Source organism: Paenibacillus mendelii, assembly GCF_024498075.1.
GTDB classification, from domain to species: domain Bacteria; phylum Bacillota; class Bacilli; order Paenibacillales; family Paenibacillaceae; genus Paenibacillus_Z; species Paenibacillus_Z mendelii.
Genome location: NZ_JANHOF010000004.1, coordinates 461,372 through 519,042, shown reverse-complemented (window position 1 = coordinate 519,042; position 57,671 = coordinate 461,372). Strand labels below are relative to the sequence as shown.

Annotated in this window: 52 protein-coding genes (2 of these 52 running past the window's edge); 35 read left to right on the top strand and 17 right to left on the bottom strand. The window is 52.6% G+C overall.

Annotated features, from left to right (window positions below):
- The 10 genes from def to spoVM all read left to right on the top strand — a co-directional run.
- Window positions 1-340: the 3' portion of a peptide deformylase gene (def, locus tag NNL21_RS16650; RefSeq protein ID WP_204818378.1), read on the top strand. Its footprint begins 146 nt before the window's first position; the window shows 340 of its 486 coding nt (coding positions 147-486); its start codon lies off the left edge, out of view; the stop codon is at window positions 338-340.
- Window positions 341-344: 4 nt separating this feature from the next.
- Window positions 345-1,292 carry a methionyl-tRNA formyltransferase gene (gene fmt / locus NNL21_RS16645; protein ID WP_204818377.1) on the top strand — a complete coding sequence of 316 codons (948 nt, stop codon included), beginning with the start codon at window positions 345-347 and terminating at the stop codon, window positions 1,290-1,292.
- On the top strand, window positions 1,289-2,800 hold the full coding sequence (gene rsmB, locus NNL21_RS16640; RefSeq protein ID WP_204818376.1) for a 16S rRNA (cytosine(967)-C(5))-methyltransferase RsmB: 1,512 nt from the start codon (window positions 1,289-1,291) through the stop codon (window positions 2,798-2,800). The genes fmt and rsmB overlap by 4 nt, the downstream gene beginning before the upstream one ends.
- A 115-nt stretch (window positions 2,801-2,915) precedes the next feature.
- The gene (rlmN, locus tag NNL21_RS16635) at window positions 2,916-3,962 is read left to right on the top strand and encodes a dual-specificity RNA methyltransferase RlmN (protein WP_204818375.1); all 1,047 of its coding nucleotides are present in this window, start codon (window positions 2,916-2,918) and stop codon (window positions 3,960-3,962) included.
- Window positions 3,963-3,970: 8 nt separating this feature from the next.
- A complete protein-coding gene (locus tag NNL21_RS16630; protein ID WP_204818374.1) occupies window positions 3,971-4,726 on the top strand; it encodes a Stp1/IreP family PP2C-type Ser/Thr phosphatase in 756 nt (251 codons plus the stop codon).
- Between the two features lie 5 nt (window positions 4,727-4,731).
- Complete coding sequence (gene pknB, locus NNL21_RS16625) at window positions 4,732-6,840, top strand: Stk1 family PASTA domain-containing Ser/Thr kinase (protein WP_204818546.1); 2,109 nt, start codon at window positions 4,732-4,734, stop codon at window positions 6,838-6,840.
- Entirely contained in the window at window positions 6,824-7,753 is a 930-nt protein-coding gene (gene rsgA, locus NNL21_RS16620) for a ribosome small subunit-dependent GTPase A (RefSeq protein ID WP_204818373.1), read from the top strand. The genes pknB and rsgA overlap by 17 nt, the downstream gene beginning before the upstream one ends.
- 2 nt (window positions 7,754-7,755) lie before the next feature.
- Window positions 7,756-8,400 (top strand): ribulose-phosphate 3-epimerase, encoded by a 645-nt coding sequence (rpe, locus tag NNL21_RS16615; protein ID WP_204818372.1) that lies wholly within the window; start codon window positions 7,756-7,758, stop codon window positions 8,398-8,400.
- Window positions 8,401-8,408: 8 nt separating this feature from the next.
- On the top strand, window positions 8,409-8,675 hold the full coding sequence (locus tag NNL21_RS16610; protein WP_204818371.1) for a hypothetical protein: 267 nt from the start codon (window positions 8,409-8,411) through the stop codon (window positions 8,673-8,675).
- A gap of 239 nt (window positions 8,676-8,914) precedes the next feature.
- Complete coding sequence (gene spoVM / locus NNL21_RS16605; RefSeq protein WP_010345573.1) at window positions 8,915-8,995, top strand: stage V sporulation protein SpoVM; 81 nt, start codon at window positions 8,915-8,917, stop codon at window positions 8,993-8,995.
- Between the two features lie 159 nt (window positions 8,996-9,154).
- Here spoVM and rpmB read toward each other — a convergent pair whose 3' ends face one another.
- Window positions 9,155-9,343 (bottom strand): 50S ribosomal protein L28, encoded by a 189-nt coding sequence (gene rpmB / locus NNL21_RS16600; protein ID WP_204818370.1) that lies wholly within the window; start codon window positions 9,341-9,343, stop codon window positions 9,155-9,157.
- A gap of 201 nt (window positions 9,344-9,544) precedes the next feature.
- On the opposite strand from rpmB, the gene NNL21_RS16595 reads away from it, so the two are divergent.
- The 5 genes from NNL21_RS16595 to NNL21_RS16575 all read left to right on the top strand — a co-directional run bounded on the left by NNL21_RS16595 (window position 9,545) and on the right by NNL21_RS16575 (window position 15,016).
- Window positions 9,545-9,904: an Asp23/Gls24 family envelope stress response protein gene (locus NNL21_RS16595; RefSeq protein ID WP_204818369.1), complete on the top strand. Its 360-nt coding sequence runs from the start codon at window positions 9,545-9,547 to the stop codon at window positions 9,902-9,904.
- Window positions 9,905-9,919: 15 nt separating this feature from the next.
- Window positions 9,920-11,731, top strand: a complete 1,812-nt coding sequence (gene fakA / locus NNL21_RS16590; protein WP_507176560.1) for a fatty acid kinase ATP-binding subunit FakA — start codon at window positions 9,920-9,922, stop codon at window positions 11,729-11,731.
- Between the two features lie 11 nt (window positions 11,732-11,742).
- On the top strand, window positions 11,743-12,600 hold the full coding sequence (gene fakB, locus NNL21_RS16585; RefSeq protein ID WP_204818368.1) for a DegV family protein: 858 nt from the start codon (window positions 11,743-11,745) through the stop codon (window positions 12,598-12,600).
- A gap of 5 nt (window positions 12,601-12,605) precedes the next feature.
- Complete coding sequence (gene recG / locus NNL21_RS16580) at window positions 12,606-14,654, top strand: ATP-dependent DNA helicase RecG (RefSeq protein WP_204818367.1); 2,049 nt, start codon at window positions 12,606-12,608, stop codon at window positions 14,652-14,654.
- Between the two features lie 74 nt (window positions 14,655-14,728).
- A complete protein-coding gene (locus NNL21_RS16575; protein WP_204818366.1) occupies window positions 14,729-15,016 on the top strand; it encodes a stage VI sporulation protein F in 288 nt (95 codons plus the stop codon).
- Between the two features lie 76 nt (window positions 15,017-15,092).
- Here NNL21_RS16575 and NNL21_RS16570 read toward each other — a convergent pair whose 3' ends face one another.
- Complete coding sequence (locus NNL21_RS16570) at window positions 15,093-15,767, bottom strand: SOS response-associated peptidase (protein ID WP_204818365.1); 675 nt, start codon at window positions 15,765-15,767, stop codon at window positions 15,093-15,095.
- Between the two features lie 179 nt (window positions 15,768-15,946).
- Here NNL21_RS16570 and NNL21_RS16565 point away from each other — a divergent pair, with 179 nt between their 5' ends.
- Window positions 15,947-17,302, top strand: a complete 1,356-nt coding sequence (locus NNL21_RS16565; RefSeq protein ID WP_204818364.1) for a DUF2515 family protein — start codon at window positions 15,947-15,949, stop codon at window positions 17,300-17,302.
- 48 nt (window positions 17,303-17,350) lie between these two features.
- Here the strand turns inward: NNL21_RS16565 and NNL21_RS16560 are convergent, their stop codons facing one another.
- From NNL21_RS16560 to NNL21_RS16515, 10 genes are all read right to left on the bottom strand, one after another.
- Window positions 17,351-18,394: a MerR family transcriptional regulator gene (locus NNL21_RS16560; RefSeq protein ID WP_204818363.1), complete on the bottom strand. Its 1,044-nt coding sequence runs from the start codon at window positions 18,392-18,394 to the stop codon at window positions 17,351-17,353.
- 57 nt (window positions 18,395-18,451) lie between these two features.
- Window positions 18,452-19,099: a methylthioribulose 1-phosphate dehydratase gene (mtnB, locus tag NNL21_RS16555; protein ID WP_204818362.1), complete on the bottom strand. Its 648-nt coding sequence runs from the start codon at window positions 19,097-19,099 to the stop codon at window positions 18,452-18,454.
- Entirely contained in the window at window positions 19,096-19,788 is a 693-nt protein-coding gene (locus tag NNL21_RS16550) for a 2-hydroxy-3-keto-5-methylthiopentenyl-1-phosphate phosphatase (protein ID WP_204818361.1), read from the bottom strand. Before NNL21_RS16550 ends, mtnB begins: the two co-directional genes overlap by 4 nt.
- A complete protein-coding gene (locus tag NNL21_RS16545; protein ID WP_204818544.1) occupies window positions 19,785-21,005 on the bottom strand; it encodes a 2,3-diketo-5-methylthiopentyl-1-phosphate enolase in 1,221 nt (406 codons plus the stop codon). Before NNL21_RS16545 ends, NNL21_RS16550 begins: the two co-directional genes overlap by 4 nt.
- A gap of 8 nt (window positions 21,006-21,013) precedes the next feature.
- Window positions 21,014-21,904: a pyrroline-5-carboxylate reductase gene (gene proC / locus NNL21_RS16540; protein ID WP_204818360.1), complete on the bottom strand. Its 891-nt coding sequence runs from the start codon at window positions 21,902-21,904 to the stop codon at window positions 21,014-21,016.
- 102 nt (window positions 21,905-22,006) lie between these two features.
- Window positions 22,007-23,254 (bottom strand): glutamate-5-semialdehyde dehydrogenase, encoded by a 1,248-nt coding sequence (locus tag NNL21_RS16535; protein ID WP_204818359.1) that lies wholly within the window; start codon window positions 23,252-23,254, stop codon window positions 22,007-22,009.
- Window positions 23,255-23,265: 11 nt separating this feature from the next.
- Window positions 23,266-23,550, bottom strand: a complete 285-nt coding sequence (locus NNL21_RS16530; protein WP_256555285.1) for a hypothetical protein — start codon at window positions 23,548-23,550, stop codon at window positions 23,266-23,268.
- A gap of 63 nt (window positions 23,551-23,613) precedes the next feature.
- Window positions 23,614-24,729 (bottom strand): glutamate 5-kinase, encoded by a 1,116-nt coding sequence (gene proB, locus NNL21_RS16525; protein ID WP_256555284.1) that lies wholly within the window; start codon window positions 24,727-24,729, stop codon window positions 23,614-23,616.
- A gap of 378 nt (window positions 24,730-25,107) precedes the next feature.
- Window positions 25,108-26,304: a pyridoxal phosphate-dependent aminotransferase gene (locus NNL21_RS16520; protein WP_204818357.1), complete on the bottom strand. Its 1,197-nt coding sequence runs from the start codon at window positions 26,302-26,304 to the stop codon at window positions 25,108-25,110.
- A gap of 130 nt (window positions 26,305-26,434) precedes the next feature.
- The gene (locus NNL21_RS16515) at window positions 26,435-26,884 is read right to left on the bottom strand and encodes a hypothetical protein (protein WP_256555283.1); all 450 of its coding nucleotides are present in this window, start codon (window positions 26,882-26,884) and stop codon (window positions 26,435-26,437) included.
- Window positions 26,885-27,008: 124 nt separating this feature from the next.
- Between NNL21_RS16515 and NNL21_RS16510 the strand changes: the two genes are divergently transcribed.
- Window positions 27,009-27,812, top strand: a complete 804-nt coding sequence (locus NNL21_RS16510) for a carbon-nitrogen family hydrolase (protein ID WP_204818356.1) — start codon at window positions 27,009-27,011, stop codon at window positions 27,810-27,812.
- Here the strand turns inward: NNL21_RS16510 and NNL21_RS16505 are convergent.
- Window positions 27,800-28,702, bottom strand: a complete 903-nt coding sequence (locus tag NNL21_RS16505) for a LysR family transcriptional regulator (protein WP_204818355.1) — start codon at window positions 28,700-28,702, stop codon at window positions 27,800-27,802. The genes NNL21_RS16510 and NNL21_RS16505 overlap by 13 nt on opposite strands.
- A 165-nt stretch (window positions 28,703-28,867) precedes the next feature.
- Between NNL21_RS16505 and leuC the strand changes: the two genes are divergently transcribed.
- The 16 genes from leuC to gyrA all read left to right on the top strand — a co-directional run bounded on the left by leuC (window position 28,868) and on the right by gyrA (window position 53,692).
- Complete coding sequence (gene leuC / locus NNL21_RS16500) at window positions 28,868-30,289, top strand: 3-isopropylmalate dehydratase large subunit (protein ID WP_204818354.1); 1,422 nt, start codon at window positions 28,868-28,870, stop codon at window positions 30,287-30,289.
- Window positions 30,290-30,316: 27 nt separating this feature from the next.
- Window positions 30,317-30,910: a 3-isopropylmalate dehydratase small subunit gene (gene leuD, locus NNL21_RS16495; protein WP_204818353.1), complete on the top strand. Its 594-nt coding sequence runs from the start codon at window positions 30,317-30,319 to the stop codon at window positions 30,908-30,910.
- 220 nt (window positions 30,911-31,130) lie between these two features.
- Window positions 31,131-32,621 carry an N-acetylmuramoyl-L-alanine amidase gene (locus tag NNL21_RS16490; RefSeq protein ID WP_204818352.1) on the top strand — a complete coding sequence of 497 codons (1,491 nt, stop codon included), beginning with the start codon at window positions 31,131-31,133 and terminating at the stop codon, window positions 32,619-32,621.
- A 10-nt stretch (window positions 32,622-32,631) separates the two neighbouring features.
- Window positions 32,632-33,183, top strand: coding sequence for a GerMN domain-containing protein (locus NNL21_RS16485; RefSeq protein ID WP_204818351.1), 552 nt, complete (start codon window positions 32,632-32,634; stop codon window positions 33,181-33,183).
- Between the two features lie 16 nt (window positions 33,184-33,199).
- Window positions 33,200-35,914, top strand: coding sequence for an S-layer homology domain-containing protein (locus tag NNL21_RS16480; protein WP_204818350.1), 2,715 nt, complete (start codon window positions 33,200-33,202; stop codon window positions 35,912-35,914).
- Window positions 35,915-36,077: 163 nt separating this feature from the next.
- The gene (gene nth / locus NNL21_RS16475) at window positions 36,078-36,755 is read left to right on the top strand and encodes an endonuclease III (protein WP_204818542.1); all 678 of its coding nucleotides are present in this window, start codon (window positions 36,078-36,080) and stop codon (window positions 36,753-36,755) included.
- A gap of 7 nt (window positions 36,756-36,762) precedes the next feature.
- Window positions 36,763-37,029 carry an NAD/NADP transhydrogenase alpha subunit gene (locus tag NNL21_RS16470; protein ID WP_204818349.1) on the top strand — a complete coding sequence of 89 codons (267 nt, stop codon included), beginning with the start codon at window positions 36,763-36,765 and terminating at the stop codon, window positions 37,027-37,029.
- A gap of 51 nt (window positions 37,030-37,080) precedes the next feature.
- Window positions 37,081-40,794: a dynamin family protein gene (locus tag NNL21_RS16465; protein WP_256555282.1), complete on the top strand. Its 3,714-nt coding sequence runs from the start codon at window positions 37,081-37,083 to the stop codon at window positions 40,792-40,794.
- A 317-nt stretch (window positions 40,795-41,111) separates the two neighbouring features.
- Window positions 41,112-42,890, top strand: a complete 1,779-nt coding sequence (locus NNL21_RS16460; protein ID WP_204818348.1) for an ABC transporter ATP-binding protein — start codon at window positions 41,112-41,114, stop codon at window positions 42,888-42,890.
- Entirely contained in the window at window positions 42,887-44,716 is a 1,830-nt protein-coding gene (locus NNL21_RS16455) for an ABC transporter ATP-binding protein (RefSeq protein ID WP_204818347.1), read from the top strand. The genes NNL21_RS16460 and NNL21_RS16455 overlap by 4 nt, the downstream gene beginning before the upstream one ends.
- A gap of 130 nt (window positions 44,717-44,846) precedes the next feature.
- Window positions 44,847-46,025 (top strand): formate-dependent phosphoribosylglycinamide formyltransferase, encoded by a 1,179-nt coding sequence (gene purT, locus NNL21_RS16450; RefSeq protein WP_204818346.1) that lies wholly within the window; start codon window positions 44,847-44,849, stop codon window positions 46,023-46,025.
- A gap of 225 nt (window positions 46,026-46,250) precedes the next feature.
- Window positions 46,251-47,075, top strand: a complete 825-nt coding sequence (locus NNL21_RS16445) for a GDSL-type esterase/lipase family protein (protein ID WP_204818345.1) — start codon at window positions 46,251-46,253, stop codon at window positions 47,073-47,075.
- 50 nt (window positions 47,076-47,125) lie between these two features.
- Window positions 47,126-48,142: an ABC transporter ATP-binding protein gene (locus NNL21_RS16440; RefSeq protein WP_204818344.1), complete on the top strand. Its 1,017-nt coding sequence runs from the start codon at window positions 47,126-47,128 to the stop codon at window positions 48,140-48,142.
- Window positions 48,135-49,121, top strand: coding sequence for an ABC transporter permease (locus tag NNL21_RS16435; protein WP_204818343.1), 987 nt, complete (start codon window positions 48,135-48,137; stop codon window positions 49,119-49,121). The genes NNL21_RS16440 and NNL21_RS16435 overlap by 8 nt, the downstream gene beginning before the upstream one ends.
- A 140-nt stretch (window positions 49,122-49,261) precedes the next feature.
- Window positions 49,262-51,238 (top strand): DNA topoisomerase IV subunit B, encoded by a 1,977-nt coding sequence (parE, locus tag NNL21_RS16430; protein WP_204818342.1) that lies wholly within the window; start codon window positions 49,262-49,264, stop codon window positions 51,236-51,238.
- 12 nt (window positions 51,239-51,250) lie between these two features.
- Window positions 51,251-53,692 carry a DNA gyrase subunit A gene (gyrA, locus tag NNL21_RS16425; protein ID WP_204818341.1) on the top strand — a complete coding sequence of 814 codons (2,442 nt, stop codon included), beginning with the start codon at window positions 51,251-51,253 and terminating at the stop codon, window positions 53,690-53,692.
- 7 nt (window positions 53,693-53,699) lie between these two features.
- Here the strand turns inward: gyrA and NNL21_RS16420 are convergent, their stop codons facing one another.
- Window positions 53,700-53,867, bottom strand: coding sequence for a hypothetical protein (locus NNL21_RS16420; protein ID WP_204818340.1), 168 nt, complete (start codon window positions 53,865-53,867; stop codon window positions 53,700-53,702).
- A 198-nt stretch (window positions 53,868-54,065) separates the two neighbouring features.
- Here NNL21_RS16420 and NNL21_RS16415 point away from each other — a divergent pair, with 198 nt between their 5' ends.
- A complete protein-coding gene (locus NNL21_RS16415) occupies window positions 54,066-54,470 on the top strand; it encodes a MarR family winged helix-turn-helix transcriptional regulator (protein WP_204818339.1) in 405 nt (134 codons plus the stop codon).
- A 99-nt stretch (window positions 54,471-54,569) separates the two neighbouring features.
- On the top strand, window positions 54,570-54,932 hold the full coding sequence (locus NNL21_RS16410) for an MmcQ/YjbR family DNA-binding protein (protein ID WP_204818338.1): 363 nt from the start codon (window positions 54,570-54,572) through the stop codon (window positions 54,930-54,932).
- Between the two features lie 102 nt (window positions 54,933-55,034).
- On the opposite strand, the gene NNL21_RS16405 is transcribed toward NNL21_RS16410, so the two are convergent.
- The 3 genes in view from NNL21_RS16405 to NNL21_RS16395 are tightly spaced (at most 8 nt apart) and all read right to left on the bottom strand, a layout consistent with a single transcriptional unit that may run on beyond the window.
- The gene (locus NNL21_RS16405; protein ID WP_204818337.1) at window positions 55,035-56,390 is read right to left on the bottom strand and encodes a CapA family protein; all 1,356 of its coding nucleotides are present in this window, start codon (window positions 56,388-56,390) and stop codon (window positions 55,035-55,037) included.
- A gap of 8 nt (window positions 56,391-56,398) precedes the next feature.
- Complete coding sequence (locus NNL21_RS16400; protein WP_204818336.1) at window positions 56,399-57,154, bottom strand: RluA family pseudouridine synthase; 756 nt, start codon at window positions 57,152-57,154, stop codon at window positions 56,399-56,401.
- Between the two features lies 1 nt (window position 57,155).
- A protein-coding gene (locus tag NNL21_RS16395) for a class I SAM-dependent methyltransferase (RefSeq protein WP_204818335.1) crosses the window boundary here: on the bottom strand, window positions 57,156-57,671 show its 3' portion. Its footprint extends 351 nt past the window's final position; the window shows 516 of its 867 coding nt (coding positions 352-867); its start codon lies off the right edge, out of view; it ends in the stop codon at window positions 57,156-57,158.

Genomic DNA, 57,671 nt, shown 5'->3' with positions numbered 1-57,671 from the left:
ACCTCAGGTCGGCATCTCGAAGCGGGTCATCGTGGTCGACGTTGGGGACGATAATGGGCTGATCGAGATGGTCAACCCGGAAATTGTCGAGCAGGAAGGCGAGCAGATCGGTCCTGAAGGATGCTTGAGCATTCCGAACTTGAACGGTGACGTCCGCAGGTTCCAACAGATTAAGGTCAATGGTTTTGACCGCAACGGCAAACCCATTACGCTGGAGGCATCCGATTATTTGGCACGCGCTTTCCAGCATGAGATTGATCACTTAAACGGCGTATTGTTTACCGATATCGCCGATTCTATATATGACGTGTCTGCAAAGCCGCGCGGACGCGGAGAGTGAGCCTATGCGTATCGTATTCATGGGAACGCCGGATTTCGCCGTACCTTCATTGGAAGCCTTAATTGAGGCAGGTCACGAAATCGCAGCTGTCATCACACAGCCCGATCGGCCCAAAGGCCGCAAAAAAACACTGACACCGCCTCCGGTAAAGGATGCGGCGCTTCATCATGGCTTAACCGTCTATCAACCGGAACGGCTGAGAGGCTCCGACACCGTGGAGAAGATTTCGCTGCTGCAGCCTGATCTCATCGTAACGGCTGCCTATGGACAGATTTTACCCAAAGCGGTTCTGGACATTCCTCCGCTTGGCTGTATTAATGTACATGGGTCTCTTCTGCCGCGCTACCGCGGGGGAGCGCCGATCCAGAGAGCGATCATGAACGGGGAGACTTCTACCGGCGTAACGATCATGTATATGGCGGAGGGGCTCGATACGGGAGATATGATCAGTAGAGTCGAGATCCCGATCCTGCATGAGGACACATCCGGAACGATATTCACGAAGCTTAGCGAAGCCGGGGCCAAGCTGCTTCTGGAGACGCTGCCGGCGATCATTTCCGGTGAAGTCCAAGCTGAGAAGCAAAGCGATACGGATGCCACCTACGCGCCGAACTTGTCCCGCGAGGACGAACGGATGGATTGGAGCCGTCCCGCACTTGCTTTATATAATCAAGTACGCGGACTGCTTCCGATGGCAGGGGCCTTCACACTGCTTCATGGAGAAACGTTCAAGGTGTGGGGATGCGAACCTCTTGAAGAAGGTGAAGAATCCCGGCAGCCTGCAGGAACCGTGCTTCAAACAAACGATAGCGGGATTCTGGTACAGACCGGTGATGGCAGCCTGTTACTAACGGTCATTCAACCGGCCGGCAAGAAAGCAATGCCAGCGGCTGAATGGCTGAAAGGCGCCCGACTGCCGGCAGGCAGCCGTTTCGGCGGGACTGAAGCATGAGCGGGCCGGATACTCGTAAGGATCTTCCGGCCAGCAAGAGACGGAAGAATGGAGGGGGCGGCAGGAAGGCTCCCGGTTCTGCCGCAGCCGTGCGGAATGGAGGGCCCGCCAGTCAAGGCGGGGGCAGCTCACGTAAGCCCAAACCTCAAACGGCTCGCGAAGTTGCGCTCAATACGCTAGTTAAAGTAGCGGCATCCGGTGCATACAGCAATTTGCAATTGAACAGCGCTCTGCAGGAGGCCGGACTAACCCGGCAGGACGCAGGGCTTGCTACAGAGCTCGTTTATGGGACGATTCAGCAGCAGCGTCTGCTCGATTACCGGCTTTCAGGTTTAGTCGCCAAAGGACTGGACAAGCTGAATCCATGGGTACTTCAGCTGCTTCGTCTGAGTGCCTACCAATTGCTCTGTTTGGATCGCATCCCAGCGCATGCTGCGGTCAATGAGGCGGTACAGATTGCGAAGAAGCGGGGACATGCGGGGATTTCCGGGATGGTGAACGGGGTCCTCCGCAATATGGAGCGCCGCTTACAGGAGCTTAGGGGACCGGTGGAAGAGAACAATCCGGTCATCCGTATCGGAGTCACGTACTCCTACCCGGATTGGCTTGTCAAGCGCTGGATTACCGCGTATGGAGAGGCAGAGGCTGAAGCCATTTGCGCGTCAGGGAATGAATCTCCGCATCCAAGCATGCGGGTTAACCGGCTGCGTTTATCGCGAGATGAAGCGCTAAGCCGCTTGGCGGAAGCTGGCTATCAAGCTGCTCCTTCATCTCTTGCTCCAGCCGGCATCATCGTTGATGGAGGCGGTAACCTTGCCTTGATGGACAACTATGCGGAAGGCTTGTGGACGATGCAGGATGAGAGTTCCATGCTCGTCGCAGAGGTTTGCGCCCCTGAGCCTGGTTGGAAGGTGCTCGACTGCTGTGCTGCTCCTGGCGGCAAGTCGACCCATCTCGCTGAGCTCATGGGCGATCAAGGCCGCGTCGTCGCTAACGACGTTCATCCTCATAAACGCCAGTTGATCGACGAGCAGGCTCGCCGTCTCGGATTAGATGCGATCATAACGGAGACAGGGGATGCGGCTGAGCTGTCTGGCCGATTCACGGCTGCTTCGTTCGATCTTGTTCTACTCGACGCTCCTTGTTCGGGATTTGGCGTCATTCGGCGTAAACCCGAGATCAAATGGACCAAAACGCCGGAGGATGTCCAATCGATCGCGGCGCTGCAGCGGCGGTTGTTAGCTGAAGCGGCGAAGCTCGTGCGTCCAGGGGGAACGCTGGTATACAGCACGTGCACGATCGAACGTGAAGAGAATGAGGCACAGGTTGCTGCTTTTCTCAGGGAGAATCCCGATTTTGAATCAGATACGCAGTGGCCGGAGAATGTTCTCCAGCCGCTGCAGAAAGCCGGTGCCGTGAACGGGCAGTTCCAAGGTTACGTGCAGCTGCTGCCCCATCAATTCGGCAGCGACGGATTCTTTATTGCGAAGTTCAAGCACCGCGAATAAGCTGCGAAATAACGCCTATGCCGGCTCTTGTAGCCTGTCATGGGCGTTTGTGGTAAAATAAGCGATGGCGGCGAGTAGCCGTCTAATTCAATGACAAAGAAACAGGTGTGAAACGATGAAACCATTCATCTACGACTATACGCTAGAACAACTGCAAGATTGGATGAAAGAAAATAACGAGCCTGCCTTCCGTGGCGCCCAATTATTCGATTGGCTCTATGTGAAGCGGGTAAAGAGCTTTGAAGATATGAGCAATTTGCCGAAGGCGCTGCGTGAGAAGCTTGACGATCAGTTTCTATTCGTCACGCTCAATGAAATCACGCGTTTCGAATCGAAGGATGGCACCGTTAAGTTCTTATTCGGTTTGCATGATGATCATGCGATCGAGACCGTCATTATGCGCCATAGCTACGGCAACAGCATCTGTGTCACGACACAGGTCGGCTGCCGAATCGGCTGCACATTCTGTGCGTCGACGCTAGGCGGGCTAAAAAGGAACCTGACGGCAGGCGAAATCGTCGCTCAAGTGGTCACCGCGCAGCAAATTCTCGACGAGACGAATGAGCGTGTGTCCAGCATCGTCATCATGGGCTCGGGCGAGCCGTTTGAGAATTACGAGGCAACGATGACATTCCTGCGTAATATGATCCACGAGAAGGGCCTTAATATCGGCCAGCGCCATATTACGGTCTCAACGAGCGGGATCGTCCCGAGCATGTACAAGTTCGCGGAAGAGAACACCCAGATCAACCTCGCCCTCTCGATTCATGCACCGAACGATGCGCTCCGCTCGAAGCTGATGCCGGTAAACCGGCGCTTTCCGTTCGAAGAAGTGATGGAGGCTTGTCATTACTATATTGCGAAGACAGGCCGCAGAATTACATTTGAGTACGCCTTGATCGGAGGCGTCAACGACCAGAGCGAGCATGCTGAAGAGCTGGCGCGGGTGCTCCAAGGGATGCTGTGCCATGTGAACCTGATTCCGGTTAACCATGTACCGGAGCGCAAATATGTACGGACACCCAGAGAACAAATTTTCGAATTTCAACGCATTCTTGAACGCAACAAAATCAATGCCACTATCCGCAGAGAGCAGGGTCATGATATTGCGGCAGCATGCGGACAGCTACGGGCGAAACATATGGAGTCCACGACGGGGTGATCGGTTTTATGAAAATGGCTTATCGCAGCGATATCGGCCGTATTCGGCTTGTTAACGAAGATCGGGCCTGGGGCCAGCAGCAGGGAAGCGGTCTCGTCATCGCCGTTGTGGCGGATGGCATGGGAGGTCATCAGGCTGGCGATGTTGCCAGCCAATTGGCAGTGGATACATTCCGCGATTCCCTGCAAGACATGGATTCCGAATTATCGCTGGATGAGCGCAAGATGCTCATCCGACAAACGATTTTGCAGGCAAACGAAGTGATCTACGATATGGCTTCCCGCAATGATCAGTACCACAATATGGGGACTACGGTCGTTGCAGCGCTTGTTCAAGCGGATGACGGTGTCATTGGCCATATAGGTGACAGCCGCGCTTACAAGCTGCGTGATGGTGAGCTGACCCAGCTGACTGAGGATCATACGCTTGTTAATGAGCTTGCCAAATCCGGACAAATCAGTCCGGAGGAGGCAGCGAATCATCCGCGCCGCAATGTGCTGACAAGAGCGCTTGGGACGGATGCGCAGGTGGAAGTCGACGTACGCGGTATTTCATGGGTAGAGGGCGACATACTGCTTCTATGCAGCGATGGCCTAAGCAATATGGTCACGGATGAACAAATGCGCGAAACGCTGCAGTCGGATGAACTTGATTTGGACGGCAAGGCGGATCGGCTCGTTCAATTGGCACTTCAAGCTGGCGGAGACGATAATATTACGGTCGTCCTGCTGCATCATGCCGACGACACGGAGCAAGAGGGGTGAGCGACATGATTGGACATGAATTAGGTGGAAGGTACGAAATCATCACCCGCATCGGCGGGGGCGGCATGGCGCTCGTTTATAAAGCTCACGATATATTGTTAAACCGGAAAGTAGCGGTTAAGGTGCTGCGCCAGCAGTTTACTCATGATGAGGATTTCATCCGGCGCTTCCGGCGCGAAGCGCAGTCGGCGGCAGCCTTATCCCATCCGAACGTCGTTAGTATTTACGACGTCGGGCAGGAAGAAGATACGCACTACATTGTCATGGAATATGTGGAAGGCCATAATTTGAATGAAATTATTCAGGAGCGTGCGCCACTGCAAACCGAGGAAGCGGTGCACGTTGCTGTACAGATCTGCGATGCGCTAGAACATGCCCATCATAATCAAATTATACATCGCGATATTAAGCCGCATAACATCTTAATCGGTAACAACGGACGTGTCAAAGTGACCGACTTCGGTATTGCGCGTGCTGTGACGTCCTCGACGATTACACAGACGGGATCCGTAGTCGGTTCTGTACATTATTTCTCGCCTGAGCATGCTAAGGGCGTCAGCACCGGGGAGAAATCCGATTTATACTCGCTTGGCATTGTTCTCTACCAGATGCTGACCGGACGACTGCCGTTTCTGGGCGAGAGTCCGATTAGCGTTGCGCTGAAGCATCTGCAGGAGACATTCGAAGAACCTCGCGTTGTTAATCCGTATATCCCGCAGAGCGTGGAGAACATCATATTGCGCGCGATGCGTAAGAATCCGGAAGAACGATATGCATCTGCAGAAGAGATGCTGCATGATCTGGATACATGTCTGCTGCCCGAGCGGCTTGGGGAGCCGAAGATTACGTTCAATTCCCATGCCGGCGATATGGATGAGACGCGCGTGATGCCGGCAATCCGCGGCGGATCGATGGAGACGCTGGCAGCCCCTGCTGTCCCGCGTCCGGAGAAGGCCGAAAAGGATGAGAAGCAGGATGACCGCTGGGATTCGGACGGGTTATCCGAGTCGCCCAAGAGACGTCGATGGGTGAAGCCCGTTATTACGGTCTTTACGACTTTGCTAGTGATTGCTCTTGTCTATTGGGGCGCTATGACCGTGCGGGGTTGGTTCGACATTGATGAGGTGGATGTCCCGTACGTCGTGAACAAGACGGAAACGGCAGCGAGACAGGAACTGGAAAAAGCCGGTCTGAAGATCGAAGAACCGACCGTATATATGGACAAAGAGGGCGTTCCAAAAGACGTTGTGTATGATCAGTCCAAGCAGAATCAACGCGTTAAGGTAGGCTCTTTCATCAAGTTATATGTCAGTACCGGTCCGAAGATGGAGAAAATGGTTGATTATAAGGGCCGATCCTTCAATGAAGTGAGGGAAGAGCTGATCAGCTTAGGTGTATCAGATGAGCGTATCAAGCCGGAAGAGGAATTCAGCGAAGAGAAGCCTGGAACCGTGCTGGGACAGACGCCGGATGCTGACACGGAATTCGACCCGAAGACGGCTTCGTTCACGTTCACGGTCAGCAAAGGACCCGAGACGTTTCCAATGCCGAATTTGATCGGTAAGTCGGAGGCGGATGCAATCAAGGAACTGAAATCATTGGGGCTTAAGGTGAACGAGGCCAATACGGTGCGCGAGCCGAGCTATGGTGAAGCGGGCAAAGTCGTTTCCCAAGATCCGTATAAACCGAATGATTCGGTATCTAAAGGTGCTGAAGTCACATTGACCGTCAGCGGCGGTTTGCCGGACGAGGCGGTCGAATATACTTTTAATATTGTTATCTCGCCTGCTCAAGCCGGCAAAACGAGTGAAATTCGAATCCGATATTCGGATGCCACCGGAGAGAACATCGAGCTCGGCAAAAGCAAAATTAACGATACGCGAACGTTCCCTGTTAAAGTCGTGTTAGGCCCTAATACGGAAGCCAGGGTCGAAATCTACCGGGATGGTGAGTTAGTCGATATCTTCACCAGAACCTATGACGAGATAAAGTCCGGGGCGGAATCGCCTCCTGAGACGGTACCTGGTATGGAACCTCCAGTAGATGAACCGGTACAGACGGAGCCTGACAATAGCAGCAACAATCACGGGGGTAACAATGCCGAACAGCAATGAGGCAACTATCGGTCGGATCGTAAAGGCGCTTAGCGGCTTCTATTATGTACTTCCTGAGGGAGCGGATAAGCAGAGCGTTCCGGTTACATGTCGTGCAAGAGGCATCTTCAAGAAACGCGGGGAATCTCCGCTTGTCGGCGATTTGGTGGAATACGGAATAACGGAGAACGGGGAAGGTACGGTCGATGCCATCCTTCCCCGTGTATCCGAGCTCATCCGGCCGCCGGTTGCGAATATTGATCTGGCGGTGCTCGTATTTTCAGTAACAGAGCCGGCGCTTAATTTGCAGCTGCTGGACAAATTCCTTCTCCATATTGAGCATGCCGGAATTCCGGCGATGTTGTGTTTAAGCAAACAAGATTTGGCTGAGGACGGTCCGGATGCCGCGCAAGCCCGTCACATCATGGATGAGGTTCGCCGTATCTATGAACCGATCGGATACGAGGTATTCTTAACGAGCTCTCATCATGGAGATGGTACCCACGCGCTCTACGATCGCCTCCAGGGACATCTGGCCGTATTTGCCGGTCAATCAGGCGTGGGCAAATCATCGCTGCTGAATGCACTCGTTCCGGGCTTAACAATCGAAACGAATGAAATCAGCAGCCGGCTTGGAAGAGGCAAGCACACGACAAGGCATGTAGAGCTGATTCCGGTCGGACAAGGGTATGTAGCGGATACGCCTGGATTCAGCCAACTGGATTTCGTGGAGCTCGGTATTGAGGAATTAGGCAGCTGCTTCCGCGAGATGAGAGAGCTGTCCGGATCCTGCAAATTCCGCGGCTGCACGCATATACATGAGCCTGGCTGCGCAGTTCTCAAGGCATTGGAGGAAGGGCAAATAGAAGCAAGCCGCCACGAGCATTATGTGCTATTCATGGCGGAGCTGAAAGAGAAAAAGCGGAGGTACTAAATATGTCGATCATCGCACCATCCATTCTGTCGGCGAACTTTGCCGCACTTGCAGACGATATCAAAGACGTAGAACGCGCGGGAGCCGATTGGATACACATTGATGTGATGGACGGCCATTTCGTGCCAAACCTGACGTTTGGCGCACCCGTTATCAGCGCTATAAGGCCCCTTTCAAGGCTGCCATTCGATGTACATCTCATGATTGAACGTCCGGAGAAGCTTATTCCGGATATGATCGAAGCAGGTGCTGACCGCATTACTGTACATGCAGAGGCTTGCACACATCTGCACCGGGTCGTTCATATGATCAAGGAAGCAGGCTTGCCCGCAGGTGTTGCGCTTAATCCGGCGACACCTCTGTCGGCAGTTGAGAATCTTCTGGATGATCTTGATCTTATTCTGATCATGACGGTCAATCCGGGATTTGGCGGCCAGCAATTTATCCCGCAATCGCTGCCTAAGCTTAGGCAGCTTCGGGCCATGCTGGCAGATCGCGGGTTGTCAGGTATTCATATTCAAGTCGATGGGGGCATTAATGCGCATACCTCTGCGCTCGTTCGCGAAGCGGGAGCGGATGTGCTCGTAGCCGGTAATGCGGTATTTACGGAGAAGGACCGAGCGGCTGCAATAGCCTCGCTTCGTTAGGTGAATTCATGGGTGAACGAATAAAGAACAGCTTTCTTGTTGCTCTGTTTAGTTTTGGTTGCGGGCTGATGCTGGCCATATTCCCTTTCATCAATAGCCCGACTAACCTTGTTTTCTCCATATTGGCGCTGATTATCGGCATATTCTTCTTCAAGAGGTTTCCCGGTATCGGAATTCGCATCGTCTTTATCGTGCTTTCGCTTCTATTCTTTCTGCTCGTTACCGTGATCATCACGATGGTGATCTACGCCAAACAAAACCCGGCAGGAGCCTAGAAACAGCGCCTGTTGGAATAGGACAATCCGGCCCTGCATACTATGGTTACATGAACGAAGGTTCGTGTAGCCTTTTTTTTACCGCATATCACTCATCATCGGAAACTTCGTTTGAAGGTTAACACAGCTCATTCCGATGGGTGATGGGAGCCGTTTCGCATGCCTTAATTCAGGTGCAAAGCGACAACGTGTGATACATGGACGGTGCGAAGCCGAGCACGTTTAGGAGGGGATGGAGGATGAAATTTTACACAATCAAGCTGCCGAAGTTTTTGGGCGGGTTTGTGAAAGCGATTTTGAATACATTCCAGAAAAACTGATTCGGCCGCCCAGAAGCATATAACGTGTCGAAGCGAACGGACACACGTCTACAGGATGCCGCCGCAGGATGCGAGGGCGGCTGTTTTCTGTGGGGAGGAAGGACAAAAAGGCACCTGATCGGGATCAGGTGCCTTTCGTTCGTCGCTTCATGATTCGTACTAGACGCGAGTCAATTTGCCCGATTTCAGAGCGCGAGTGCTGACATAAACGCGTTTCGGTTTACCGTCAACGAGAATCCGTACTTTTTGAACGTTAACGCCCCAAGAACGGCGGTTTTTATTGTTCGCGTGCGAAACGTGGTTACCAGTTCCGGGACCTTTGCCCGTGATAAAACATTTGCGAGACATGGAATACACCTCCCTTGAAGAATCCGTGCAAATAAACACACTTAAATATAATAACATAAGAAACTCAAGCGATCAAGACAGAGAGAAGGTTCGAAAACGGAAGAATTCAGGCGTTCTGCGTCGGTTTGACTTCTATATCTTCGAATTTTATAGTACAATGTTGATTAGTCCATAATATATACGGTAAAGGAGTGAACGACCATGCCACTGCAGCTTCAAACAGATTTAGGGAAAGTTATCATTGCAGATCATGTTATCGCTATGCTTGCCGGCTCAGCTGCGCTTGAGTGTTATGGACTTGTCGGTATGGCTTCACGCAAGCAGTTAAAGGACGGTATTACGGAACTGCTCGGTCGGGACAATCTGTCGCGGGGTGTTGAAGTACGCCGAGAGAACGAACGCTTGCACATCGACTTATACATCATCGTTAGCTATGGCACAAAAATATCCGAAGTGGCGCACAATATTCAGTCAAAAGTGAAGTATGTGCTGAATGAGGTAGTTGGTCTGAAGGTCGACTTCATTCATATTTTTGTCCAAGGCGTGCGTGTATCTGGGTAGGAAGGGGAATTAATGTTGAGCAAGCGTTTTATTAACGGATCGGACTTTACCGGGATGGTGCATAGAGGAGCGGAATGTCTGCAGCGTAATGTTGAACGCGTCAATGCACTGAACGTGTTTCCAGTGCCTGATGGCGATACGGGTACGAATATGAATTTAACCATGACCTCCGGGGTACAGGAGCTAGTAAGCAAACCGTCCCCAGCGATAGGAAAAGTTTCGGAAGCGTTTTCGAAGGGACTGCTCATGGGTGCACGGGGAAACTCGGGCGTCATTCTGTCCCAACTGTTTCGCGGCTTTTCCAGGAGCTTAGCAGGACAAGAAGAGGTAAATACGCTGCAGCTTGCAGCTGCTCTTCAGCATGGTGTCGATATGGCATACAAGGCGGTTGTTAAGCCCGTCGAAGGTACGATCCTTACGGTGGCCAAGGAAGCGGCTAAGCATGCCGTCTCCATTGCACGCCGGACGACTGATGTGGTCGAGATGATGCGCGAGGTTCATGACAAGGCCTATGACGCGCTTCAGCGGACACCGGATTTGCTGCCAGTTCTGAAACAGGTAGGCGTCGTAGACTCCGGCGGTCAGGGTCTTGTACATATCTACGAGGGCTTCGTTCTAGCTCTTGGCGAGACAGGCGTGACAGCTGGTCAAGGCAACACTTCGGCAAACCCGACGCCAACCGTTACAAGCCCGGGTGAGCGGACAGGGTACACGGTCTTCGTACCGCAGCAGCCGAGCAGCGCTCAATCCCGTTTATCCACGGAAGCAATTGAGTATTTATACGATATGGAATTTTTCATAAACCGTAAGCTTGCCGGCCGGATGGCAGCGCCATTCGATGAAGCGGCCTTCAAACGGGCTCTGGCAAAAGATGGTGACTCTATTCTTGTCATCGCTGACGATGAGATCATTAAAGTTCATGTGCATTCGCGAAAGCCGGGCGATGTTTTGAACTATGCGCTTCCATACGGCGAGCTGACGGACATCCATATTTTGAACATGCGGGAACAGCATCGTGGCCTGCTGCATGAAGAATCGATTGCAACCGATTCCCAGCATATCAGCGGATCAACCCGCAGTATCGAAGATGAGGCGCTAGGGATGACTGTGCCGGAGGTGCTTACAGGCGCACCCGTCGATTCGGTCCCGGTTGAACAAGCACATGAGTGGGCACCATACGGCATTATCGCCGTAGCAATGGGACAAGGAATCTCTAATATCTTTCTTGACAACAATGTCGACATCGTATTATCCGGCGGACAAACGATGAATCCCAGTACGGAGGATTTCGTGAAGGCCATCGAAGCGCTGCATGCGCAGCACATCTATCTGCTGCCGAATAACGGAAACATTATTCTTGCTGCACAGCAAGCTGTCGAATTATGCGAACGGAACATAACGGTCATTCCGACTCGTACCGTGCCGCAAGGGCTTGCAGCCGTACTCGCCTTCCGGGACGAGGAGACGGCCCCGGTGAATACGGATGCGATGGAACAAGCCGCGAAGCAGGTTCGTTCCGGACAAGTCACGCATGCGGTTCGAGATACTACAATTGATGGGATCGATATTCGCGAAGGTGATTTCATCGGGATCTTGGAGAAGTCGATCGTTGCTTCTTCCCCGGATTTGCAGCAGTCATGCCGTGACTTATTGTCTCGAATGATGGAAGAGGGCGGAGAACTGGTGACGATTCTGACGGGCGAGCAAGCTGATGCTGCAGAAACTTCAGCTCTGTCCGAGTGGATTGAATCGACTTATCTGGATGCGGAGCTTGAGGTGCATGCAGGCGGGCAACCACTGTACCCGTATTTATTTGCAGTTGAATAGGGGGGCTGACCATGAGTACGGTTCGTATTGTGACTGACAGCACGGCGGATATTCCACAGGACATGCGCGAGAAACTGAACATTGAGATCGTCCCGTTGAAGGTATTGTTTGGCGAGGAATCGTTCTTGGATGGCGTTACGATCAGTCCGGAGCAGTTCTATGACAAGCTCACGTCTTCTTCCATGCTTCCAACGACGTCCCAGCCTTCTCCGGTTGAATTTATGGAGACGTACGACCGAATCTTAAACGAAAGCCCGGACGCGACAATTATTTCAATTCATCTTTCTTCGGCGGTCAGCGGGACCTATCAGTCTGCGGTGCTCGGTCATTCATTGCTTGAGCGCGAAGGCGATATCGTCGTCTACGATTCGAAATCGGCCTCTTTTGGTATCGGCATGCTTGTCGTGAAGGCGGCAGAGATGGCTGCTGCGGGCATGTCGAAAGAACAAATCTTAGACGCAATTGAAACGATGAACCAAGACAAGCGGCTTTACTTTCTCGTAGACACGCTGGAATATTTGCAGAAAGGCGGCCGGATCGGGAAGGCAGCAGCTCTGTTTGGTTCGATCTTGAACATCAAACCCATACTGACCCTGGATGATGGCGAAGTAACGGCAATCGATAAAGTGCGCGGCCAGAAGAAAGCCGTCCTGCGTATCCTGGATTTGGTCGCCAAAGATTTCGGCAGCGATCCCGTGGATATGACACTCGCATGGACCACTCACAATGAGCTGGCTCTCGAAATGGGCGAACAGGCGAAGGCTCGCCTTCAAGTTCGAGGCACGCATCATACGAAGATTGGATCCGTCATCGGAACCCATGTCGGTCCTGGGACAGTGGCAATATTCATTAACCGTGTGAAAGGATAGAAATCATGAAGCTGGATGAATTATCGGTCCGGCAAATCAAAGGCGTGAGCGCTCCGAAAGAACAAGAGCTTCACGCCTTTGGCGTCCATTCAGTCGCCGATTTGCTGGATTATTTTCCTTTTCGGTACGAGGATTACCGAATTAGAGGGCTAGCGGAGTCAAAAGATGGCGAGAAAGTCACCATTCAAGGTAAAATTATGAGTGCTGCAACGCTTCAGCGTTATGGGAAGGGCAAGTCAAGGCTCACCTGTAAGGTAGCAGTCGACAACATGCTCGTCACGGCGGTGTGGTTCAACCGGCATTATTTGCAGGAGCAGCTCGCAGCCGGAAGGGAAATTGTGCTGACGGGGAAGTGGGAGCAGCGTCGTCTGCAGTTGACCGTCTCAGAATCCGAATTTCCAGACCGGGGTTCGGTTCGTTCAGGCTCCGTGCAGCCCGTCTACTCCGTCGGGGGCAGCATTACGCAAACATGGATGAGAAAAACGATCCACCAAGCGCTGCTTCAGTATGGACCTATGATCGAAGAGGTTCTTCCGATCGAGCTGGTGGACAAGCATCGGTTGATGCCGCGGCGCGAAGCTATCCGCTGTATACATAATCCCGGCGATACGGACGAAGGACAGGCAGCGAGGCGCCGTTTGGTGTATGAAGAGTTATTCCTGTTTCAACTCAAGCTGCAAGCCTATCGATCGCTTACGCGTACGCGGATGGATGGGGTTGCACATGTGGTTGATGCCGAATCGATTCGCTCCTTTGTGAAGACGCTGCCGTTTGAGCTGACGGATTCGCAGAAGAAGGTTGTCAACGAAATACTCATTGATATGCGCCAGCCTTTCTGTATGAACAGGCTGCTGCAGGGAGATGTCGGCTCCGGGAAGACGGTTGTAGCGGCTATTGCTTTGTTTGCAGCATATAAGGCGGGACATCAGGGTGCGCTAATGGTGCCAACTGAAATATTAGCCGACCAGCACATGAGATCGCTCCAGAAATTGTTTGCAGACATTGGCCTGGAGGTAGGCTTACTAACCGGCAGTATGACCGAGCGAAGGCGCCGTGATGTTCTGGCAGGCTTACAGATGGGTTTAATCGATGTGATCGTCGGAACGCATGCGATCATCCAAGAAGGGGTTAACTTCCGCAGTCTAGGTCTTGTCGTAACCGATGAGCAGCATCGTTTTGGCGTTAACCAGCGAAGTATACTGCGCCGCAAGGGGCTCAATCCGGACGTACTTACGATGACGGCCACGCCTATTCCGCGAACCCTTGCCATTACGGCGTTCGGCGACATGGACGTTTCTACGCTTCGAGAGCGTCCACAAGGCAGGAAGGCGATCCAGTCTTACTGGGTGAAGCATAGCATGCTGGAACGAGTGCTTGGTTTTATTAGACGCGAAGTGGATTTAGGAAGACAGGCTTACTTTATTTGCCCTCTTATTGAGGAATCCGAGAAGCTTGACGTTCAGAACGCGATCGATATGCATGTACAGCTGATGCAAGCCTTCCCTGATCTTAAAGTCGGTCTGCTGCATGGCCGGTTATCCGCGGCAGAGAAGGATGAGGTCATGAAGGCTTTCGGCGACAATGAGGTTCAGGTGCTTGTTGCAACGACTGTCGTCGAGGTTGGGGTTGATGTTCCGAATGCGACGCTGATGATCGTGATGGATGCGGAACGCTTCGGGCTTTCGCAGCTGCACCAGCTGCGCGGGCGTGTCGGACGCGGCGGGCATCAATCGTACTGTGTGCTCATCGCAGATCCCAAATCCGAGGTTGGGCGTGAGCGAATGAAGGTCATGACAGAGACGGATGACGGCTTCGAGGTTGCACGCAGGGATCTGGAGCTGCGCGGGCCTGGCGATTTCTTCGGTACGAAGCAAAGCGGAGTGCCGGATTTCAAACTGGCTGATATGTCCAGCGACTTTGCCGTGCTGGAGGAAGCGCGCGACGATGCCGCCGACCTGACGCATCGTGAAGATTTCTGGACGGCGCCGGCTTTAAGCCGGCTGCATGAAATATTGAAGAACGATCAACTTTTTCAAGGTGATTTACTGGACTAGATATCTTCATTCGGTACGCGGCATATAGTAGAACGAAGGGCTGTGAGCAGCCGGACGGAGGTGCTAAGCCGCGTATGAGTTATACCAAGTACGGCATACGGCCGGAGTTTATCGAGCGCGTAAAGGTAAAGATGAAGAATCCGGTCACCAAGGACCGAATTAAGAAAGTCGTCGAAGGCGTGAACAAGTACGATCTGCAGGACCGAGTGAAGGTTCGCCGATTGATTCGAACCGCGGCAGGAATATTGCATGAAAATATGACCGAAGCCCAAGAGGAGCAGCTCATCGCGTTCGTGATCGGCCAGAAGATCGATCCGAACAATACGCTGCATCTGCTGAAATTATGGGCCATGTTCCGCTGACTGCAAAGTCAGCGGTATTTTTTTATTCCCATATGGAGAAGGACAGATGCAGCTGCTGCCTGTGGCTAATTCAGGGTTACAAGGATATCGGTTCTATACAAGCAGGCTCGTCCTGCTTGACGTTCCCTACTCCCGGTGCGACGGGATAGGCCTCCAGCTCTTCAGCAGGATAGGGGCGATACAGCGGTACAAATAGATCGGGATCTTGGAGACGCCGGTCAAGCCACCGTACCTCGTTATCCGGACTTAATAGGACGGGCATTCGGTCGTGTATGGGGGACATCAGTGAATTAGGCGTTGTGGTCAGAATGGTGCAGGTGTTCAGCTTCGCACCGTCAGGGGCAAGCCAAGTGTCATAAAGTCCCGCCATGCTGAATAGGCTCCGATCGCGGCGGACGATACGCATCGGCTGCTTCACTCCTCCATCCTTCTTCCATTCATAGAAACCATCTGCGGGGATAATGCAGCGTTTGCGGCGGATCAATGATTTGAAAGCCGGCTTGTCCGCTACGGTTTCTGCACGCGCGTTGAGCATTTTATTCCCGATCTTCGGATCATCCGCCCACGAAGGAACCAAACCCCACTTCAATTCGCCAAGCCGATTACGTTCTCCGTCATTCACGATGGCGAGAATCATTTGTCCCGGAGCGACATTATATTTCGGACGGTGGAAAGGCACGGTCGTTTCACCAATCCAATAGCGCAGCATCAATTCTTCCAGTGATACAGTTATCGTATAGCGCCCGCACATGTACAATCACGCTCCTTCTCTAGGCTTTATTATACTATAGGAGCTCCTTAGTCAAAAGCGGTCGCGAACAGCGATCCTCAGTTGATTTATCATCCGATTAACCCTGTGCAACGATGGCTAACTAAACCTTTGCTTGCCTATACTGAATGTTAGAAGCAGGTACAAAAAGGGGGTTAACGATGAAGGCGGGTGAGAAAGGAAAGCATATACGTGAAGTGATGAACGGACTTGTCCGCTGGTTAAGGCTTTCATTACATGGGGTCAAAAATCGGCTAACGGGCAAATGGCTGCCGCGAGCCCAATCCGATCGATTGTCCAAGCCGGCGAGACCGCCTCTGCTGCGCGAGACCGCGGTGAAACCGTTAAGAACGGCATGGGCTGCTCTAGAATACGAATACGATCAAATGCAGGACGAGCATGAGGCGCGGGAAGAGTCTAAGGGGCATGGGATCCAGCCCCCAGATCAGGGAGCTGCAGAAAGAAGTGATATGGAGCGGGACTTGATTGAACGGATTAAACGAGATACGGCTGCAGCCAATCGCAACAATGTGACACGAACGGAAGCTTATCGGGAAATGTATTTCCGTCGTCCGGAGCTGCATTGGGCGCTTTTGGCGCATCTGGTTTCGCGTAACGGGGGATATAATATGACCGACTTGCGGGGTGAGCTGCTGCCGCGGCTGTTGGAGGAACAGCAGGCCTCGTCGACCTTCCAAATGCTGGAGAGAATCAACTCGCTCATTTTTGCTGACGCGTATCCTCAGTTATTATTATACGAAGCAGGAAGAAAAACAGGCCGGGAGCTCACGCATTTGCTGTCTAGTTTCCAGATTTCGCGATTTATGGTGCCCGTTTGGTCGCATTTTTGGCAGCGGCAGGATTCGGCTGTGCTGACAACAGCGCTCATCGTGAATGAACAGCATTATATCGAAGGGCGGATCGTGCAGGATTCGTACTATCGCGATCGCGTACTGGAGACGCTCGCTTTCATGATGCAAGCGCCATTACAAACCAATGCGGTGTTTATGCCATACGGTGCGCCGCAAGCTGGGGAGATGAGGCTGGCTGGTCTCATCCTGGAGCATTTTGACGACCTGGTCGAGCGGATCGAATTCGGCAAACGGCTGTATGCCGTTTTATTTGGGGTGGATGCCGTACGGGAAGGGGTGTTGGCATTCGTACGTTGTGTCCAGCATAGCGGATCGCGTTCGGACTATGCCCCCCATCTATTCACGGTGGCGAAGCCCGTTCATTCGTCCAAACGGTATAAACAGAAACTGGACGGCTGCCGTATCATGCGCGGCAGAACGCCGATCTATAGTCCGACCTTAGTTGATGCGTGGCCCGACCAGCCTGTAGAGGCCTCTCGCTCCAACCAGGACTGGTTTACAACATCCGCCGCCGTTGAACGATATTTTCAGCGTCTGCCGCTGCCGGAAGAGTTCGAGGTGACGGAGGCCTACTGCCGAAGCCTGAACGAACTCGAGCTCGCTGTTCAAGCGGCAGAGCGGCTTGGCCTGTCTGAGAAGCCGTAGAGGCGACTGCATCGCGGCAAGGCTGCTTTTAGGGGGTTGGCCTGTCCTTTAGTGCTGCTTGGCAAACAGCAGCCATACTCGTGGGAAGGGTTCAGAGACAAAAGTCTCGTAGCCTCGCCTTTCTAGCTCCATAGCAAGCAGGTCTGCGTCTTTAGAGCGCGCAGCTGATCGCTCCGATAGGTGATCTTCGTTGGATATCGGTGTACCTTCGTAATCGGATATCCCTGCTAAACAAATTCGCCCCCCGGGCAGAAGAATGCGATCCATCTCAGCCAGAGCAAGCAGCTGCTCACGCGGATCGAGTGTATGAAGCGTGAAGGTACTGACGGTAAAGTGAAAGGTCGGCTTCTGAAAAGGCAATGCGAGCAAGTTCCCGAGCTTTGCCTCGATATGCGGGTATTGCCTGCGAAGCATTGCCAACATAGCAGGAGACTGCTCTACGGCGGTCATATCAGCGCCATCGCGGGACAGCCGATCCGCCAATACACCCGTACCTGCCCCTAAGTCCACGCCAAGCTCCGCTTCAGCCGGTTCCAGCCATTGCTGGACCTGAATATGGGCCTGTTCATACTGCCGGTTGTCAATATGAGGTGCCAGCGCTTGCAGGATAGCATCCTCGCGGTACTGGGCTGCAAGCCCGTCGTAGTCGAAACGGTCTCGCCATGAATCGCGTATCGAAGCAGCCTCGCGGACATGCGACGCTGCATTCTCGATTTCAGACAACGTGAGGCCGCCTTTGCTGAATCCATCCCGCATAACGGAATCCAACGCCTGTAGAGCAAGGGATAGATTGCTCCATTCCCGGTAGATCGCCTGCCGTGATGCATCCAGTTTACTCAACAGCTGTTGCTGCTCCCCGGTAGAAGCAGCGGCTTCTTTACTTGCCATTGCATCGCGAATAGCCGTAACCGGAAGACCGAGGTCACGGAACGAGACGATCCAGCGCAAACGTCTTATATCCTCGTCCCCATAGGTACGGTAACCGTTCTCGGGGGATTTTGCCGGGGACAGAAGTCCTTTCTCCTCATAAAAACGAATTGCCCGGGGCGTTGTCCCGAGCAATTTCGCTGCTTCGTGTATATGTATCCGCATGGAATCCATCACCTCAGCTCTTATTGTAAACGTTGACGCTGCGTCAACGTCAAGCCTCTATCGTCGATTCAGCAGCTCCCAGCGATAGACGTATTCGAATATAAATTCGAATGCCTCCAAATGCCGTTTCGCTTCGAATGCGTTGGCGCCCCATGCATAAATGCCGTGCTTGCGCAGCATAATGCCCGGAATGCGCGGGTCCAGCCGCTCTGTAACCTCAGGAACGATACTCGGAATATGCGCGAAATTCGAGACGATCGGAATTTCAATATGCGCCTCTTCCTCCCAAATATTGAACGCTTTGATCAGCTCAACGCCATCCACCGGAATGGATTTGCGGCTCCAGAACAGCTCGGAAACGATGCTGTTGAATACGCTGTGGATATGAAAGATCGCGCCGCAGCCAGTCAAACGGTAGATTTCACTATGAATAAGCGTCTCAGCGGAAGGCTTTAGGCTTGTTTTCTCGCAGGCTTGTCCGCTTTGATCGACGAATAGAAAATCCTCCGGTGTTGAAATCGATTTATCTTTGCCGCTAGCGGTAATGGCAAACTGAAAGTTATCCGCTTCGAATTCACCGACGCGTACAGATAAGTTTCCGCTCGTTCCGGGAAACCAGCCTCGCGAGGCAAATAAGCTCTTTACCTCACGCAGCTCAGATAGCGCCCGTTGTTTATCCTCCAAAGGAACGTCTTGAATGGTCATCGAACATTAGCCTCCTCTTGCTGCAATATGGCGATCACGTCATGGAACGTGTTGAATTCGTGGTAAGGCAATCCCAGCTCTACGCATTTCGTTGTCAGATGAGAGCGTGAGAATACGATGTCAGCCAGCTTGGCGCCCTCAAAATCAGTTACGCTATCGCCAATTAAGATGCGCGTATATTGCTCGGTTGGGAAGCGGCGTATAATGGTTGGTTTGCACATTCCGCAATCGTTGCTGCAATCATCATCACAGGGGTGGGGCCAGGTTATCTCGATCCGCTCGCCGGTGAAGTCACTGCCGTTGCAGAAGATATGGTCAGCCGGTATGCCGTAAGGGGCTAATAAAGCATTCACGAAGAAATCAATGCCCCCGCTTGTGACGTAAAATTCAATATCATTCGCCCTGCAGTATGCCAGCAGTTCATCAAATCCGCTTCGGATACGGGCATTGCTTATAGCAAAATCGGTAACATCGCTTTGCATCGAGGATGGCAGAAGACGGAACAGCTCCCCGACGCCCTGCTGGATCGACTTGCGCTGGCCAATAATATCGTCAACGATCGGCTCCCAGCCCGGCGGATTGAAATGCTTGATGATCGCAATAATGTTATCGTTCTCTGTAATCGTTCCATCGAAATCACAGAAGATGACGCGCTTCTTGTTTGCGGCGTCCGAACTACGTGAAGTCATTCCTTATACCCCCATAATTCTATTGCTGCTTTCAGTGCCTCCTTGCCCGGCTGAGCGGCTGCTTCCGGCAATGAAATCCCTTCTTGCGCAGCGGCCATTGCTTGGCGGAACGCTTGACCACCTGCTGCTGTCCCCTGCGGGTGACCGTGAATGCCTCCACCCGCATTGACGACGACGTCATGACCGAAATCACGGAGAATGAGCGGTACGAGTCCAGGATGGATGCCTGCGGAGGGGACAGGGAAGCTGCTGCGAACCGGTAAAGCGGGATCGATCAAGGCAGCTTGAACAGCCAGATTCTCTTCCTTAGGCATCACGACAGAGCCGTAAGGGGAAGGGAATAAGACGAGATCCGCGCCAGCGAGCCGCATTAGCTTGCCAAGCAAGAGAGGTGCGGCTATTCCGTAATGCGGAGAAGGATAGAATGCGCCGGCCATAGCCGGATGCGCCGCGATCGGAACCTGAATGCCGGGATCGCTGCTCAGCTCATGCAGAACATCATAGCCATAGGCAAGCGCATTAAAGAGAAGCGCGTTGGCACCGGCAGCGATGGCTCGTTTGGCATTAGCGGCAAGCTGGGATGTAGGTCCGGTCAGATTGACGGCGTATAGCAGTTTTTGACCCGTTTCTGATTCGGCTTGACGTGCAGCCTCCATGCAGGTTTCTACACGCTTCTCAAGAGGCGTTAGCGGGTTCTCGAACAAGATCTCGTCATCCTTGATAAGATCGACGCCTCCAAGCGCTTGACGATAGAACTGTTCGCGCAAGTTCGGAAGATCATGCCCAATGACCGACTTGAAGATGCTCATCAGCAGCGGACGATCATGTATGCCCAGCAGCTCGCGAACGCCGCCGATGCCCAGCTTCGGACCAGGGAAAGCTTCTGTGAAAGCAGGGGAGAAGTCCAGGTCAAGCAGCTTGATACGACCATCCATGGACAGTTTGCCGAAGACGGTCACAAGCAGGGCAGGGAGATCGCGGCTGAAATTGACATCGGGGTAAGCGATTCTCAAATCCGCATAACGCTCGCCAGGCTGCAGATCTTCAGGTTCGTGCACGGTAACCGAAATGACACGGCCCAGATGCTTTTCCATCTCAGCCTTGCGCGCTTCGGGCAAATCCGTCCAACTGCCGACGGTCAGGCCAACCGCAATACCGAGCGCTTTTTTATTAAAATCGGCTTTATCGTCATAGCACCGGTAAGTGGCAACACACATAGAACTTGTCAAGATAGGGCACTCCTTTCAATGTCGGCTCCCATTTCGGAAGCGCGCTCGGCTGCTCGAGCGACAGCACGGATAATGCCATTCGAGAAATCATGCTTATCGAGCGTCTCTATAGCCGCTTGCGTGGATCCGTTCGGCGAAGTTACCTTGCGCCTCAACTCAGCCGGGTTCTCGCCGGTCGATTTTACCATCTGCGCAGCGCCGAGAACGGTTTGCACAGTCAGATCCCGAGAGGCCTCTTCAGACAGACCAAGCTTGACACCGGCTTCGATCATGGCTTCCATCAGATAATAAACATATGCTGGTCCGCTGCCGGAAACTCCAGTCACCGCCTCGATTAGAGGCTCTTCAACGATTGCCGTTAAGCCGATGGCTTCGAACATGGTTTGTGCCAATTGGCGCTGGTTATCGTCCACCGACGAGGAGAAGCTGATGCCTGTGGCACCGAGTCCAATGGTACTGGACGTGTTGGGCATGGTGCGGACAATTGGAGCGGGCTGACCAAGCAGCTGCTCGATCGTACGAATAGACAAGCCCGCTATGACCGATACGATCATTTGCTTAGATGTGACGATTCCTTGCAGCTTACGGATTGCGTCAGCAGCATCTTTGGGCTTCATGCTGAGAAAGATCACATCCGCCTCATGGAGCATCGACCGCTGCGCTTTCGCATCCAACTCCGAAGAAACCTGAACGCCATAGCGGTCTGCCAGTTCTTCAAGGCGACCCATATTGCTGCGGTTGAGCATCGACACCCGCGACGGCTCAGCCAATCCCCGGTCTAGCAGACCGCGAACGATGGCCTCCGCCATCGAACCCGCCCCATAGAAACAAAGACGAAGAGAATTGGTTTCGGTCTTCAGCCCAGATGAAGAAGATAATAAAGTCATTGCATTCACCTCTTGAACATTATTATGAAGTTATCGAGAAGAAGCATACCAGGGCATCAACGAAAAGAGGTCTCCGCCAAGCAATGTCTTTGCAGAACGAGGTTACCCGCGAATTTGACCATTTCCGTGAATGAGGTATTTGGTTGACGTCAGAGCCGGCAGACCCATCGGTCCGCGAGCATGAAGCTTCTGTGTACTAATTCCGATTTCGGCACCGAAGCCAAATTCGAAGCCATCCGTAAATCTTGTCGATGCATTATGATATACCGCCGCGGCATCGACCTCCTGCTGGAAGCGGGCGGCATGTGCTTCATTCTCCGTGACGATACATTCGGAATGCATCGTACCGAACTGTGCAATGTGGGACAGAGCCTCATCTAAGTCGCGAACGACGCGAATATTAAGAATATAGTCGTTATATTCCGTCGCATAATCGGCATCAGATGCTGCTTGCGCTTCCGCTACGATTTCCATCGTCCGCGGGCAGCCGCGGAGCTGAACAACTGCCTTCAAGAAACGATCCGCCAGCTCCCGAAGATGATTTGCAGCGAATGCTTCATGAACGAGGAGCGTCTCCATGGCGTTGCAAACAGATGGTCGCTGCACCTTGGCGTTGAAAGCAATATCCGATGCCATTGCGAAGTCTGCGCTCTCATCGATAAACGTGTGGCATATACCGGCGCCTGTTTCGATGACAGGTACTGTGGCATTGTCTACGACGTTGCGTATGAGAGATGCGCCTCCTCGCGGAATGACAACGTCGAGCAGGCCGTTTAACTTCAGCATCTCATCTACGGAGGAGCGGTTGGCATCTTCAACTAACTGCAGAGCATCGGCTGGCATGTCGGTGCTTTGAAGCGCGCTGCGCAGAACCTCGACAATCTTGCGGTTTGTTTCAAGTGCGGCGGATCCGCCTCGCAGGACGACGGTGTTGCCGGTTTTGAGACAGAGACCTGCGGCGTCGACCGTCACGTTCGGTCTAGCTTCGTAGATCATGCCGATCACACCGAGGGGGACGGATATTTTCTTCACTTGAATACCATTCGGACGATCAAATGATTCCAGTAAAAGACCGACAGGGTCGGGCAGGGTGATAATTTGGCGCAAGCCCTCCGCGATTCCCGCAATGCGGTTCTCCGTAAGCGTCAGCCGATCCAGCAAAGATTCACTGGTCCCTTTGCTGCGTCCATGATTAATATCTGCCGAATTGGCATCAATAATTGCGGCTTGTTCCTTCTGGAGCGCATCGGCCATAACCGCCAGGGCGTGGTTCTTCTGTTCGGTCGTCAAGCGATTCGTAACTGCAGCCGCGCTCTTGGCGAGCTGGGCTTTCGTCCTCACTTCAGTCATGGTTGTTCCTCCTAAAAGTTTTGTGAGCTCATCGCTTCGCAGAAGCGATATCGAGCAAAACTGACATCGGAAGCATAGGCTTTGTTTTGTGAGCTCATCGCTTCGCAGAAGCGATATCGAGCAAAACTGACATCGGAAGCATAGGCTTTGTTTTGTGAGCTCATCGCTTCGCAGAAGCGATATCGAGCAAAACTGACATCGGAAGCATAGGCTTTGTTTTGTGAGCTCATCGCTTCGCAGAAGCGATATCGAGCAAAACTGGCATCGTAAGCATAAGCTTTGTTTTGTGAGCTCATCGCTTCGCAGAAGCAATATCGAGCAAAACTGACATCGGAAGCATAGGCTTGGTTTCTATTATATTAGGACAGTGTGACCCATTCATCACGATGAATGACTTCGATACGGCTCACTTCGACACGGCGGCGCACTTCATCTGTGCTCAAACCAGCCACGGCTTTAATCTGCCATGCATCATAATTAACAACGCCGCGACCGATCGTGTGCTGGCTGGAGTTGATCACTTCTACGACATCCCCGCTATGAAAATCGCCGTCGATTTCTCGAATACCGACTGGCAGCAGGCTGCTTCCGCCTTGGAGCAGCGCTTTCTCGGCCCCATCATCGACCGTAATCTGGCCTTTTGGCTGCGAATGAAAACCGACCCATTGCTTCTTCATGGTCAAGGTATGAAGGCTGGTGTCAAAGTACGTGCCTTTACCAAATCCGTCAACTGCCAGGCGCAGGTCGCCAGGCTCCATGACACGTCCGATGAAAGCCGGTACGCCGCCCCGCATAGCAATACGCGCGGCTTCGATTTTGGATCGCATTCCACCCGTACCGACGGAGGAGCCTGCACCACCTGCGATTTTCATAATATCCTCCGATATTTGCGAGACGCGATCGATTCGAAGGGCAGCCGGGTTTTTCCGCGGATCCTCGGTATACAAACCGTCGGTGTCCGTCAAAATAAGGAGGTGCTTCGCCTGGACTAAATTCGCGACAAGTGCGGATAGAGTATCATTGTCGCCGAATTTCATATGAAGCTCGTCGGTCGCGACCGTATCGTTCTCGTTAATAATCGGAACGGTACGCTGACGCAGCAGCTCTTCGATTGTCATTCGCGCATTCTGTATGCGCCTTTGGTTGGAAAAGTCAGTGCGGGTCAGTAGAATCTGAGCAACCCCGTTGCCGGTTCCGCCATAGGCTTCGAAAGCTTCTTGATAGGCTTGCATCAACAGCGCTTGGCCGACTGCGGCTGCAGCCTGCTTGTGATGGACGAGCTTCGGCCTAGATTCGTAACCGATTCGCCGAAAGCCTGCAGCGACAGCCCCGGATGTTACGAGCAGCACCTGATAGCCTCTTTCATGCAGGGCAGCCAGCTCATTCGAGAAGAAGGAAATCCGGTCACGATTGAGACCGCCTTCGTCCGAAGTTAGCGAGCTGCTGCCGATTTTGACTACAATACGTTCCGTCATCGACAATCGTTCCCTTTCCCTGGGTTACCGCGAAACATGGCTGGACAATAAAAAAACTCCCGCCCCTTATAAGATATAAAGGACGAAAGTATGACTTCCGCGGTACCACCTTTGTTGACAGCCGTCATGTCAGACATGGGCCATCCCGCTTCACAGCCTAATAACAGCAGGCACTGTCCGGTTCATCACCGGCCGTTCAGGGGTGGGTGTTCGGCAAAGTACGCGGTAAATTCTCCCAGCTAACGAATTTACTCTCTGTGCGCGTCGCAAGCTTGCTTACTTGGCCCCATCATAACGTTTGGTGTTCAATTACTTGTTAGCATATCATGTTCAATCGTCGCGTGTAAAGCATTCATGGCGCCAATTGCGCTTGCTGAACTAATCGAATAACCCCAGCCGTCCAATGCGCATAATCGCTTCCTCCATACGGGCTTCGGGCGCCAGCAGGCCTAGACGCACATAGCCTTCGCCATGCTCGCCGAAACCTATGCCGGGTGCGACGACAACGTCGGCTTGCTCGAGCACGAGGTCGGCAAATGAAGCGGATGTATGGCCTTTAGGCACCGGCAGCCAGCAGAAGAACGATCCGCCCGGCTTGTCCGCTTTCCAGCCTACGCGTTCCAAGGCATGAAATACGGCATTGAGGCGGGATTGATACATATCCACCAGCTCGGTTACACAGGCTTGAGAAGCGTTCAAGGCTTCGGCTGCAGCCGCCTGAATACCGCCAAACAAACTGCAGTAATAGTGATCTTGAATTAAGTTGATAAGACCCACGATCTCGGCATTGCCGATGGCAAATCCAACGCGCCATCCCGCCATATTATAGGTTTTGGATAAAGTGTAGAACTCGACGCCGACTTCTTTCGCTCCGGGTGTCTGTAAGAAGCTGATGGGCTGCTGCCCGTCGAAGCCGATTGCGCCGTAAGCAAAATCGCTGGCAACAGCAATTCCATACTTCTGGGCAAAGTCTACGGTTCTTGCATAAAAGTCCGCATTCGCGACTGCACCGGTCGGATTGTTCGGGTAATTAATGAACATCAGTTTGGCTTGATCGGCGATTTCTGAAGGGATGGCTTCATAATCGGGAAGAAACGCGTTGTTTGCCGTAAGCGGCATGTATTCCATCCGACCGCCCGCGAGCGCTACGCCTGACCAATAATCAGGATAACCCGGGTCGGGCACTAAGCAGAGGTCTCCGGGATTAAGCAAGCATTGGCTGATTTCGATAAGACCGGTTTTTCCGCCGAAGAGGATCGCCACTTCTTTCTCAGGATCAAGCTCAACGCCATAGTCTTCCTTGTAACGCTTGACGACAGCTTCTTTCAGGAAACCATAGCCGCTGAACGGCGGGTAGCGGTGATAGGTCGGATTCGTCGCAGCTTCCTGCAGGGCGCTGACGATGTGAGGGGGCGTTGGCTGGTCGGGATTGCCCTGCCCCAGATTGATAACGTCTCGGCCCTTAGCCGCTTGCTCATTCGCTCTGCGAACAAGCCCGGTAAAAAATTGCGTCGGCAAACCCGTCATCCGGTCTGCAGGTTGTATAGGAACATGAACGTATTTCGCCCGGTCCATTCTCTTCACTCCACTTCTTTCTTCTGACTAGAAATGCTCCATTAAGGAATCGTAACCTAAATGTAGCATGATTCCAAAACCATGTCGAGAGGTCGGAATTGCGTGGCGGGAAGAGAACGGAGCATGTCGATTACTGGATATCCATCAGCTTCAAGAAAGGTTTGATGTCAGCTTTGAATTGAAGTAAATAAGGTTTACGGTTCTCATCGAATACGAGAAGAAGCTGCGGCTTCTTCGGACAGTAGAATAAAAAGATGTCAGTTGTGCGAATCGTTATCGCTCCGGTATTAACGGTTTTAGGCTGGGCAAGCGGAATCCGGAACACATGCCCGCACTTGTCATCCGCTTGTATTTGCGGTGATAATCCCGTAACCGAACCGAGCCAGGTATCGGCTATTTTTTGGAAATCGGCGTTGTTGGGAATCGACTTTACGACTTTTCCCGCAACGACATCGAATGCTTGAACCGGCCGAAGCTCCCCGGTTCCTTCGTCAGCCGCATGGGTTGCAGCGGCATAAGGCATCATGAAACATAAGGCGAGCATACAGATGACCGCCAATTTGATTCTTGTGAGTCGCATCTTAAATCTCCTTTCGCTTCCTTGATAATGGTTCTTCGTTACGATGCCCATCTTGACAGCGAACCATGAGAAGGTATCATAAGGTAAAAGCGATGAGCTATGGTGAATAAGGAGGCGGTACGATATGACAACTCAGAAGCTGCGGCTTGCCTTGCTGCAAATGCACGTTGAAGCCGGCAGCCCGGATGCTAACTTCCGCCGGTTGACGGATATGCTGGAAGAGGCGGTAAATACCGGGGATAAGCCGGATTTGATCATGTTTCCGGAAATGTGGAATACGGGGTATGCGCTGGATCAGATTAGCGGGCTGGCCGATTCGCATGGCGAACGGACCAAAGCGCTGCTGTCGGCCTTCAGCCGCAAGCATGGCGTCCAAATTGTCGGAGGCTCGATTGCCGAAGGACGGGAGGACGGTGTATACAATACGATTTATGTATTTGACGAAGAGGGGAACGTTCAGGCGGACTATTCTAAGATCCATCTGTTCCGGCTGATGGATGAGGAGAAGCATCTGCAGGCGGGGGATAAGATTGGCCGATTCACGGCCGGTAAGACCGAAGCAGGCATGATGATATGCTATGATATCCGATTCCCGGAGCTTGCGCGGAAGCTAGCGCTTGCCGGAACCAAGATGTTGTTCGTTCCGGCGCAATGGCCCAACCCAAGGCTGCATCATTGGCGTACGCTGCTCTTAGCCAGGGCGATCGAGAACCAGATGTTCGTGATCGCCTGCAACCGGTGCGGCACGAGCGGTACCAGCACGTTCTTCGGTCATTCCATAATCATCGATCCGTGGGGTGAAGTGATCGCAGAGGCAGGGGAAGAGGAGACGATTCTCCGTGCCGAAATCGATGTATCGCTCGTTGATCAGGTTCGCAGCAAAATCCCGGTATTCGAGGATCGCAGACCCTCGCTTTACGAATCATAATGCTCTTCTAAAGTCGTCTTCATCGTGGAGATGAAGGCTTCCGCCGCTTTCGACAGATACCGGCCTTTGCGGCTGGCGATAACGAGCGTCCGTGATGGTATGGGAGCAGCAAACGGCAAATAGACGGGGGTTAATTCACTCCACTTGGCACGCGCGACCATCTTCGGAACGAAGGCAATCCCCATTCCAGCCGCAACGAGCGATTGTACGGTTTCGATATTGACACTCTCAAAGACGATTCGCGGCTCGAATCCGCCTTTGCTGCAGAGCTCGAAGGCGATTTGCCGGAAGCCCTGACCTTTCTTCAATACGATAAACGGTTCGGCGGACAAATTGGCAATTTCCACCGGAGCACCCTTGGAAGCCAGCGGATGGCCGGGAGGTACTGCCAGACATATTTCTTCTTCTATAATAGGCTCCCATGAAAGCGAAGGATCCACCAGCGGCAGGGATAGCAGGCTTAAATCGGTTTGTCCGCTGGCGGTGAATTGCTCCAGTCTGGCAGAGCTGTCCTCGACGAGCATCACTTCGATTTCCGGGTAAAGCTTGGCGAATACAGGCAGCACCAGCGGCAGGACATGGGATCCGGTCATGGGGAGGCTGCCGACCACAAGCTTTCCTTTACGCATGTGGGCTAGATCGTCAAGCTCCTGTTTTAACTGCTCCACACTGTCCAGAATATGCTGGGCTTTGTTCACGAAAACATCGCCGGCGTGCGTCAGTTCCACCGAATTCGTCGTTCGGCGGAACAAGAGCACGCCGATTTCTTTCTCCAGCTTCGATAATTGCTGGCTAAGAGAAGGCTGTGCTATATGCAGCTTCTCCGCAGCTCGCGAGAAGTTCTTTTCCTGGGCGATTTGAAGAACATATTGTAATTGTCGGAATTCCATGAATGATGCTCCTTTGTGCAGATGGTAGTTGAAATCGATTGTCTTATCATAGGTTATACCTATTGCTGTTATAGAAATTATATCTTAGAACAATGAAGAAAGAAATGCTATGATGTCGTTAACGGATTTATGAGCAGGTATTAATGAAATCATGAGGTGATTCTAATGGCAAAAAAAACGATGTTTGAGAAAATCTGGGACAACCACGTCATTCATTCAGAAGCCGGTAAGCCGAGCGTTCTGTATATTGATCTGCACTTGGTTCACGAAGTGACGTCCCCGCAAGCGTTCGAAGGACTCCGGCTGAGCGGTCGGAAAGTACGTCGTCCTGAATTGACATTTGCTACGATGGACCATAACGTCCCGACGAAGGATCGCTTCAATATTACAGATCCGATCTCGAAGCAGCAAATTGATACACTTACACAGAACTGCAAAGACTTCGGCGTTACACTGTTTGACCTGGACAGCATCGATCAAGGTGTTGTTCACGTCATGGGTCCTGAGCTTGGCCTGACGCATCCGGGCAAAACAATCGTGTGCGGCGACAGCCATACTTCGACGCACGGCGCTTTCGGGGCACTGGCCTTCGGCATTGGCACCAGCGAAGTGGAGCATGTCATGGCCACTCAATGTCTGCAGCAAGCTAAGCCCAAAACAATGGAAGTTAAATTCATCGGAAGCCGCAAGCCCGGCGTAACTGCGAAGGACTTGATTCTCGGTGTTATCGCACAATACGGCACGGACTTTGCAACCGGTTATGTTATTGAATACACAGGCGATGCCATCAGCTCGCTGTCGATGGAAGAGCGTATGACCGTATGTAATATGTCGATCGAGGGCGGCGCTCGCGCAGGCTTGATCGCGCCGGACCAAACGACATTCGAATATCTGCGTGGACGTGAATATGCGCCTCAAGGCGAAGCATATGACCGTGCGGTAGCGGCTTGGGAGCAGCTGACGACAGATGAAGGCGCAGCTTATGACACAGTTGTAGAATTCGATGTCGATTCCCTGATCCCGCAAGTTACCTGGGGAACAAGTCCTGGTATGGGTACAGACATCACGGCAAACGTTCCGAATCCAGCCGAGATGGCGACGGAGAATGAACGCAAAGCTGCCGAGAAAGCGCTGGAATATATGGACCTGAAGCCAGGTACGCCGATGAGTGAAATTCCAGTCGATTATGTCTTTATTGGTTCCTGCACGAACGGCCGGATTGAAGACCTGCGCGCTGCATCCGAAATCGCTAAAGGCTACAAAGTAAGCGAAGACGTAACGGCAATCGTAGTACCAGGCTCCGGCCGCGTCAAAATTCAAGCCGAGAAAGAAGGGCTTGATAAGATTTTCGTCGAAGCGGGATTTGAATGGCGTGATGCGGGCTGTTCGATGTGCTTGGCAATGAATCCGGACGTTCTGCAGCCCGGACAACGCTGCGCATCGACATCCAACCGCAACTTCGAAGGCCGTCAAGGACGCGGCGGACGTACGCATCTGGTATCGCCAGCGATGGCGGCAGCTGCGGCAATTATGGGCAAATTCACAGATGTTCGCGACTGGAACGTTAAGTCCGAAGTACTGAACTAATAATCAATACGAGAGGAGTTACTCTATATGCAAGCTTTCACTAAACATACAGGCCTTGTTGCCCCGGTAGACCGCGTTAACGTTGATACGGATGCCATTATTCCAAAGCAATTCCTCAAACGCATCGAGCGCAGCGGCTTCGGCCAGTTCCTGTTCTTCGAATGGCGTTGGGATGAGCAGGGGAATGTAATCGATGAATTCAGCTTGAATCAGCCGCGTTACCAAGGCTCTTCCGTGCTGCTGTCCCGCGCTAATTTCGGCTGCGGATCTTCCCGCGAGCACGCACCGTGGGCGATTCTAGACTACGGCTTCCATGTGGTTATCGCTCCTTCATTCGCTGATATTTTCTTCAATAACTGCTTCAAGAACGGCATTCTGCCGATTCGCTTAAGTGAAGAGCAAGTAGAAGATTTGTTCCAGCGTACAACGAAGAATGAGGGCTATAAGCTGACTGTTGATCTCGAGAACAAAGTGATCACAGACAACGACGGCCTTGAAATTCCGTTCGAGATTGATGAGCATCGCCGTCAATTCCTGCTTCAAGGGCTTGATGATATCGGGCTGACGCTGCAGCATGAAGACAAAATTACAGCTTATGAAGCACGCCGAGTTGCCTATTAATAGTGGGTTTACTCTATATAGACCCCGGGAAACCGGGGTCTTATTGCGTTGCAGGATTATCGATACATAGAAATGGCAGGTGCAGAAAGAGTCGCATAATTGCGGAACAATTTTCCTAAGCACGCAACTTTTTCTGACAAAATGCGTCTAACTATTCGTCTGTAAGTGTCGGCTTGTTCTAGCCTTCTTGGAGGCGAAAAATCAGTCATCGAGGTGAAAGATGAAGAAGTTTGTAACCGCTGTAATGCTGTTGTCCTTGCTATTCACTTTAATTCCAAGTGTTAGCGGGGCAGCGGCAGTCGCTCCGAAGCTCTATCTAAACGGAAAGCTGCTGAATTCGAATGCAGAACCGCGGTATGTCGGTCAATCGACGCTCGTGCCAGTACGAACGGTTTCCGAAGGGCTTGGCTTCAACGTTGATTGGTCAGACAAAATAGTGAATGTCAGTGATGGCAATAACGCTATCGTCTTGACGATTAACAGCAAGACAGCGATCGTCAATGATCGCGAGGTTTCACTGGACGCACCGGCAATCGCCGATAAAGGAACGACACTTGTTCCTCTGCGATTCGTCAGCGAACAGCTGGGCTTGAATGTGGTTTGGGACAAGCTTACCCAGTCGGTACATCTGTATCAGCAGGATCAGCCTGAAGTTCCTACAACTCCACTCCCGGATCCGGGGACTCCTGGCGGAGGCTCGGATGGAAGCGGAGGTTCACCCACCGATCCAAACGAAGGATCTGGCGGCACTCCTGGCACAACACCTGGAACAGGGACGAATGCTACGCTCACCGCGATCGATTTTGATGGTTTAGGAAGCATTTATTTGTCCTATGGCGGGGATATCGGAAGCATTAAGACGGAAGTTCTTCATAACCCGGAACGAATTGTATTCGATCTGCCGAACGCCGCTTTCGCCCCACTATTCACTCCCGGATTCAACGTTAACGAAAGCTCTTCCTTAGGTGAAATCGTCGTGGATACCCATGCTTCACTCCAGAAAATTCGATACTCTCTTTATTCGGACAAGCCTTCAACGATTCGAGTCGTACTTGATGTAACAGCAGAAACGCCTGTCAATGTCGTACGGGAGGACGGTCTAATCCGTCTTGATGTACTGGCTCCGACAGGACCGATTGTGCCACCGAATACAGAGACGCCGCCGGCGAACGGTATTTTCAAAGTTGTGATTGATGCAGGTCATGGCGGTAAAGATCCCGGCGCACCTGCCGTGAACGGACGTCACGAGAAAGAATTCAATCTTGCCGTCGCTCTTAAAGTGAAGGCGCTGCTGGATAAAGAACCAAAGCTTAAAGGGTATATGACCCGGGCGAACGATACCTTCATCGAGCTTGACGGCCGTGTCAAAATAGCCAACGATCTGAAGGCCGATCTTTTCGTTTCCATTCATGCTAACCGCGCCTCAAGCGCAAGTGTTACGGGTACGGAAACGTATTATACGAGGGCCAACAGCAAAGAGTTTGCAAACATTATGCACAAGCATTTGGTAACTGCTACGGGATTCAAGGACCGCAGCGTACGTACAGCTAACTTCCGCGTTATCAAGTATACGACTATGCCGGCAGTATTGCTTGAGGTAGGCTACTTATCCAATAAAAGCGACACCGCAGCTCTGTATACCGAAGCCAAACAAAACCGAATTGCCGAAGAAATCGTCGCAGCTATGAAGGAATATTTGAAGGTGAAATAGGAGGGCTTCAATGAAAAGACATATCACCTCTCGTCTGGCCATTGTATTATGCTTTGTACTGTTGATGGTTGCCGCAGTAGGCTGCGGGCAGAAAGATGAAATAAACAATTCGACCGGGGCAGCAGGCGATCCACAAACGACACCTGAACCGGAGAATCAACAGCCTGAGCAACAGAAGCAGCAAATCAAAGTCTACTACACGGACGAGGAGTTAACCGGACTTATCGAGCAAACAAGTGAAATCGTGTATGAGAATGATACGGAGAAGATTGAAGAAGCCTTCAAGGCGCTGCAAAGCAGCGGCTCGGACGGTGCAATGTCGCTCTGGGAGAAGGTGAAGCTGCTCAGCGCAAAGATAGAGAACGGCGCCGTCACGCTTGATATTGAACTGCCGGATGAAGCACGGTTCGGAGCGCCTGGAGAAGCATTGGCACTCGAAGCGATCCAGAAGACCATGTTTCAGCTTGATGAGGTAGCTTCCCTTGATATTCTTGTAGCCGGAGAGAAAGTAGATAGCTTGATGGGACATGAAACATTAGATCACCCGATCGTAAAACCATAAGGAGGAAAGGGCAATTATGCACAAGCAGAACAAATGGAAACGAATGCTCTCATCAATAACGATACTCGCATTATTGCTGACAGGAGCATCTTCGTTGGGGCAGAAGGCGGGAGCGGAAGGTGCTTCCGCTTCGTCTTTCTCCGACGTTGCTCAGAGTCACTGGGCATCAAAGCATATTGCTAAGTTGGGTTTACAGGGCATCATTCAAGGGTACAACGGTCAATTTAAACCAAACGACAACGTAACCCAGCAGGAAGCGCTCGTGATGGCCATCCGGTTCATTGGCAAGGAAAGCGAAGTTTCGAAGGACGAAGAGATTGTCTTCCCGGCTTCTTTCAAAGTCGGTGAATACTTTAAGCCATACGTAATCGAAGCCATGCGGCTTAAGCTGATCGACCGCGACGAGGAGTTTAAGCTAGCGGAAGCCGATCCGAAGACAGAATGGGGTTCTCGCAAAGCTTCACGCGAATGGGTAACGAAGCTGATCGTCAAAGCGATTGGCGAGCAGAAGAAGGCTGAGCAAATGGCGGGAACGCCATCATCCTTCGCAGATGCGAATGCGATCGGTGCGAAATATGCCGGATACGTCAATGCGGCAGTATCGCTCGAATTGATTAAAGGCATCGCAGGAAATAAGTTCGATCCGAAGGGGTTTATTACACGCGCTTCGATCGCAACCATTTTCAGCCGTTCGGAAAACATCTATCCGGTGGCCTATGCAGGGCAGCTTAACGGAATAATCTCAAGCAAGTCTCAATCTTCCATTGGCTTGTACAGCGACAAGAATGAGAAAACATACACGCTAACGTCGGATTCTCTGTTGTATAGCTATGATTCGGAGAAGGCGATCACACTGGATGAGTTTAGCTTGCACACCGATGTCATGCTCATCGCAGACAGTGCAGGGAAGGTTCTTTACTTGGAGCAGCTATCCGATACGCAAAAGGTAGAGAAGCTATCAGGAACTGTAGCGCGCGTCATTCCAAGCTCGAATGTAGTTTGGCTTGCCAAAGATAATGATCCTAACCCGATCATCATTAATTATGATAATGGCCTAGTCGTTACAGATGCGTCGGGAGCTACAATTCCCGTTACGGATCTTTCCGTAGATAGTGTAGTTGAGATCACGAGGGATACATACCGTGAGAAGCCGATTATTATCTCCATCCAAGTGCAATCTGCGCCTGTCAATAAGACTTCCCAAGGTGTGGTGAAGGCCGTTCAGGCTTCCCCAGCCTCGATCACAATCGCTAATTCTACGACAGGAACGACAGAAACATATAATGTTCAGAACCCGGTTGATATTATTTGGCAGGGAACGATTACACAGGACTTATCGCAGGTTCGTGTCGGGGATACGATTTCATTCGACGTCAAGAACAGCGTAGTAACCAAAATTACGGTCCAACAAACAACTGCTAAGACGATACGCGGACAGTTCTATTCGGCAAGTACGGACAGCAAAACGCTGCAATTTGTGAATAATGGCAAGCTGGAAGCTAAATTCGTAACCGATGCAGTCGATGTTCGGGTTGAAGGCTTAAGCTCGGCGACCTTATCCGACCTGTTCAAGGACGATCAGCTTGAGATGACGCTCAACGACAAGGATCAAGTGACCTCGGTCAAAGTCCTGAACCGTAAAATCGAAGTGTCGAACGGCGGTATTATTGTTAGTTATGATGTGGATTTGAAGGCGCTCATCGTCCGCGATGCGGCAACGAACAAGCTTGTTCCGGTTTACCTGACGGAAAAGACGAAGATCGAGAATTATGGCATTGCGATCAACCTCAAGGACGTTGCTCCGCTGTTGACCAAAAACCGCAAGGTTTCGGTTGGTTATGCAGGCGATAAAGCCGTGTTCCTGGAGTTCGTCTTTAAGTATACGGGAACGGTCACATCGTTAAATACGAGCTCAAGCACATTGTCGCTTGCTCTGACGAACGGCTCGAGTTTATCGATTCCAATGTCCCAGTACCCGGCCGTTGAGATTCTGGGCAAGACATCTGCGACGATTGCCGATGTGAAGGTGGGATCGGTCGTGTCGGTCATGCTCAATAACGAACAGGATCGAGTCGTTCAGCTTCAGGTGCACACGACCAACCAGCATGAGATTGTTTCGATCGACACGTCTGCCAAGAAAATCAGGCTGAAGAATGCAGATCAGTCTACAACGGAATTGTTCATCTCTTCGTGGGAGCTGTACAACGAGCTTGGCGAGAAAATAGGTATCGGAAACTTGTCCACAGGACAGTTGGTCAACGTTACTTACGTCGGCAAAACGCCTACCTCGCTGAAGACGGTTCCGGTGACGGTAGGACGCATCGCCTCGATCACTCCGGATAAAGTCAGTGTGACCACAATGAACGGCACCGTAGCCGATATTGCGCTTGGAAGCACGTATTCGGTCGTGAAGAACGGGATCACAAGCGGCAGCGCGGCTAACCTGCAGGTTGGCGATCGCGTCGATGTCCGCAAAGATACGAAGGATCAGGTACTGATTACAGTCAACAGCGGTGTCTCCAGAAAGTACTGGAAATATGACGCTGCCGCTAATGAGATCTATCTCAAACGCTTGAATATTAATGATAATGAATACAAATTCAAGCTGACCTCTTCCGTGAAATTGTCTCAAGGCGATACGGCCATTTCGGTCTCGCAATTGAGTGACGGGGATCAGGTTCTGGTCTATTTCTATCAGGGCGTTCTACTTGAAATTGTCAAAGTTTCATAACCTTTCGCAAGAAAGCTGTTCCGGCAATGAGCTGGAACAGCTTTTTTTTATGATTTATCGCACTGTAAGCGCTATTATGAGTTGCGCATTGTGACAATTTTCGCTACACTTTGAATCGAAAGCCCATACAGGGGAGAGAGATTGGTTGAAAGCGAAGGAGAAAATGAGTCATATTTTGCGAGTCATCAGCGAGATGTTTCCGGATGCCCATTGTGAATTGAATCACGGCAACCCCTTCGAGCTGACGATTGCCGTGCTGCTGTCAGCACAATGCACCGACGAGACTGTGAACAAAGTGACGGCAAACTTGTTTCAAAAGTACCGTTCGCCAGAAGATTATTTGGCCGTTCCGCAGGATGAACTCGAGCAAGATATTCGGCGCATAGGACTGTTCCGCAACAAAGCGGCGAACATTCAAAAGCTGTGCCGCATACTCATTGATGAATATGAAGGCCAAATTCCACACGCGCACGAAGAGCTCGTTAAGCTGCCCGGTGTCGGCCGTAAAACCGCCAACGTCGTCGTCTCGAATGCATTCGACGTTCCTGCCATTGCCGTCGATACGCATGTAGAGCGGGTCTCCAAGCGTCTTGGCGTCGCCAAACCGGACGACAGCGTGCTCGAAGTAGAGAAGAAGCTGATGAAGCTCGTCCCGAGAGAGCAATGGACCGATACGCACCATCGTCTTATTTTTTTCGGGCGTTATCACTGTAAGGCTCAGAACCCCGCTTGCTCGGTTTGTCCTTTGTTAGATGTGTGCAAAGAAGGCCAGAAGCGAATGAAACCGGCGTTAAACCGAAAGGTTAAAGTAAACAAAACTAAATTAAACGGTAAAGGATGATTAAACGATGAAATGCATTTCCGTATACACGAAGGACTTTGGATTGTTCTCTGATATTTATGAAGAGGTTATGGAATCCCCTCCGGCCGAGAATGAAGAAAAAATTATTGAAGGTGTAACCGTAAGTGGAGCAGGAGAAGTGCCAGATCAATATATTGAACGTATGAGAGTGAAGCCGGAAGTGGTGGTCATGAAAGAAAAAGAACGCAACGTGACGATTCTGCAGCATGGCGAAGTTTTTGAGATTTGTCTTCCTTCAGACGAGATGGAGTAACCATCTTACTTCTGCAGCTGCTGAAGGGTTTGGATATGGGGAGAGAGAGAAATGAGCAATCATGTCGTTGAAAAGGAAACCATGGTGCAGCCGCTGGACCGTGCGTTTATAGAGCTGGCGAAGGTGATGGCCGACTCGGGTGACGGGGACAATGCGTCGCGTTTGCACGAGCTTCGCGAAAAGCTGACGGCGGGCAAGCTGACAGTAGCGTTCTGCGGGCACTTTTCCGCCGGTAAATCAACGCTTGTTAACCGTCTATGCGGTACGGAGCTGCTGCCATCCAGTCCGATTCCGACCAGTGCCAATGTCGTGTCGATTTCGAACGGCAAGGCCAAAGCGATTTTAACGCGTCAGTCAGGCGGCAAGCTGGAGACGTTAGAGGTTCCGCTAGAACGGCTTAACGAGTATGCCGCAGATGGGGAGAATGTTCGTTCCATCGCGTTATCGTATCCGATCCCGATGCTGGGCGAACATACGGTGCTGCTCGATACACCGGGCATTGATTCGACGGACGATGCCCATCGGATGGCAACGGAGTCGGCCCTGCATCTCGCGGATGCCGTCTTCTATGTGATGGATTACAATCACGTTCAGTCGGAGATCAACTTTACATTTGCCAAGCAGCTGAAGGAATGGGGCAAGCCGCTCTATTTGATTGTCAACCAAATTGACAAGCATCGGGAGCAGGAGCTTTCTTTCCGTGCTTATCAGGCGAGTGTTGAAGAAGGCTTCGCTAACTGGCATCTGGAGCCTGCGGGAATTGTATATTTGTCCCTGCGCAAGCCGGACCATCCGCATAACGAGTGGGAGAAGCTGAAGAAGCTGCTCGCTGATCTCGCCATGCTTCGTGAACCGCTCTCCGTCGGCAGCGTCTACGACTCGGCTCGTCACTTAATACGCGAGCATACGAAGCGTTTCGAGGAACAGGATGCCGACAAGCGCGAGCAGCTTATTCTAGCTGCGGGCGGCGAAGGCGAGGCTCAGCAGGTCCGGTCGGAAATCGGCATGCTGGAAGCGAAGCTGTCCGAGCTCTCAGCGGAAGGCGATAAGCTTCGCGTGCAGCTGCGATTAGACGTACAGAGCTTACTCGATAATGCGAATGTAACGCCTGCAGCGACAAGAGATCTGGCACATACGTTTCTGGAAAGCCGTAAACCGGGCTTTAAGGCCGGTCTGCTCTTTGCCGGAGCAAAGACGGCTGCGGAACAAGCGCGGCGTCTTTCGGCGTTTCGTGAAGATTTTGCCGCTCAAGCGGCGGCAGGCATTGAGTGGCACTTAAGCGACATGCTGCGCAAGGCTGCAGATGCTGTCGGATGGCGTGATGAATCGCTGGAAGAAGAGCTGAAGACTTCACTTCATTGGGATGTGGAAGACCAGTGGCTGATTGATCATGTGAAGCACGGCGCCGTATTCGGCAACGAGTACACGATGAACTACAGCCGCGAGCTTGCCGCGGATCTCAAGGGCTTGTACCGCAAGCGGGCGCAAGAGTGGATCGATGCGCTTGCGGATCGTGCAGCGGTGGCGGGCGAAGCTGCCGCCGCACCGGTGCGCGCACGGCTTGCCGAGCTCGGCTCGCAAGCCGCGGCGCTCGCGCAGCTGGCCGCGCTGGATCAGCGCGCGGCTGCGCACCGTGCGCGGCTGGCGGCGCTGCTGCCGCCCGCGCCGCCGCGCACGGAGCTGCCGAAGCCGCAGGCGGCCGGCAGCGGGTCCGCGCACAGCGCGGACGCTGGCTCCGCCGGCGCTGCTGCGGCAGCGGCCGTGGAACGGCCAGCCGCAGGCAGCCGCGCCGCCATGCCTGAGGAGGCAACCCCCTCCTCAGGCACGGCGGCTGACCGCTCGCGCGAGACCGCGCCTGCGGCCGCTGCGCTCGCCCAAGGCGACGCCTTGGCGCCGCAGCGGCTGGCTGCGGCCCGGCTTCGCCAAGCGGCGGACGTACTCGCGCCCCACGAGGCGCTCCAGTCCTCCGTGCGCGCCATGCGCGACAAAGCGGACCGGCTGCAGCGCAGCCGGTTTACAATCGCGCTGTTCGGCGCATTCAGCGCGGGGAAATCCTCGCTCGCGAATGCGCTGCTCGGCGATGCGGTACTGCCGGTTTCACCGAACCCGACAACGGCTGCGGTCAACCGGATCGTACCGCCGACGGATGAACGTCCGCATGGCTCGGCCTCGGTATGGATGAAATCCAAGGAAGCGATGATAGGCGACTTGTCCTACTCGCTAGCCTTGCTGGGAGAAGACGTAACAGGCCTCGGCGAGCAGCAGCTGATTCAAGCGATCGGCAAGCTGTCGCCGGGGGCCGTTCACGCTGGCGGCAGGCCGCATTACAGCTTCTTGAAGGCGGCGGCCAACGGATGGCAGGAGCATGAAGCCCTGCTCGGCCAACGGCTGGACGTCGACGACTCCGACTACAGGCGCTATGTGGCGGAAGAATCCCGTTCCTGCTTCGTGAGCGAGATTGAACTGTATCATGACAATCCGCTGACAGCCCAGGGTATCGTACTCGTCGATACGCCGGGGGCCGATTCCGTGAACGCCCGTCATACCGGAGTAGCGTTTAATTACATCAAGAACGCGGATGCGATCTTGTTCGTCACTTATTACAACCATGCCTTCTCGCAAGCGGACCGCCAGTTCCTGCTGCAGCTTGGCCGTGTGAAGGATCAATTCGAGCTGGACAAAATGTTCTTCATTGTCAATGCTGCGGATTTGGCAGCCAGCCAAGAGGAGCTGCAGGGAGTTTTGGCGCATGTCGAGCGGAATCTCCAGCAGCACGGCATACGCTTTCCGCGCATGTTTCCGGTATCCAGCTTGGCAGCGCTTGAAGGCAAACAGTCCGCAAGCGGCACCCTCATCGAAGAATCAGGCATTCGTGATTTCGAATCCGCGTTTCTGGACTTCACGAAGGGAGATCTTGGCAGGCTGGCGGTAGCGTCGGCGGAGCAGGAGCTGGAGCGGGCGCGTCATACGATTGCAGGCTGGCTTAAGGATGCGGCAGGTGATGCGGCAACCCGGGAAGCCGAGCGCGCACTGCTCTCCGAACGAGCCGCTGCGGCGAAGGCGATCACGGGGACCCTGATGAAGCCTGCGGCTAACGTACAGCTGGAGCAGGAGCTCAAGGAGCTGTTGTTCTATGTGCTGCAGCGTATTCAGTTCCGCTTCGGCGACCATTATAACTTCGCCTTCAATCCCTCTACGCTGGAGGACGATGGCCGTGATCTGCGTAAAGCGCTCTGGACCTCCTGGCTGGAGCTGCAGCGCTTGCTGCAGATCGAGCTGGCACAGGAGCTGGAGGCCACCTCGCTTCGGCTGGATAACACCTTGACGAAGCTTGCGGCGAAGAAATTTGCAGACACGGCTGAGGAGACGGGGAAGATTCTCGAAGGCTTCACGCCTTCCGCTTTCCCGTCGCTTGATCTGCCTTCTCCTGACGAGCAGGCCCCTTGGCAGGCGGACACGTTGGAGACCAAGTGGCTGTGGAGCCGCTTCAAGTCTCCGCGCCAGTTCTTCGAAGGGGATGGCAAGGCCGCTATGCGTAAAGCGCTCGAAGCGGAATTATCCGATCCGCTGCAAGGCTGGCTGAGCCGGGCGGAGCTGGCCTGGAAGGAACGTTATGCAGAGCTCTGGCAGGCGACCATGACAGTCAGCGCGCAAACGCTGCAGGGCGACATAGATGCTTTCGTCCGGGGCAAGCAGGACTCCCTGAGCGGCAGTGCCGATGTAGAGTCATTGCAACAGCTTGGAGCAGCGCTTGCTGCGATTTAACTGTCGTTTAAAACAGATGCTTTACGAATAAAAGAAGCTTCAACCAGCAGTTTCCGAGAGCTGGTCGAAGCTTTTCTTTTTATTTCCAGAAATAAATCATGCAAAAATAAGGGATAAATGTGCAAAAACGGAGCAATACGCATCTATTCGCGATGATTAACGACGATATCGGAGAATACCCCCCCACTAATCGCCAGGATGGGTAAGAAAGCGGTTTTTGCCATTTATTCGAGACCCTGCGTTGTTTGCCGAAGCGGATTGATGCTGTTAATATTCATTCATATTCATAATATGGAAGCACCGGGGAGAGGGAATAATTGGACGTCTTTAGGCAATTGAAACCGTATTTTTGGCCTGAACGCAGAAGCTTTTATGCTTCAATCGGATTTTTGGTTATCGCGACAGCGCTGGGGCTTGTGTATCCGAACATGCTTCGGTTCCTGATCGACAAAGTAATCGGTCCCAAAGAGTTTGATCTCGTACCGGTTGTGGCACTTACTGTCGTCGGCGTCGTCATTCTGAAAGGCTCGATGCAATTTTTACACGGCCTCTACGGCGGCAGACTCGGTAATAAGGTTGCCTTCCGCCTGCGGAACGCCTGCTACGAGAAGCTTCAGTCGCTCTCGTTCCAATACTACGACACGGCTCGTACGGGCGATCTCATGTCGCGGCTGACGGCCGATCTGGAGGGTGTGCGGAACTTCATCGGATTCGGCTTTGCGCAGCTGCTCAATATGATTCTGATGATCGTGTTCGGCGCTATCATGATGTTCTCGATTCATTGGCAGCTGACCTTGATCACGCTGGTGACGATGCCCCTGCTCGCAGTAACGGCCATACGATTTGAGAAACGAATTCACCCGGCTTTCAGGGAAATGCGCCTGGCCATGAGTAATCTAACAACAGCGGTACAAGAGAATATTACCGGCGTGCGTACAGTGAAGTCCTTCGCGCGCGAACCGCATGAAATCGATAAATTTTCTATTCGCAGTGAAGCCTACAAAGCAAATCAGATTGGCGCTTCGAATCTATGGGCTCGGTTCTTCCCGGTTATGGAACTGCTGGCCAGCATCAGTGTCGTCATTCTGCTTGTCGTGGGCGGGACACTCGTCATTAAGGAGTCGCTAACTCTTGGCTCATTGGTTGCCTTCTTCAGTATGATCTGGTACATTATCGGTCCGATGTGGGGAATTGGCTTTCACATTAATAACTACACGCAGGCCAAAGCGTCCGGAGAGCGCTTGACGGAGCTGCTTAACGAGTACATTCACGTGAAAGACAACGATGTATCCAAGGCGAAGCAGCATCCGCCGATTGAAGGCTATGTCCAGTTTAACAATGTGACGTTCAACTATGCGGACAAAACACCGGCGGTGAACGATCTGACCTTAGACGCGCCTCCTGGATCGGTTATCGGTCTGCTCGGAGGTACTGGCTCAGGCAAATCGACCGTCATTCAGCTGCTCATGCGCGCCTACAATATTAAGCAGGGCACGATCTCTATCGACGGTATCGACATCCGCGATATGTCGCTCGAAGACCTGCGTTCGCAAATCGCGACCGTCTTTCAAGAAACGTTCCTGTTCTCCTGCTCCATCCGCGATAATATCGCATACGGGGTGAGCAACGTTACGGATGAGCAAATTTATCATGCGGCGAAACTGGCCAAAGCACATGACTTTATCCTAGAGCTCCCGGATGGATACGACACACTTGTCGGCGAACGGGGAATGGGGCTGTCCGGCGGTCAGAAGCAGCGGATCGCAATCGCGCGCGCTCTCATTATCAATCCGCGGATTCTCATTCTGGATGATGCGACAAGCGCGGTAGACATGGAAACCGAGCATGAAATTCAGGCCGGCTTCAAGGAAGTGATGGCAGGGCGCACGACCTTCATCATCGCCCACCGGATCTCTTCACTCCGGCATGCCGATGAAATTCTGGTGTTCGATAAAGGCCAAGTCGTCCAGCGCGGCAAGCACGAAGCCTTGATTCAAGTCCAAGGTCCTTACCAGGATACGTACAATATTCAATATGCCGATCGTCCGGATCAAACCGCCGAGCCGGCCAAGTTGGAAAGAAGGGTCGCACAGTGAGTGAGCAGCAGTCAGCCCGCACAGACAAGCGCGAGCGGTTTATTTATAAGGACGACGATGTAATCGAGAAACCGTTTAACTGGGCGCAGCTCGGTAGACTATTTACGTACATGAAGCCCTACAGCAAGCAAATGATTCCGATCGTTCTCGTAATGATGGTGCTTGGCACGGCTACGAGGCTTGCCATACCGGCCCTAATCATACTAGCGATCGATGAAGCGATTGCGCCCGAAACAGGCGAACCGAGCCTGAGCAAGCTTTATATGTATGCAGGACTTATGGTGGCTCTCTATATTATTCAATGGGCGGCTAACACGTTCCGCATCAAATATACGAACGTCATCGGACAGCGCGTGATCTATGATTTGCGCAAAGATTTATTCCGCCATATTCAGAAGCTGTCGTTCCGGTTCTTCGATAAGCGCCCGGCAGGCTCTGTACTGGTCCGCGTCACCAACGACGTGAACGCTCTGCAGGACTTGTTCACAAACGGGGTCGTCAACCTGCTGATGGATTGCGTGCAGCTGGTCGGCATCGTGATCATTCTGCTTCTGTGGAACTTTAAGCTCGGACTTGCGATCATGGTGACCGTTCCGCTGATGTTCGTCGTCTCGACGGCGCTTCGCAAACGGATCCGCTTCGCGTGGCAGGATGTGCGGATGAAGCAATCCCGCATCAATGCCCACTTGAATGAATCGATCCAAGGAATGCGGGTAACACAGGCTTATACGCAGGAGAAAGCCAATTTCAGCTTCTTCAATCATGTGAACAATATCAACATCAAAGCATGGAACAGAGCTTCGGCGATGAACCAGGCATTCGGTCCTATTATTGAAATCACGTCAGCGATCGGGACGCTCATTCTGTTCTGGTACGGCTCGCATCTGATCCAAACCGGCGTCATCACGGTCGGCCTGCTGGTAGGTTTCGCGAACTATATCGGCAACTTCTGGGATCCGATCAACCGGCTCGGTCAAATGTATGCGCAGCTCCTGATTGCGATGGCTTCGTCAGAGCGGATCTTCGAATTTATCGATGAGAAGCCGACGGTAGCCGAGCTGCCGGACGCACGTCCTCTGCCAGCGATCCGCGGTGATGTTTCCTTCGAGAATCTCGTCTTCGAATACGAGAAGGGACGTCCCGCATTGAAGGGGATTAGCTTGAACGTTCATGCAGGGCAGACGATTGCTCTCGTTGGCCACACGGGCTCGGGCAAGAGTACGATTATGAACCTGCTGTGCCGCTTCTATGATCCGACACAAGGCGCGGTCAAGATCGACGGCATCGACATCCGCAGCGTGACGGTGGATAGTGTACGCTCCCAGGTCGGTGTCGTCCTCCAGGACACGTTCATCTTCTCCGGTTCGATTCGCGACAATATTCGCTTCGGACGGCTGGATGCGACGGACGACGATGTCGTGAAGGCGGCTCAAGCCGTGGATGCCCATGATTTCATTATGGATCTGCCGGATGGTTACGATACGCAGGTGCAGGAGCGCGGCAACGTGCTCTCGATGGGACAGAGACAGCTGTTATCCTTTGCACGGGCGTTGATCGCCGATCCGCGGGTACTGATTCTTGACGAAGCTACGGCGAGCATCGATACCGAGACGGAGCTCAAAATTCAAGAAGCGCTCAAGAAGCTTCTGGCCGGCCGGACATCATTTATCGTGGCGCACCGGTTGTCCACCATTCGCAATGCGGATCGGATCGTCGTACTCGACCATGGCTCGATCGTTGAGCAAGGAACGCATGATGAACTCATTCGCCATAAGGGAACGTATAACGGATTGATTGAAGCGCAATACCGCTTCTTGTCGGCTTAATTGTCGATTATGGATTGATTTTTAGAAGAAGAACCTCCACAATGGAAGAAAAACGAAACGATCGGATGTGAAGCTTTGCGCTTCTGCTTCATCCATCGACCGATTTTCGTCCCAGGAGGTTCTTTTTTTCATGCACGAAACAACGAACGCAAGCAAAACCCGCAGAATCATGCTTCTCGGCTCCGGCGAGCTGGGCAAGGAAGTTATTATTGAGGCGCAGCGGCTCGGAGTCGAGACGATTGCGGTGGACCGCTACGCGGGCGCTCCCGCCATGCAGGTGGCCCACCGGTCCTATGTCATTGATATGCTGGATGCGTCTGCCTTGCGTGATCTGATCTTATCGGAACAGCCTGATCTGATCGTTCCGGAAATCGAGGCGATCGCCACCGAAGCGCTTGTTGAATTGGAGCAGGAAGGTTATCACGTCGTTCCGACGGCGCGGGCAGCGAAGCTGACCATGGATCGCGAAGGGATCCGCCGTCTGGCGGCGGAGACGCTTGGCCTGCCAACGGCACCGTATCGCTTTGCCGATTCGCTCGAGGAGCTGCGCGCCGCGGTGGCAGAGCTCGGTACACCATGCGTGATTAAACCGATTATGAGCTCATCGGGCAAAGGCCAGAGCGTGTGCCGCTCCGAAGCGGAGATCGAGACCTGCTGGCAATATGCGATGGATGGCGGCCGTGCGAAGAAGCAGCGGATTATCGTCGAAGGCTTCGTCCATTTTGATTCCGAAATCACGCTGCTGACAGTACGCTCGGTATCGGGTACGACCTTCTGCGCGCCAATAGGCCATGTCCAGAAGGACGGCGACTATATCGAATCCTGGCAGCCGCATGAAATGACGGAGAAGCAAATCCAACAGGCTGAAGCGATAGCAAGCGCTGTAACAGGCGAGCTCGGCGGATACGGCATTTATGGCGTTGAGCTGTTTCTGACCCCGGATGGCGTTCTATTCAGCGAGGTCTCTCCAAGGCCGCATGATACAGGAATGGTTACGATGGTCACGCAGGATTTGTCGGAGTTTGCCCTCCATGCCCGCGCGATATTGGGCTATCCGATACCATCGGTACGCCTGCTTGGGCCAGGTGCCTCGCATACCCTCAAAGCAGACCGAGATGCCGACCAGTTCCGGATCGTTGGGCTTGAGGAGGCGTTATCGCTTCCAAACACGCAGGTCCGTGTCTTCGGCAAGCCTCATACGAAGCCGGGTCGACGGATGGCTGTTGCCTTAAGCTCGGCTGAAGATACCGGGCAAGCGCGCGAGCTGGCGCGAAGAGCTGCCGAATCGCTTGCGATCGTCTACGAATAGACAAGCCTTAACCGGACAAGAGTCGCGGATATAAGCGTTGCCAAGCGGCAATCTTATACCCGGCTGGTCCGGTTTTTGTTTGTGATGAGCAGGGAGGATTTGCATATTTTTGGACAAAGCATTATTTTTAGAACAGATGAACGTTTTAACGCAACGCAATTAGGACAGTAATGGACATCAATCGCCATCCTATTTTAGATTCGTAAAGGAGAGGGAGCAATCGAGATGAGGAACATACCGTCCAGCAACCTGTGGAGAACGGTGAGCATTGCGGCAGTTCTGTCAACGCTGCTCATGCTGACAGGCTTCGGATACGCTGTGAAGGACATGCTGTGGCCCCAAGGAGAGACTTTCATTGGAGAATCACCGACAACGCCGCCGCCAGAGAATAAATCGTTGTCGGCAAGCAGCGAGATTCGTATAACCGCTTTCGGCGATTCATTGACGAAAGGTACCGGGGATGCAACGGGCGAAGGCTATGTCAAACAGGTTATGGCTCTGCTCACAGAGAAATGGGACAAGCCGGTTAGTTTAACGAACAATCTGGCTGTGAACGGGATGCATGCCGGCCGCCTCTCCGAGCTGCTGCGCGGCGATAAGGGCTATGAATATGCCATTTCGCAGTCCAATCTGATTTTATTTACGATTGGCGGGAACGACCTCTTTCAGCTGGCGACGGGGAAGAGCGCTAGCGAAGCGACAGGCGAGGTCGATCTGGATAAGCTGAAGGAACAGCTGCCAAGCGGGCTGCAGCGGTTCAAGGCTGTCATTGAACGCATTCACGAAATCAATCCGAACGCACAAGTCGTCTACATGGGACTGTACAATCCATTCTATGATATTGATGAGCTGCGCGAAGGAAGTTTGGCGATTCAGCAGTGGAATCAAGAGGCTTATGCAATCATGCATCCTTACTCGAATATGACGCTTGTTCCGACCTTTGATTTGTTTGAGAACACCATTGGGACGTACTTGTCCTCCGATCACTTTCATCCCAATCATGACGGATACGCTCAGATTGCCGCGCGTATCGTCCAATCGCTGGACTAGCACGGCAAACGAAGCATGGAGCGAGAATCTCTAAGGAGGTTGAGCAGGCAATGAACATCAGTTCTGCATCAAAGAAGGATCCTGAGCTAGGTTTGCCGGAGTACGTGCAGCAGACTGCGGAGACGGTGCTGTACGTTCAGGGACTTAAGAAAAAAATCCGCGGAAAGCCCATCATTCACGACGTATCCTTCGATGTTCGCGCAGGCGAGATATTCGGTTTTCTCGGTCCGAATGGCTCAGGGAAGACGACGACGATCCGGATGCTCGTCGATCTGATCAAGCCAACCGCGGGCGAAATCAAAATATGCGGACATGACGTGAACCGCGATCCCGAGCAAGCTCTTCGCCATATCGGCTGCATCGTAGAGAATCCAGAGGTTTATACATATATGACCGGATGGGAGAATTTGGAGCACTTTGCCCGGATGCTGCGGGATATCGGGATAGACCGCATTAACGAAGTGGTGAATATCGTTCGGCTGGAGCAGCGCATTCATGACAAGGTGAAGACGTATTCCCTAGGTATGCGGCAGCGTCTCGGTATTGCTCAAGCGCTGCTTGGACGGCCCAAGCTGCTCATTCTGGACGAACCGACGAACGGCCTCGATCCGAAAGGGATCAAGGAGCTTCGAGAGTTTATTCGCATGCTGGCCAACGAAGGCATGAGCTTGTTTATTTCCAGCCATCTGCTCAGTGAGATTCAATTGATGTGCGACCGTGTCGCGATTATTAGCAATGGCCGGGTGCTGGCTGTCGGTACGGTCGATGAGTTGGTTGAACAAGCTGGCAGCTATGTCGTGTGGCAGTTCGATAAGCCGGAAGAAGGGCGGAAGCTGCTTGCCGGAGAGCCAGACCTCAGGCTGATTGCGCCCGATGAGCATCGGATCGACGAAGGCTTGCTAGCGAACCTGACTGAAGCCAGCATTACGACGATGCCGGCAGAACGGATTCCAGCGCTCGTCGAGAAGGCGGTTCGGGCCGGTATTGGCGTATTGTCCGTACAGCGCATAGCACCGACGCTCGAAGAGCTATTTCTTAAGATGACGGAGGGGGAAGGCATTGGATAGATTGCTGCCGCTCATTCAGAACGAGACGCTCAAGATATGGAAGAAGAAACGGTTCTATGTCGTTGTTCTAGTCCTGCTTGTCCTTATACCAATCTTTACCTATGCACAGATGAAGATCGCCGAGAATAACCAGAAAAATTTTAGAGATTGGCGCAGCCAAACGATGCAGCAAATCAGCGATTATCAGAATGCCCTATCCAGTGAACGTATCCCCGAGGAGTGGAAACGATTTCGCCGGATCGCAGTTCAGCAGCTGCAATATTACCTCGACCATGACGTCAATCCCAGATCTCCAGATGGCGTGACCTTCACGCGCGGGTTCATGGCGAATTCGGTTACGTTATTCTATCCGCTGCTGGTGCTGGCGATTGCATCTGATCTTGTGTCGGGCGAACGCTCAAGCGGTACGATCAAGATGCTGCTGACACGTCCTGTGCGAAGGTGGAAAATTTTATTCAGTAAATTGGTGGCTCTTACGCTCTACGTATCATTAATAGTTGTGGCCAGCGGAATTCTCTGCTATCTTATATCAGGCGCCATATTTGGTTACGGCGGATGGACGATGCCGATCTTCACCGGATTCCTCATCAATGGTTCCGATGTGGACAGCGCGGCTGTACATGCTGTCCCGCAGTGGCTGTATATGCTCATGCAGGCGGGACTGATTTGGTTTTCCTCGATGACCGTCGCTATTCTGGCCTTGATGGTATCGGTGCTCGTTCGCAGCACAGCGGCTAGCATTGTTACGATGATGGCAGCTGTCATCGCAGGAACGATTCTCGCTAACATGTCCTCGTCTTGGACAAGCGCCAAATATGTATTTGCCGTCAATATCGACTTAACCGGGTATTTGGCCGGCTCGCCGCCGCCGATTGAAGGAATGACCTTGCTGTTCTCGCTTTTAACCTTAGGAGGTTGGGCGGTTGCGGCGTTAATCGTTTCATTCGGTGTCTTTACGAAACAGGACATCTTGAATTAAAATAGCTTGAAGTGACGCTTAGAAGGTTTGACATGGCATCGTGGATTTTTCCACAGGGGAGCACGAGACGCCTTTGTCGTGTATAATGGACGAACGGCTTGAGATAGACCCGTGCTGGAAGAATAGATAGGGGGACGTGTATGACTGAGCAGTTAGATGTGTTTGCGGGGGATGCTTCTTCGGCTGTTAATCGCAACTACGATGAGGGCGACATACAAGTGCTGGAGGGTTTGACTGCCGTCCGTAAACGGCCCGGGATGTATATTGGCAGTACGAGCAGCTCGGGACTGCATCATCTCGTCTGGGAGATCGTCGACAATGCAGTCGATGAGCATTTGGCAAAACATTGCTCCGCAATCGACGTCATTATTCATAAGGATGGTTCGGTATCGGTTCACGATAACGGTCGGGGGATTCCAACAGGGATGCATAAGACCGGCATTCCGACGCCGCAGGTGGTCTTCACGATCCTGCATGCGGGCGGAAAGTTTGGCGGCGGCGGATATAAGAAATCCGGCGGCTTGCACGGTGTCGGCGCTTCGGTCACGAATGCGCTGTCCGAGTGGCTGGAGGTTGAAATCTTCCGCGACGGGAAGATACATAAGCAGAGGTTCGAATACTGGGTTGACAAGGACGGCCGGGAGCATGTTGGCGAGCCGGTAACGGGATTAGAAGTGACAGGCAATACGAACCGCACCGGAACGAAGGTTACCTTCAAACCGGATGTGCGCGTGTTTCACGGTAACATATCGATCAATTATGAGACGCTCTCCGAGCGGCTGCAGGAAATTGCTTTCTTGAACTCGGGATTGAAAGTTACCGTTAAGGATGAGCGTGCTGGAAAGCAGGACGTGTATCATTACGATGGCGGCGCGAGCCAGTTCGTTCAATTCCTGAACGAGGAGAAGACGGTCCTGCATGATGTGATTCATTTCATAACCGAACGTGAAGATATCGATGTGGAAGTGGCTCTGCAGTATAACGACGGCTATACAGAGACCTTGGCGTCTTTTGTTAACTCGATTCCGACACGAGGCGGCGGAACGCATGAGACCGGGTTCAAAACAGCCTACACCCGTGCCATGAATGATTACGCGCGCAAAACCGCAATGCTCAAGGAAAAAGACAAGAATCTCGATGGCAATGATCTGCGTGAAGGCATGATGGCCGTCATTAACGTGAAGATGGCGGAGGTCGAGTTCGTCGGGCAGACCAAGGATCAGCTCGGAAGCGCAGGCGCAAGAAGTGCGGTGGATGCGGTTGTCTCCGAGAAAATGCAGGTATTTCTGGAGGAAAATCCGCAAGTAGCGCAGATGCTCTTGAAGAAGGCCATTCAGGCGTCCCGGGCCCGCGAAGCAGCGCGCAAAGCGCGTGAGGAAATCCGCAGCGGCAAGAAGAAGAGCGAAAGCTCGAATCTGGGCGGGAAGCTGACACCCGCGCAATCCAAGGATTATACGCGTACCGAGCTGTTCATCGTCGAAGGTGACTCGGCCGGCGGTTCAGCCAAGCAGGGGCGCGACTCGAAGTATCAGGCGATCCTGCCGCTGAAGGGGAAACCGATGAATCCCGAGAAGGCGAAGCTGATCGATATTCTCAAGAACGACGAATACAAGGCGATCATCGCAGCTATAGGCTCCGGTATAGGGCCGGAGTTCGATGAGGAATCCTGCAACTATAGCAAAATTATTATCATGACGGATGCCGATACTGATGGAGCGCATATTCAAGTCCTGCTTCTGACGTTTTTCTACCGGTATATGAAACCGTTAATCGACTCCGGCCGCGTCTACATCGCACAGCCGCCGCTGTATAAGATCACCCGCAAAACAGGCAAACTGGAGACGGTTCGCTATGCGTGGACGGACGAGCAGCTGCAGAACTACTTAAAGGAATTCGGCAAGCAGTTCGAATTGCAGCGCTACAAGGGTCTTGGCGAGATGAATCCCGATCAGTTATGGGAAACGACGATGAATCCGGAATCGCGAACGCTGCTGCAGGTGCAGATTGAAGATGCAGCCAAAGCAGAACGTCGCGTCTCTACGCTTATGGGCGACAAGGTCGATCCGCGCAAACGATGGATCGTCGAGAATGTCGACTTTACCGAATTTGAGGAATAGGAGCAGATAAGCATGACTATCCTGGAACAGTTTCTGCCGGCGTTTCTGGAGGAGGTCGTTGGAGACCGCTTCGGACGCTATTCCAAATACATCATTCAGGAGCGCGCTATTCCTGACGTTCGCGATGGATTAAAGCCCGTGCAGCGGCGTATTCTTTACTCCATGTATGTTGCGGGCAATACACCGGACAAACCCTATCGCAAATCGGCCAAAACGGTCGGAGATGTCATGGGTAACTACCATCCGCACGGCGACTCCTCGATCTACGAAGGTATGGTGAGGATGGCACAACCTTGGAAGATGGGCCATGTGCTGGTCGACGGCCATGGCAACTGGGGCTCGCAGGACGATGATCCGGCTGCTGCGATGCGTTATACCGAAGCGCGGCTGTCGCCCATTGCGATGGAGCTTCTCCGCGATATCGAGAAAAGGACCGTTCTGTTCAAAGATAATTTCGATAATTCGACTAAAGAGCCGGTCGTTCTGCCATCGCGATACCCGAATTTGCTGGTTAACGGGGTCACTGGCATCTCGGCCGGCTTTGCAACGGAAATTCCGCCGCACAATCTCCGTGAGGTCATCAACGCTTGTGTTGCTTCTATGGAAAATCCGAACATCAGCGTTGATCAGCTCATGGCGATTATCAAAGGACCCGATTTTCCTACAGGCGGTCTGATCATGGGCGAAGAAGGAATTCGCGAAGCCTATGAAACCGGCAGGGGCCGGATCTATCTTCGCTCCAAGGTGATGATCGAGGATTTGAAGGGCGGACGTCAACAAATCGTCATTACCGAAATCCCTTATCAAGTTGTTAAGGCGCGTCTGGTTACGGCGATGGAGAACATCCGGATCGAGAAGAAGGTCGACGGCATCTCCGAGGTTAGGGACGAGAGCGGAAGGAACGGGCTTCGAATCGTTGTGGAGCTGAAGAAGGATGCCGACGCCAAGGGTGTTCTCGCTTTTCTGCTGAAGAAGACGGACCTGCAGGTTGCCTACAGCTTCAATATGGTGGCAATCGTCAACAAGACGCCTAGACAGCTTGGATTGCGGGAGATTCTGAACGCCTATATCGCGCATCAGAAAGAAGTCGTCACCTACCGCACCCAATACGAGCTGGAGAAGGCCGAGGATCGCGCACATGTCTTGGAAGGCTTGGTCAAGGCGCTGAACATTCTGGATGAGATCATCGCGGCTATCAAAGCATCGAAGAACCGTCAGGATGCGCAGAACAATCTCGTCCTTAAATTCGGATTTACAGAGCGGCAGGCTGACGCGATTCTTACCCTCCAATTGTATCGTTTGACGAATCTTGAAATTACGTCCTTGGAGAAAGAACTGAAAGAAACGAGAAAACGAATCGCCTATTACCGCTCCATTCTCGACAGCGAGAAGAAGCTGCTCAGTGTGATTAAGGACGAGCTTGTGGAAATTCGCGATAAGTATGGCATCGACCGCCGTTCGGATATTCAAGGCGAGGTTGAGGAGCTAAAGGTCAATCTTGAGGTCATGGTGCCAGCGGAGGAAGTATTCGTCACGCTCAGCCATGAAGGATACATCAAGCGGACCTCTAAGCTGTCCTTCGTTCGGTCAGGCGGCGAGCTGGAGAGCGCAGGTGTGAAGGATGGAGACGTTATCCGAACCTTGCTCGACGTCAACACCATCGATCAGCTGCTTCTGTTCACGCGGAAGGGACAGTACTATCAGCTTCCCGTCCATCTCATACCTGAGTTTAAGTGGAAGGATACAGGCACTGCGGTAGTGAATGTCGTACCGATGCCTAAAGATGATTCCATCATCAGCGTTATTCCGGTGAAGGACTTCGAGGAAGCCGACCGGACGCTGGTGTTCGTAACGAAACGCGGACAGGTTAAGCGTACGGAGCTGAAGGAGTACAAATCTTCGCGCTCAACGGCGATTGCCGCAGTGAAGGTAGCCGATGGCGATGAAGTATTGCGGGTAGCCGTCAGCGACGGCAGCAAGGAAATGCTGCTGGTCAGCAAGCTGGGAATGAGTATCCGGTTCCTGGAGAGCGAGGTGAACCCGATGGGACGTGTTGCCTCCGGTGTTCGCGGGATTCAGCTTAAGCCAGACGATGAGGTTATTGCGGCTGAGTGGGTATCCGGGGACGAAGGGGAAGTGCTTGTCCTGACCGAGCTTGGTTTTGCCAAACGTTCGCTTCTGCTGGATTACCCGGTACAAGGCCGGGGAGGCAAAGGCATTCAGACGTTCGAATTCAAGGAAGGCAAGCGCGTAAGGTCCAATGGCGAACGGCTCGTTATCGCGTTCCACTGCAAGGAAGAACGCGAGTTGATGCTGCTGACGTCATCGGGAGCGCAGCTGACCGTCTCGACCGAGAAGGCACCAATCGATGACCGCAAATCAACGGGTAAATCCGTCGTCGCGGTCGATAAGAAAGACGTCATCGAGGTGGCATTCCCTCGTATGGGCGTGTAGCGTCTTCTTAGTCGTATGGCTGGTATGGCGGTGTATACCGTTCGATCAGCTGAAGCATGAGTTCAAGGACGACCCACAATGGAGCCGGTTCATCAAGCCGCTCCAGCCATTGTGGGTCGTTTGCTATTCCGGCGGCAATCAGCTTTTGCAGTAGAATTTGTTTGCGGTCGTCCATTGTCATCAACCTCCTGAGTCTCATTGTTCGAGCGGGTACAACAGCCCATAACGTTATTCTATGTCTAACCCTGTCAAACGGTTCTCTATTATCGCGATTAATAGAACAAAATATTAACTGCATTAATCTTTAATTCGACATCTTGGATTGCTATAATAGAAGATAAGAGAACAAATGACAGGGAGCGGGTGATCGAGAATGGTATCTGTGGAATTTGCCCGATTGTGGATGAAAATGACTAAGGAATGGAAGATGCATCTAGAGGAAGCGCTTGCGCCGACGTTAACGGAAGGCCAGCTGCATGTTCTGGAGCTGCTGCAGCAGCATCAGCCCATGAAGCCATCGGATCTGCTCACTTATTTGTCAACGACGCCGGCAGCGATTACGACACTGCTTGACCGGATGGAACGGGGCGGCTTGGTTCTAAGAAGCAGAGATGATCATGACCGCAGAGTCGTCTGGGTTAGTCTGACCGATCTTGGACAAGCCGAAGCCACACGAGGTATGGAGCTGCGCGATGCATATGTCAGCGAGGCACTTGACCGGATTTCTTCACATAACCAGCAGCTGCTCGTCTATTTATTGGGGAAAGTGGCTAATTAATAAAAGAGACCGCTGCAAGCCGTTATGAAGCTTGCAACGGTCTTCCGTGTACGATGTGAGCGAACACACATGGGAATAACCGAATGAGGTAGTGATCGAATGCGTCAACAGGATCATCTCAAGACGATAAGCAAATGCTCACTGGCATTACCAGAAGTTGAAGAGGGGACTGCATATGGGACACCGGCTTTCCGAGTTCGAGGGAAACTGTTTGCCCGCTTACATGAAGATGGAGAGTCTCTGGTTTTGAAAATGGACTTCGAATCGAGAGACATCCACATACAGGTGAATCCCGCAGTATTCTCGATTACGGATCATTACCGCAACTATCCTTATGTACTCGTGAATCTCACGGTCATACAGCAAGGTGAGCTGCAAGAGCTTCTAGAGCAGGCATGGAGGAGTTGTGCGCCTAAGCGGCTTCTATCCGATTATCTATCTAAGCGGATAGAGCACAAATAGGAAAGTCACTATCGAGCGAATGCTCCTTTCACGCAAGACAAAGAAGAAGAGCGCCTTCGTGCACTCTTCTTCTTTGTCTTGTCAGTATTACATAGCCGAGGTTCAGTCTTGATGCTCATCATGAATGGCCTCGACAGAGACGGCTTGATCGGACATTGACTGCAGTCGTTTGTTAAGTACGGTAAGCGTGCTTTGCAATTCGGTGTACTCATTCTCGGACAACGACGATATGGATCGTTTCTCAATACTTTGCTTGAGCGGTACGATGGTATAACGGTTGGTCCCGTTTACTTTGTAGCGGTGTACCCAGGTTGGTATCGCTTCAATGTCGCCGATGGAAGTTTTACCGGTTTGGTTATTTTTGTGTATAGCTGCTTTATAGATAACGCCGTAATCCTTCGTTCCCCCGCGCTGATTGGAGATGAAATTACCCATGGAATAAATGATTAGTCCCCTTCTTACGGAGCCATCGGGCTCCGATACGTCAATTGTCTCATAAGGTTGTATGACATGGGTATGAGAACCTGCGATAATGTCCGCGCCTGCGGCAACCAGCTTACGGGCAAGGGTCTTCTGAGCTTCGTTTGGCGTTGTCTGATACTCGGTGCCGAAATGGAGGACGACGGTAATAAAGTCTGCATCTGCTTCGCGGAGTGCATGAATATCTCGGATGATGGCTTGTTCTTCGATCAGTGATACGGAATAAGGCTTGTCCTTCGGAAGAGGGATTCCATTCGTCCCGTAAGTGTAAGCGAGAAGTCCCATCCGGATCCCGTTTTGCTCGACGATCGTCTTCGCTTCGGCTTCAGCTTGTGAACGAGCGGTTCCTTTGGTTATGAGGCCCTGCTTCTCCAGATGGGTCAAAGTTCGGTCGATGCCTTTGAAATTGCGGTCTAACGAATGGTTATTCGCGTTGGTCACAATAGTGAACCCGGCGTTCCTCAAAGCTTCGGCAAGCTCAGGCGGAGCATTGAACCGGGGAAAGCCCGTATACTCGAGATCGCGGCCGGCGATCGGGGTCTCCAGATTGGCGAGTGTCCAATCGCCTTCTTCCAGTATGGGCTTAACCTCACTGAAGAAGGGATCAAATACGTAACGCTTCTTCTTGCTGTCATAAGCGCCCGGAAGCTGCGGCATATGCATCATAATGTCACCGACAGCCATCCATACCGCATGAGAGAGATCCTCAGGCACCGGTACATCATTGGGTCCTGTATCCACTGGTTGATCTGTAAAGTCGTCGTCATCGTCGATCACCGGAGGGTCTGGATCATCTTGAACGTTGTCTTCCGGATTCGCCTTGTCCCCGGGGTCGTTGGATGGCGTGCCAGCGTCGTGGCCGTCAGTCCCCGTATTCGATTCCGGCGGACTGCCATTCGTTTCGACAGCTGGATCCAATACGTTCGTACAGCCCGTAAGGACCGCTAACAAGAGGAGTGCGGCGAGAAGGGCTCTCATGCCCCTTCTCATACACGTTCACGATCCGGCAGGATAGTTAGAGCCTGCTGGAGCTCCTCTTCGCTCCAGCGCGTCCAGGGCTCTGTCTGAGGGGGAAACGATTGGAAGGTGATCCACTCCTTCGTTACCGGATGCGCAACCCCTATCGAAGCGGACCAGAGCGCGATATCGCGTTCACCGTCTGGAGCTGGCGCCCCATATTTCCGGTCGAATACAAGCGGACAGCCGACAGCCGACATCTGAGCCCGAATTTGATGCGGGCGCCCCGTTAATAATCGAACGGCAATAAGCGAGTATTGATTCCGATTGGAGACGACGGCATAGTCCAGAATCGCTTCCTTGGCCTCGCTTACTTCTTGGCTGTGTACAGAAACGATATTGCGGGCGGAGTCCTTCCGCAAGTAATGGCGCAGTCTGCCCGCACGCGCAGCCGGACTACCATGGACAACCGCGATATAGATTTTATCGAATGCTCGTGAACGAACGGACTCGGACAGTCTGGAAGCGCCCTTGGAGGTTTTGGCGAACAGCATGGCGCCACCCACGGGTCGATCGAGGCGATGTACAAGTCCGACATACACATTGCCCGGTTTGCCGTAACGGATCTTCAAATCTTGCTTGAGCAGAGTTACCATATCAGACTCGCCGGTATCGTCGGCTTGCGACAGAATGCCGGGAGGCTTGACGACGGCAAGCAGATGATTGTCCTCGTATAATATGGAGAGGACGGAATCACCGGCAGCCGGCGTCCGATCAATCGTCATCTTATTTCGCCTCCCAGCGCCCCAGAATACCGCAAGGAAGAGATAGTCCTGAAGCTGTGATCGGGATTCCAATCTCACCGCAGTGGATAGAGCCGCCATACTTTCGGCCAACCGTCATATGGAGCAAATTATGCAGTACGGAAGGCGAGAGGCCTGTGGTGTAGGAATTAATGAGCACAAACAGCGGATTAGGCGACAATATCGACGTACAGAAGTCTAGAAACGGAAACAGGTTTTGTTCAAGCTTCCACATCTCGCCGTTCGGACCGCGCCCATAGGACGGAGGATCCATGATGATCGCATCGTACTGCCGTCCGCGGCGTTCTTCCTTCTGAACAAATTTGAAAACATCGTCTGTGATGTATCGGACCGGATGATTCTCGAGACCGGACAGCTGCGCGTTTTCCTTCGCCCATTGCACCATGCCCTTGGCTGCATCAACATGACAAACCTCTGCGCCAGCTGCTGCAGCTGCGACGGTTGCCCCTCCGGTATAGGCGAACAAATTCAAGACCCG

Coding starts and splice junctions, on each gene's coding strand:
- fmt (WP_204818377.1), top strand. CDS start 345: ATGCGTATCGTATTCATGGGAACGCCGGATTTCGCCGTACCTTCATTG.
- rsmB (WP_204818376.1), top strand. CDS start 1,289: ATGAGCGGGCCGGATACTCGTAAGGATCTTCCGGCCAGCAAGAGACGG.
- rlmN (WP_204818375.1), top strand. CDS start 2,916: ATGAAACCATTCATCTACGACTATACGCTAGAACAACTGCAAGATTGG.
- NNL21_RS16630 (WP_204818374.1), top strand. CDS start 3,971: ATGAAAATGGCTTATCGCAGCGATATCGGCCGTATTCGGCTTGTTAAC.
- pknB (WP_204818546.1), top strand. CDS start 4,732: ATGATTGGACATGAATTAGGTGGAAGGTACGAAATCATCACCCGCATC.
- rsgA (WP_204818373.1), top strand. CDS start 6,824: ATGCCGAACAGCAATGAGGCAACTATCGGTCGGATCGTAAAGGCGCTT.
- rpe (WP_204818372.1), top strand. CDS start 7,756: ATGTCGATCATCGCACCATCCATTCTGTCGGCGAACTTTGCCGCACTT.
- NNL21_RS16610 (WP_204818371.1), top strand. CDS start 8,409: ATGGGTGAACGAATAAAGAACAGCTTTCTTGTTGCTCTGTTTAGTTTT.
- spoVM (WP_010345573.1), top strand. CDS start 8,915: ATGAAATTTTACACAATCAAGCTGCCGAAGTTTTTGGGCGGGTTTGTG.
- rpmB (WP_204818370.1), bottom strand. CDS start 9,343: ATGTCTCGCAAATGTTTTATCACGGGCAAAGGTCCCGGAACTGGTAAC.
- NNL21_RS16595 (WP_204818369.1), top strand. CDS start 9,545: ATGCCACTGCAGCTTCAAACAGATTTAGGGAAAGTTATCATTGCAGAT.
- fakB (WP_204818368.1), top strand. CDS start 11,743: ATGAGTACGGTTCGTATTGTGACTGACAGCACGGCGGATATTCCACAG.
- recG (WP_204818367.1), top strand. CDS start 12,606: ATGAAGCTGGATGAATTATCGGTCCGGCAAATCAAAGGCGTGAGCGCT.
- NNL21_RS16575 (WP_204818366.1), top strand. CDS start 14,729: ATGAGTTATACCAAGTACGGCATACGGCCGGAGTTTATCGAGCGCGTA.
- NNL21_RS16570 (WP_204818365.1), bottom strand. CDS start 15,767: ATGTGCGGGCGCTATACGATAACTGTATCACTGGAAGAATTGATGCTG.
- NNL21_RS16565 (WP_204818364.1), top strand. CDS start 15,947: ATGAAGGCGGGTGAGAAAGGAAAGCATATACGTGAAGTGATGAACGGA.
- NNL21_RS16560 (WP_204818363.1), bottom strand. CDS start 18,394: ATGCGGATACATATACACGAAGCAGCGAAATTGCTCGGGACAACGCCC.
- mtnB (WP_204818362.1), bottom strand. CDS start 19,099: ATGACCATTCAAGACGTTCCTTTGGAGGATAAACAACGGGCGCTATCT.
- NNL21_RS16550 (WP_204818361.1), bottom strand. CDS start 19,788: ATGACTTCACGTAGTTCGGACGCCGCAAACAAGAAGCGCGTCATCTTC.
- NNL21_RS16545 (WP_204818544.1), bottom strand. CDS start 21,005: ATGTGTGTTGCCACTTACCGGTGCTATGACGATAAAGCCGATTTTAAT.
- proC (WP_204818360.1), bottom strand. CDS start 21,904: ATGACTTTATTATCTTCTTCATCTGGGCTGAAGACCGAAACCAATTCT.
- NNL21_RS16535 (WP_204818359.1), bottom strand. CDS start 23,254: ATGACTGAAGTGAGGACGAAAGCCCAGCTCGCCAAGAGCGCGGCTGCA.
- NNL21_RS16530 (WP_256555285.1), bottom strand. CDS start 23,550: ATGAGCTCACAAAACAAAGCTTATGCTTACGATGCCAGTTTTGCTCGA.
- proB (WP_256555284.1), bottom strand. CDS start 24,729: ATGACGGAACGTATTGTAGTCAAAATCGGCAGCAGCTCGCTAACTTCG.
- NNL21_RS16520 (WP_204818357.1), bottom strand. CDS start 26,304: ATGGACCGGGCGAAATACGTTCATGTTCCTATACAACCTGCAGACCGG.
- NNL21_RS16515 (WP_256555283.1), bottom strand. CDS start 26,884: ATGCGACTCACAAGAATCAAATTGGCGGTCATCTGTATGCTCGCCTTA.
- NNL21_RS16510 (WP_204818356.1), top strand. CDS start 27,009: ATGACAACTCAGAAGCTGCGGCTTGCCTTGCTGCAAATGCACGTTGAA.
- NNL21_RS16505 (WP_204818355.1), bottom strand. CDS start 28,702: ATGGAATTCCGACAATTACAATATGTTCTTCAAATCGCCCAGGAAAAG.
- leuC (WP_204818354.1), top strand. CDS start 28,868: ATGGCAAAAAAAACGATGTTTGAGAAAATCTGGGACAACCACGTCATT.
- leuD (WP_204818353.1), top strand. CDS start 30,317: ATGCAAGCTTTCACTAAACATACAGGCCTTGTTGCCCCGGTAGACCGC.
- NNL21_RS16490 (WP_204818352.1), top strand. CDS start 31,131: ATGAAGAAGTTTGTAACCGCTGTAATGCTGTTGTCCTTGCTATTCACT.
- NNL21_RS16485 (WP_204818351.1), top strand. CDS start 32,632: ATGAAAAGACATATCACCTCTCGTCTGGCCATTGTATTATGCTTTGTA.
- NNL21_RS16480 (WP_204818350.1), top strand. CDS start 33,200: ATGCACAAGCAGAACAAATGGAAACGAATGCTCTCATCAATAACGATA.
- nth (WP_204818542.1), top strand. CDS start 36,078: ATGAGTCATATTTTGCGAGTCATCAGCGAGATGTTTCCGGATGCCCAT.
- NNL21_RS16470 (WP_204818349.1), top strand. CDS start 36,763: ATGAAATGCATTTCCGTATACACGAAGGACTTTGGATTGTTCTCTGAT.
- NNL21_RS16465 (WP_256555282.1), top strand. CDS start 37,081: ATGAGCAATCATGTCGTTGAAAAGGAAACCATGGTGCAGCCGCTGGAC.
- purT (WP_204818346.1), top strand. CDS start 44,847: ATGCACGAAACAACGAACGCAAGCAAAACCCGCAGAATCATGCTTCTC.
- NNL21_RS16445 (WP_204818345.1), top strand. CDS start 46,251: ATGAGGAACATACCGTCCAGCAACCTGTGGAGAACGGTGAGCATTGCG.
- NNL21_RS16440 (WP_204818344.1), top strand. CDS start 47,126: ATGAACATCAGTTCTGCATCAAAGAAGGATCCTGAGCTAGGTTTGCCG.
- parE (WP_204818342.1), top strand. CDS start 49,262: ATGACTGAGCAGTTAGATGTGTTTGCGGGGGATGCTTCTTCGGCTGTT.
- gyrA (WP_204818341.1), top strand. CDS start 51,251: ATGACTATCCTGGAACAGTTTCTGCCGGCGTTTCTGGAGGAGGTCGTT.
- NNL21_RS16420 (WP_204818340.1), bottom strand. CDS start 53,867: ATGGACGACCGCAAACAAATTCTACTGCAAAAGCTGATTGCCGCCGGA.
- NNL21_RS16415 (WP_204818339.1), top strand. CDS start 54,066: ATGGTATCTGTGGAATTTGCCCGATTGTGGATGAAAATGACTAAGGAA.
- NNL21_RS16410 (WP_204818338.1), top strand. CDS start 54,570: ATGCGTCAACAGGATCATCTCAAGACGATAAGCAAATGCTCACTGGCA.
- NNL21_RS16405 (WP_204818337.1), bottom strand. CDS start 56,390: ATGAGAGCCCTTCTCGCCGCACTCCTCTTGTTAGCGGTCCTTACGGGC.
- NNL21_RS16400 (WP_204818336.1), bottom strand. CDS start 57,154: ATGACGATTGATCGGACGCCGGCTGCCGGTGATTCCGTCCTCTCCATA.